The 57,230-nt window shown below is 62.4% G+C and carries 45 protein-coding genes and 3 pseudogenes (1 of these 48 cut by a window edge); 34 read left to right on the forward strand and 14 right to left on the reverse strand.

Annotated features, from left to right (window positions below; translation table 11 throughout):
* Together BMX59_RS24795 and BMX59_RS24800 are read left to right on the forward strand one after the other, a co-directional pair.
* Positions 1-883 carry the 3' portion of a LysR family transcriptional regulator gene (locus BMX59_RS24795; RefSeq protein ID WP_071490094.1) on the forward strand. Its footprint begins 23 nt before the window's first position, so only the last 883 of its 906 coding nucleotides appear in the window; the start codon falls outside the window, past its left edge; the stop codon is at positions 881-883.
* A 107-nt stretch (positions 884-990) separates the two neighbouring features.
* Positions 991-1,788, forward strand: coding sequence for a class II aldolase/adducin family protein (locus tag BMX59_RS24800; RefSeq protein ID WP_093126868.1), 798 nt, complete (start codon positions 991-993; stop codon positions 1,786-1,788).
* Positions 1,789-1,841: 53 nt separating this feature from the next.
* On the opposite strand, the gene BMX59_RS24805 is transcribed toward BMX59_RS24800, so the two are convergent.
* From BMX59_RS24805 to BMX59_RS24815, 3 genes are all read right to left on the reverse strand, one after another.
* On the reverse strand, positions 1,842-2,924 hold the full coding sequence (locus BMX59_RS24805; RefSeq protein ID WP_092245654.1) for an LLM class flavin-dependent oxidoreductase: 1,083 nt from the start codon (positions 2,922-2,924) through the stop codon (positions 1,842-1,844).
* A gap of 374 nt (positions 2,925-3,298) precedes the next feature.
* Positions 3,299-3,646: a hypothetical protein gene (locus BMX59_RS24810; protein WP_093126872.1), complete on the reverse strand. Its 348-nt coding sequence runs from the start codon at positions 3,644-3,646 to the stop codon at positions 3,299-3,301.
* Between the two features lie 146 nt (positions 3,647-3,792).
* Positions 3,793-4,515 (reverse strand): pirin family protein, encoded by a 723-nt coding sequence (locus BMX59_RS24815; protein ID WP_093126875.1) that lies wholly within the window; start codon positions 4,513-4,515, stop codon positions 3,793-3,795.
* A gap of 180 nt (positions 4,516-4,695) precedes the next feature.
* Between BMX59_RS24815 and BMX59_RS24820 the strand changes: the two genes are divergently transcribed.
* On the forward strand, positions 4,696-5,646 hold the full coding sequence (locus BMX59_RS24820; RefSeq protein WP_092245647.1) for a GlxA family transcriptional regulator: 951 nt from the start codon (positions 4,696-4,698) through the stop codon (positions 5,644-5,646).
* A gap of 149 nt (positions 5,647-5,795) precedes the next feature.
* Entirely contained in the window at positions 5,796-7,265 is a 1,470-nt protein-coding gene (locus tag BMX59_RS24825) for an ATP-binding protein (RefSeq protein WP_093126878.1), read from the forward strand.
* Here the strand turns inward: BMX59_RS24825 and BMX59_RS24830 are convergent.
* Together BMX59_RS24830 and BMX59_RS24835 are read right to left on the reverse strand one after the other, a co-directional pair.
* Positions 7,212-9,974 (reverse strand): ATP-binding protein, encoded by a 2,763-nt coding sequence (locus tag BMX59_RS24830; RefSeq protein WP_092245641.1) that lies wholly within the window; start codon positions 9,972-9,974, stop codon positions 7,212-7,214. The two genes, BMX59_RS24825 and BMX59_RS24830, sit on opposite strands and share 54 nt — an antisense overlap.
* A 58-nt stretch (positions 9,975-10,032) precedes the next feature.
* On the reverse strand, positions 10,033-10,431 hold the full coding sequence (locus tag BMX59_RS24835; RefSeq protein WP_093126882.1) for a helix-turn-helix domain-containing protein: 399 nt from the start codon (positions 10,429-10,431) through the stop codon (positions 10,033-10,035).
* Between the two features lie 204 nt (positions 10,432-10,635).
* Between BMX59_RS24835 and BMX59_RS24840 the strand changes: the two genes are divergently transcribed.
* On the forward strand, positions 10,636-11,544 hold the full coding sequence (locus BMX59_RS24840; RefSeq protein ID WP_071490112.1) for a LysR family transcriptional regulator: 909 nt from the start codon (positions 10,636-10,638) through the stop codon (positions 11,542-11,544).
* 691 nt (positions 11,545-12,235) lie between these two features.
* A complete protein-coding gene (locus BMX59_RS24845) occupies positions 12,236-12,673 on the forward strand; it encodes a carboxymuconolactone decarboxylase family protein (RefSeq protein ID WP_092245633.1) in 438 nt (145 codons plus the stop codon).
* A 4-nt stretch (positions 12,674-12,677) separates the two neighbouring features.
* Here the strand turns inward: BMX59_RS24845 and BMX59_RS24850 are convergent, their stop codons facing one another.
* A complete protein-coding gene (locus tag BMX59_RS24850) occupies positions 12,678-13,448 on the reverse strand; it encodes an AraC family transcriptional regulator (RefSeq protein ID WP_093126888.1) in 771 nt (256 codons plus the stop codon).
* 99 nt (positions 13,449-13,547) lie between these two features.
* Between BMX59_RS24850 and BMX59_RS24855 the strand changes: the two genes are divergently transcribed.
* Entirely contained in the window at positions 13,548-14,678 is a 1,131-nt protein-coding gene (locus BMX59_RS24855) for an MFS transporter (RefSeq protein ID WP_093126893.1), read from the forward strand.
* Here BMX59_RS24855 and BMX59_RS24860 read toward each other — a convergent pair.
* The gene (locus BMX59_RS24860) at positions 14,668-16,830 is read right to left on the reverse strand and encodes a TonB-dependent siderophore receptor (protein ID WP_093126898.1); all 2,163 of its coding nucleotides are present in this window, start codon (positions 16,828-16,830) and stop codon (positions 14,668-14,670) included. The genes BMX59_RS24855 and BMX59_RS24860 overlap by 11 nt on opposite strands.
* Positions 16,831-17,014: 184 nt before the next feature.
* Between BMX59_RS24860 and BMX59_RS24865 the strand changes: the two are divergent.
* A pseudogene (locus BMX59_RS24865) lies at positions 17,015-17,787 on the forward strand (acetoin reductase).
* Positions 17,788-17,855: 68 nt separating this feature from the next.
* On the opposite strand, the gene BMX59_RS24870 reads toward BMX59_RS24865, so the two are convergent.
* Positions 17,856-19,718, reverse strand: coding sequence for a sigma-54-dependent Fis family transcriptional regulator (locus tag BMX59_RS24870; RefSeq protein WP_093126907.1), 1,863 nt, complete (start codon positions 19,716-19,718; stop codon positions 17,856-17,858).
* A 298-nt stretch (positions 19,719-20,016) separates the two neighbouring features.
* Between BMX59_RS24870 and BMX59_RS24875 the strand changes: the two genes are divergently transcribed.
* From BMX59_RS24875 to BMX59_RS24885, 3 genes are read left to right on the forward strand one after another with little or no spacing between them, the layout of a single operon-like run.
* Positions 20,017-20,997 (forward strand): thiamine pyrophosphate-dependent dehydrogenase E1 component subunit alpha, encoded by a 981-nt coding sequence (locus BMX59_RS24875; protein ID WP_071490081.1) that lies wholly within the window; start codon positions 20,017-20,019, stop codon positions 20,995-20,997.
* A gap of 23 nt (positions 20,998-21,020) precedes the next feature.
* Positions 21,021-22,040 (forward strand): alpha-ketoacid dehydrogenase subunit beta, encoded by a 1,020-nt coding sequence (locus BMX59_RS24880; RefSeq protein WP_093126912.1) that lies wholly within the window; start codon positions 21,021-21,023, stop codon positions 22,038-22,040.
* Entirely contained in the window at positions 22,037-23,140 is a 1,104-nt protein-coding gene (locus BMX59_RS24885; protein WP_093126916.1) for an acetoin dehydrogenase dihydrolipoyllysine-residue acetyltransferase subunit, read from the forward strand. The genes BMX59_RS24880 and BMX59_RS24885 overlap by 4 nt, the downstream gene beginning before the upstream one ends.
* A 116-nt stretch (positions 23,141-23,256) precedes the next feature.
* Here the strand turns inward: BMX59_RS24885 and BMX59_RS24890 are convergent, their stop codons facing one another.
* Positions 23,257-24,144 (reverse strand): helix-turn-helix domain-containing protein, encoded by an 888-nt coding sequence (locus BMX59_RS24890; RefSeq protein ID WP_093126920.1) that lies wholly within the window; start codon positions 24,142-24,144, stop codon positions 23,257-23,259.
* Between the two features lie 139 nt (positions 24,145-24,283).
* Between BMX59_RS24890 and BMX59_RS24895 the strand changes: the two genes are divergently transcribed.
* Genes BMX59_RS24895 through BMX59_RS24905 form a run of 3 tightly spaced genes read left to right on the forward strand, consistent with a single transcriptional unit; the run spans position 24,284 to position 28,052 of the window.
* Entirely contained in the window at positions 24,284-25,642 is a 1,359-nt protein-coding gene (locus BMX59_RS24895) for a glutamine synthetase family protein (RefSeq protein ID WP_092245609.1), read from the forward strand.
* Positions 25,643-25,665: 23 nt separating this feature from the next.
* Positions 25,666-26,754: a polyamine ABC transporter substrate-binding protein gene (locus tag BMX59_RS24900; RefSeq protein WP_092245605.1), complete on the forward strand. Its 1,089-nt coding sequence runs from the start codon at positions 25,666-25,668 to the stop codon at positions 26,752-26,754.
* The gene (locus BMX59_RS24905; protein WP_093126928.1) at positions 26,751-28,052 is read left to right on the forward strand and encodes an NAD(P)/FAD-dependent oxidoreductase; all 1,302 of its coding nucleotides are present in this window, start codon (positions 26,751-26,753) and stop codon (positions 28,050-28,052) included. The genes BMX59_RS24900 and BMX59_RS24905 overlap by 4 nt, the downstream gene beginning before the upstream one ends.
* A gap of 322 nt (positions 28,053-28,374) precedes the next feature.
* Here the strand turns inward: BMX59_RS24905 and BMX59_RS24910 are convergent, their stop codons facing one another.
* Together BMX59_RS24910 and BMX59_RS24915 are read right to left on the reverse strand one after the other, a co-directional pair.
* A complete protein-coding gene (locus BMX59_RS24910) occupies positions 28,375-29,643 on the reverse strand; it encodes a hypothetical protein (protein WP_092245599.1) in 1,269 nt (422 codons plus the stop codon).
* A gap of 125 nt (positions 29,644-29,768) precedes the next feature.
* Positions 29,769-30,608: pseudogene (locus tag BMX59_RS24915) on the reverse strand (LysR family transcriptional regulator); the annotation flags it as partial.
* Between BMX59_RS24915 and BMX59_RS24920 the strand changes: the two are divergent.
* From BMX59_RS24920 to BMX59_RS24930, 3 genes and pseudogenes are all read left to right on the forward strand, one after another.
* Positions 30,605-31,342, forward strand: a pseudogene (locus BMX59_RS24920) (aldo/keto reductase); the annotation flags it as partial. The pseudogenes BMX59_RS24915 and BMX59_RS24920 overlap by 4 nt on opposite strands.
* Positions 31,343-31,359: 17 nt before the next feature.
* Positions 31,360-32,157, forward strand: a complete 798-nt coding sequence (locus BMX59_RS24925) for an SDR family NAD(P)-dependent oxidoreductase (protein ID WP_093126935.1) — start codon at positions 31,360-31,362, stop codon at positions 32,155-32,157.
* Positions 32,158-32,186: 29 nt separating this feature from the next.
* The gene (locus BMX59_RS24930; protein ID WP_092245592.1) at positions 32,187-32,603 is read left to right on the forward strand and encodes an SRPBCC family protein; all 417 of its coding nucleotides are present in this window, start codon (positions 32,187-32,189) and stop codon (positions 32,601-32,603) included.
* 54 nt (positions 32,604-32,657) lie between these two features.
* Here BMX59_RS24930 and BMX59_RS24935 read toward each other — a convergent pair whose 3' ends face one another.
* Both BMX59_RS24935 and BMX59_RS24940 read right to left on the reverse strand, forming a co-directional pair.
* Complete coding sequence (locus BMX59_RS24935) at positions 32,658-34,052, reverse strand: sensor histidine kinase (RefSeq protein WP_071490070.1); 1,395 nt, start codon at positions 34,050-34,052, stop codon at positions 32,658-32,660.
* Positions 34,030-34,713, reverse strand: coding sequence for a response regulator transcription factor (locus BMX59_RS24940; RefSeq protein WP_071490069.1), 684 nt, complete (start codon positions 34,711-34,713; stop codon positions 34,030-34,032). Before BMX59_RS24940 ends, BMX59_RS24935 begins: the two co-directional genes overlap by 23 nt.
* A 323-nt stretch (positions 34,714-35,036) precedes the next feature.
* On the opposite strand from BMX59_RS24940, the gene BMX59_RS24945 reads away from it, so the two are divergent.
* From BMX59_RS24945 to BMX59_RS24970, 6 genes are all read left to right on the forward strand, one after another.
* Positions 35,037-35,942, forward strand: coding sequence for a hypothetical protein (locus tag BMX59_RS24945; protein ID WP_071490068.1), 906 nt, complete (start codon positions 35,037-35,039; stop codon positions 35,940-35,942).
* A gap of 244 nt (positions 35,943-36,186) precedes the next feature.
* The gene (locus BMX59_RS24950) at positions 36,187-37,044 is read left to right on the forward strand and encodes a hypothetical protein (protein WP_093126943.1); all 858 of its coding nucleotides are present in this window, start codon (positions 36,187-36,189) and stop codon (positions 37,042-37,044) included.
* A gap of 78 nt (positions 37,045-37,122) precedes the next feature.
* The gene (locus BMX59_RS24955) at positions 37,123-37,461 is read left to right on the forward strand and encodes a hypothetical protein (RefSeq protein ID WP_093126946.1); all 339 of its coding nucleotides are present in this window, start codon (positions 37,123-37,125) and stop codon (positions 37,459-37,461) included.
* A 96-nt stretch (positions 37,462-37,557) separates the two neighbouring features.
* Positions 37,558-38,796, forward strand: coding sequence for a TolC family protein (locus BMX59_RS24960; protein WP_093126950.1), 1,239 nt, complete (start codon positions 37,558-37,560; stop codon positions 38,794-38,796).
* Positions 38,789-40,018 carry an efflux RND transporter periplasmic adaptor subunit gene (locus BMX59_RS24965; RefSeq protein ID WP_256572996.1) on the forward strand — a complete coding sequence of 410 codons (1,230 nt, stop codon included), beginning with the start codon at positions 38,789-38,791 and terminating at the stop codon, positions 40,016-40,018. Before BMX59_RS24960 ends, BMX59_RS24965 begins: the two co-directional genes overlap by 8 nt.
* Positions 40,015-43,113: an efflux RND transporter permease subunit gene (locus tag BMX59_RS24970; protein ID WP_093126958.1), complete on the forward strand. Its 3,099-nt coding sequence runs from the start codon at positions 40,015-40,017 to the stop codon at positions 43,111-43,113. The genes BMX59_RS24965 and BMX59_RS24970 overlap by 4 nt, the downstream gene beginning before the upstream one ends.
* A 115-nt stretch (positions 43,114-43,228) precedes the next feature.
* Here the strand turns inward: BMX59_RS24970 and BMX59_RS24975 are convergent, their stop codons facing one another.
* A complete protein-coding gene (locus BMX59_RS24975; RefSeq protein ID WP_058425739.1) occupies positions 43,229-44,137 on the reverse strand; it encodes a MurR/RpiR family transcriptional regulator in 909 nt (302 codons plus the stop codon).
* A gap of 283 nt (positions 44,138-44,420) precedes the next feature.
* Between BMX59_RS24975 and iolC the strand changes: the two genes are divergently transcribed.
* The 11 genes from iolC to BMX59_RS25025 all read left to right on the forward strand — a co-directional run bounded on the left by iolC (position 44,421) and on the right by BMX59_RS25025 (position 57,118).
* Entirely contained in the window at positions 44,421-46,358 is a 1,938-nt protein-coding gene (gene iolC, locus BMX59_RS24980; protein WP_093126962.1) for a bifunctional 5-dehydro-2-deoxygluconokinase/5-dehydro-2-deoxyphosphogluconate aldolase, read from the forward strand.
* 170 nt (positions 46,359-46,528) lie between these two features.
* Positions 46,529-47,422: a myo-inosose-2 dehydratase gene (gene iolE, locus BMX59_RS24985; RefSeq protein WP_093126966.1), complete on the forward strand. Its 894-nt coding sequence runs from the start codon at positions 46,529-46,531 to the stop codon at positions 47,420-47,422.
* The gene (gene iolB / locus BMX59_RS24990; protein ID WP_071490060.1) at positions 47,419-48,207 is read left to right on the forward strand and encodes a 5-deoxy-glucuronate isomerase; all 789 of its coding nucleotides are present in this window, start codon (positions 47,419-47,421) and stop codon (positions 48,205-48,207) included. Before iolE ends, iolB begins: the two co-directional genes overlap by 4 nt.
* A 29-nt stretch (positions 48,208-48,236) precedes the next feature.
* A complete protein-coding gene (locus BMX59_RS24995; RefSeq protein WP_093126971.1) occupies positions 48,237-49,052 on the forward strand; it encodes a TIM barrel protein in 816 nt (271 codons plus the stop codon).
* Positions 49,053-49,062: 10 nt separating this feature from the next.
* Positions 49,063-50,994 carry a 3D-(3,5/4)-trihydroxycyclohexane-1,2-dione acylhydrolase (decyclizing) gene (gene iolD, locus BMX59_RS25000; RefSeq protein WP_093126976.1) on the forward strand — a complete coding sequence of 644 codons (1,932 nt, stop codon included), beginning with the start codon at positions 49,063-49,065 and terminating at the stop codon, positions 50,992-50,994.
* 19 nt (positions 50,995-51,013) lie between these two features.
* Positions 51,014-52,024 (forward strand): bifunctional inositol 2-dehydrogenase/D-chiro-inositol 1-dehydrogenase, encoded by a 1,011-nt coding sequence (locus BMX59_RS25005; protein ID WP_092245565.1) that lies wholly within the window; start codon positions 51,014-51,016, stop codon positions 52,022-52,024.
* Positions 52,025-52,115: 91 nt separating this feature from the next.
* Positions 52,116-53,144, forward strand: a complete 1,029-nt coding sequence (locus tag BMX59_RS25010) for a Gfo/Idh/MocA family protein (RefSeq protein WP_093126982.1) — start codon at positions 52,116-52,118, stop codon at positions 53,142-53,144.
* Between the two features lie 151 nt (positions 53,145-53,295).
* Complete coding sequence (locus tag BMX59_RS30565) at positions 53,296-53,472, forward strand: hypothetical protein (protein ID WP_163033238.1); 177 nt, start codon at positions 53,296-53,298, stop codon at positions 53,470-53,472.
* Positions 53,473-53,520: 48 nt separating this feature from the next.
* On the forward strand, positions 53,521-54,450 hold the full coding sequence (locus BMX59_RS25015) for a sugar ABC transporter substrate-binding protein (protein WP_071490055.1): 930 nt from the start codon (positions 53,521-53,523) through the stop codon (positions 54,448-54,450).
* A 65-nt stretch (positions 54,451-54,515) separates the two neighbouring features.
* Positions 54,516-56,069: a sugar ABC transporter ATP-binding protein gene (locus tag BMX59_RS25020; protein WP_093126986.1), complete on the forward strand. Its 1,554-nt coding sequence runs from the start codon at positions 54,516-54,518 to the stop codon at positions 56,067-56,069.
* Between the two features lie 26 nt (positions 56,070-56,095).
* Positions 56,096-57,118, forward strand: coding sequence for an ABC transporter permease (locus BMX59_RS25025; protein WP_016975559.1), 1,023 nt, complete (start codon positions 56,096-56,098; stop codon positions 57,116-57,118).
* The last annotated feature ends 112 nt before the right edge of the window (positions 57,119-57,230 follow it).

Genomic DNA, 57,230 nt, shown 5'->3' on the forward strand with positions numbered 1-57,230 from the left:
CTTTGTCGAAGTGATTCGTTGCCAGTCCATCAGCCACGCCGCCGAGTCGTTGCAACTGACCCAGCCGGCCATTACCCGTCGCGTGCAGAACTTCGAGCAGGCATTGGGGGTGGAGTTGTTCGACCGCAACACCAAGCCCCTCAAGCCCACGTTGATCGGCACCCGCGTCTACGAGCAGTGCCGGTTGATCCTGCGCGAGATGGACGCGCTGCGCGAATTGGTAGCCACCGATGCACCCCCCACTGGCCTGTTGCGCCTGGGCGTGCCGCAGACCATCGGCGACGTGGTGCTGCTGGATGCCCTCAAGCACCTGCGCACCGAATACCCCGACCTGCGTGCCCAGGTCGCTACGGGGTGGGGCAGCCAACTGGTGGGCAAGATCGAGCGCGGCGAGCTGGATGCGGCGGCGGCGTTGTTCCCGGCGGGCAAGATTTTCCCGGACAACATCGTCGGCGAGTCCATCGGCAAGATGGAACTGGTGGTGGTGTGCGCCAAGGCGCAGTTGCCGAAGAAACCGTGCAAGCTGGCGGATGTGTACCAGAACGGCTGGGTTCTCAACCCGGATGGTTGCGGCTTCCGCGCCGGTCTGCAGCGCACCTTGTCTGACCAGGGCCTGGCGTTGCGGGTCAACCTGGAAACCTTCGGCACCGAGCTGCAATTGGGCCTGGTGGCGGACGGCCTGGGCCTGGGGTTGGTGCCGCGACCGTTGCTGGAGCGCAGCGCCCATCGCGAACACCTGGCGGTGATGCCGCTCAAGGACTTCAAGCCGGTGATGGACCTATGGCTGATCTATCCGCACTTCCTGGGCAACCTGCAGGGGCCGGTGGATGCGTTTGGCAAGCTGGTCGCTGCCTCGTTGCACAAGATCAAGGAGGCTGCATGATATGAAAAAAAATAATAATTAGCTTAGATTAAAATGTGCTTTTTATTATTTTTTTGCATCCCCTAGGCTTGCCTGGAAGTCCTTAAGGCCATCCAGGAAGTTTTGCCATGAGCAGCGTCACCTCGATTTCCAGCGTTTCCAGCAACACCGTCCGACAACGCGTCACGCCAGAAGAATGGGAAGTACGCGTCAAGCTGGCCGCCGCCTATCGTCTGGCGGCCTTGTACAAGTGGACCGACCATATCTATACCCACTTCTCCGCCCGTGTGCCGGGCCCGGAGGAGCATTTCCTGATCAATGCCTTTGGGCTGCTGTTCGATGAAATCAGTGCGTCCAACCTGGTCAAGGTCGACCTCGACGGCACTATCGTGGATGACCCGACGGGCCTGGGCATCAACTACGCCGGCTATGTGATCCACAGCGCCATCCATGGCGCGCGTCACGACCTGAAAGCCGTGCTGCACACCCACACCCGCGACGGCATTGCGGTATCGGCGCAAAAAGACGGCTTGCTGCCGATCTCCCAGCACTCCATCGGTTTTTCCGGGCGCGTGGCCTATCACGGTTATGAAGGGATTGCCCTCGACCTTGACGAGCGCGAGCGGTTGGTCGCCGACCTGGGCGACAAAAGTGTGATGATCCTGCGCAATCATGGGTTGTTGACCGCGGGCGTCAGCGTAGAGCATGCGTTTCAGCAACTGCAGCAACTGGAGCGGGCCTGCAATATCCAGATTGCAGCCCAGGCAGCGGGGAATGCGCAATTGATCTTCCCACCGCAGGAAGTGGTGGGCAAAGTCGAGCAACAGGCCAAGGCGCACGCCAGCGGCGAAGGTCCGGGCGTGGCGCGGCATTGGAATGCACTGATCCGGCAGTTGGAACGCAGTGATACCGACTACAAAAACTGATCTTGATGTGGGAGAGGGCAAGCCCCCCTCCCACATTGGTTTTTGTGTTTTTCTCAGGCTACTTGTTGTGCCTGTTCGCGTTCTGCGATCAATTGGCGGGTGAGGGGGATCAGGCGCTTGCCGTAATCGATCGCATCATTGAGCGGGTCGAACCCGCGAATCAGGAACGTGGTGATCCCCAGGTCGTAGTAATCCACCAAGGCTTCCGCGACCTGCTCAGCGGTGCCCACCAGCGAGGTGGAATTGCCCTGTGCACCGAGCAACCCGGCAATCCCGGTCCACAAGCGCTTATCCAGCCGGGCACCTTGAGCCGCCGCGGCGAGCAGGCGGCGCGAGCCTTCGTTGGGCGGTTCACGCCGCACAAAGCCGTTTTTCTCGGCCAGCTCGGTCGCCTGCTGCAGGATGCGCTCGGCCCGGGCCCACGCCAGCTCTTCGGTCTCGGCGAGGATCGGCCGCAACGACAAGCTGAAACGGATCGTACGCCCATGCCTGGCTGCTTCGGCGCGTACCTGGGTCACGATCTCGCGCACCTGCTCGTAGGTTTCGCCCCACAGCGCATACACGTCGGCATGCTTGCCCGCCACCTCGATTGCGGCTTTGGACGAGCCGCCGAAATACAGCGGGATATGCGGCTGCTGCGGCGACTTCACCGTGGAGTGCGCACCTTCGACCTGATAGTAGGTGCCCTTGAAGTCGAAGGGCTGTTCGCTGGTCCATTCCTGGCGTACCACGCTCAGGTATTCGTCGGTGCGGGCGTAGCGTTCGTCCTTGCCGATATGGCTGCCATCGGCGCGCAGTTCGCGGTCGTCACCGCCGGTGATGATGTGCACCGCCGTACGCCCGCCGTTGAATACATCAAGGGTGGTGAATTGGCGCGCGGCCAGTGTGGGCTGGGCGAAACCGGGGCGATGGGCGATGAGAAATTGCAGCCTGGTGGTCACGCTGGCGGCGTGGGATGCGATCAGCGTGCTGTCCGGGCTGTTGGAGTGGAAGGCCACCAGGGCACGGTCGAAACCGGCCTCTTCGTGGGCGCGGGCCACGCTCTCGACATAGTCGGGTTGCAGGGTAGGGCCGCTGCGCGGATGGATCTCGGAAGCGTGATGGCCGCCAATGTAGCCGATGAATTCGATGCTCATGGTCTGTCCTTGTCTTGGGTGTGATTACCACCTCCACCGGGCAGGGGGTCGGTTATTCGCGTCCAAAGTAGGGGCAGGGGCGGGGTCTGTAAAATGCCGATTGGTTCTAACCTAATTATTAAAGTGTGGAATTATCAAAATGATTAGATATCAATTAATTGCATTTTTAATGTCCGGGCGAATTATCCACCGGTTTTGCATGCGCCAAGGCTGACCTTGGATAACGTTGTATTGTCCTCGGCACTGAAGGCCTGGATCTTAACGGGTCGGTGTCGCCTATTCGGTGGTCGCGCCGATCAGGTCCATCAAGCGCCCGCAGACGAAAAAAAACCGGCTGATCAGGCCGGTTTGGGGTTCCCGCAAACAGCGCGGGATTATGCGTTGTTGCCTTGCAGACGATCAGCACCGCCTTCGGCCAGGCCACGTTCCTGCAGGCGATCAGCACCGCCTTCGGCCAGGCCACGTTCCTGCAAGCGGTCAGCGCCACCCTCGGCTACGCGGTTACCTTGCAGACGGTCAGCACCACCTTCCGCGACACGGCGTTCCAGCAGGCGATCCGAACCACCTTCGGCAACACGGTTGCCTTGCAGGCGGTCGGCACCACCCTCGGCGACGCGGCTTTCAATCAGGCGATCCGAACCGCCTTCAGCCACGACCGGGTGGGCAAAAGCATTGGCAGCGAGTACCGAGAAAGCGAGGCTAAGCAAGATTTGGCGTTTCATGAGAGTGTGCTCCGAGTGTGTTGGTTGGGGTGTTGCCTGGTATGGGGTTGATGTTACGCGTTGCATTTTTCAAGAGAACTTCATTGGGCTGATGGTGACTATCGACGCCAGCGATGGCTCGTTTTTGCGAGCCATCGCGGGGCCGGTCATGGCATCTGCGGCAGTTCCTGCGGGCGCAGGTCGAACACCAGCACCTCGGCATCTTCACCGTGGCTCAAGCGGATCTGCCGCTCATCCCGCACCCGGGCGCCGTCGCCTTCGCGCAAGCGCTGGCCGTTGATTTCAACGCTGCCCCGGGCCACATGGAGGTACACATGGCGATCGGGCGGCAGGTCCAGGGTCGCGGTTTCATCACCGTTGAACAGCCCGGCATACACCCGTGCGTCCTGGCGCACGCTGAGGGAGCCATCGGCACCGTCCGGCGAGATGATCAACTGCAGGCGCCCACGCTTCTGGGCCTCGCTGAAGTGTTCCTGCTGGTAGCGCGGTTCGGCACCGGCCACGGCAGGCACGATCCAGATTTGCAGGAAGTGCACGCCACGGGTCTGGCTGTGGTTGAACTCGCTGTGGGCCACGCCGCTGCCGGCGCTCATCAGTTGCACATCGCCGGGGCGGATCACCGAGCCCGTGCCCAGGGTGTCCTTGTGTTCCAAGGCGCCTTCGAGCACATAAGAGAAGATCTCCATATCGCGGTGTGGGTGCTGGCCGAAACCTTTGCCGGCGGCGACACGGTCATCGTTGATCACCAGCAGGTCGGAAAACCCCTGTTCTTGCGGGTTCCAGTAGTTGGCGAATGAGAAGGTGTGGAACGACTTCAACCAACCGTGATTGGCGGCGCCGCGTTCGGAAGCTTTGCGAAGGGTCAGCATGGCCTTGTCCTCAAGTGAGAGCGGGCTGCGGGATGCAGGGCTCTTGCGTTGAGAAGAAGGTTAATGGTTACTGGAATATTCATTAAGAAGATGAAAACTGAATTACTGTCGCTTTAAAGTTGACAGTTTCAAGCGTGTCATAATGCCTGCCGTACTCCTTCCCGATGGACCTTTCCCGCTATGAAAACCGTGGCCATGGCGCTGTTTCCGGACTTTCTCCTGCTCGATATGGCAGGGCCGCTCGAGGTGTTTTCCATTGCCAACCGTTACCTGCCGGCGTCGGCGCACTACCAGATACTCACCCTCGGCACCGAGCCCGGTCCATTGCGCGCCTCCAATGGCGTAGCCGTGCAGACTGACCTGCTGCTGGACCAGGCCCAGGATGCCTACGACCTGCTGCTGGTACCCGGCGGCCCCGGTGCCTATAACGAATGTCATCCGGCGCTGCTGCCGTGGCTGAGGGCCGCGGCTCCGCGGGCGCGGCGCTTCGGCTCGATCTGCACCGGGGCCTTTGTGCTGGGGCATGCCGGGCTGCTGGACGGTCACCGCGTGACCACGCACTGGCACTACACCGAGCGACTGATCAAGGCGTTTCCCCAGGCAATGGTCGAAACGGATCGCATCTACCTGCAGGACGGGCGCCTGATCACTTCGGGCGGCGTCACGGCCGGCATCGACCTGGCGCTGTCGGTGGTGGCCCAGGACCATGGCAAACAAGTCGCCGTGGACGTGGCCAAGGTGTTGCTGGTGGTGATGAAGCGCCAGGGCGGCCAGGCGCAGTTCAGCCCGATGACGGCGGCGGTGGCACCGCAGGAAACCACGATTACCCGGGTACAGAACCATGTGCTGGCGCATCTGGACCAACCGTTCACCATCGAGTCCATGGCTGAGTTGGCCGGCATGAGCGCCCGCCATTTTGCGCGGCTGTTCGCCAAGGAAGTGCAGATGACGCCCATGGTCTTCCTGCAAGGTGCACGCATCGACCGCGCCCGGCAATTGCTGGAAACCACCGACCTGCCGCTCAAGACCGTGGCTTTTCACGCAGGCTTCGGCAGCGTGCGGCATATGCGCTTTCTGTTCAGTGAAAAACTGGGCCTCAACCCGACCCAATACCGACAGCAGTTCAGTTAACGACAGAATGTCCGTCTCGCGCACCCGAATGTCCGTATCGCTCCCTGTGCCAGCATTGTCCTGTCACGGGTAGCTGGCAAGATAGCGTCAAGCCCACGGAAAAGGATGCGCAAACGCCCAGGGCCGGGCGTTTCAGCGCTATTGCACACATGAACAATCCTCAGGCGATTGACGCTGATGGCACGGTACGCTTCGGTGCCTATGTGTTTCACCGGCAGCAGCGGCTGGTCAGCAAATCGGGTTGGCCGGTGCCTGTGGGCGGGCGGGCGCTGGATATCCTCACGGCGCTGCTCGAGGCGCCCGGGCAGTTCATCAGCAAAGCCACCCTGATCGAGCGGGTCTGGCCGAACAGCGTGGTGGAAGAAAACAACCTGAGGGTGCACATCGCCGCACTGCGTCGCGTGCTCGATGGGCAGCAGTTCATTCTTAATGACCCTCTGCGCGGCTACTGTTTCGCAGCCCCGCTGCAGGGCGCGCTGCCCGCCGCGCTGCCTCGGCACAACCTGACGGCGCGGCTCAGTGCGGTGGTGGGCCGTGACGAGGTGTTGGGCGTGCTGGTTCGGCGTCTGTCCGGGCAACACCTGATGACCCTCACCGGGTGCGCCGGTGTCGGCAAAAGCACCCTGGCCCTGGCATTGGCACAGCGCGTGTTGCCGCGCTACCGGGACGGCGTGTGGTGGGTTGACCTCGCCACGGTGGAAGCACCGATGACCATGCTGCGCGACCTGGCTGCCGCGCTGCACCTGGAACCCTGCGCCCACGCCAGCGAGCTGTGCCGTCAATTGGCCTCGCGCCAACTGTTGCTGGTGCTCGACGGCGCAGACCTGCTGCTCGGCGCCTGCCGGCATCTGGTGCGTGTGCTGCGCGAAACCGCGCCTCAGGTCAGCGTGCTGGTGACCAGCCGTGAAAGCCTGCAAGTCCCCGGTGAATGGGTACAGCGTGTGCCGAGGCTGGCGATCCCGGCGCCGGCGGCCATGGGCAGTATCGAACAGGCGATGGCTTACCCGGCGGTGCAGTTATTTGTTGCGCGGGTGCGTGCCAGCCAGCAAGGGTTCGCGCTGCGCCTCCATGACCTGGCGCCGCTGCGAGACATCTGTCGGCGTCTGGACGGTATCCCACTGGCCTTGGAGTTGGCCGCCGCCCAAGTGGATGCACTCGGTGTGCGCGGTTTGCAGCAGCAGTTGCGCGCGGGCTTGCAGGTGCTGACCCGAGGCCGGCGCACCGCGGTGGAACGCCACCAATCCCTGACGGCGGCCCTGGACTGGACCTACCAGCGCCTGAGCCTGCCGGAGCGCTGGCTATTCCTGCAATTGGGTTTATTCAAGATGGCCGTGACCTTGCCCACCTTGAGTGAACTGGTCGCCGGGACCGAGTTGGAACACGCCGACCTGTCCTACCTGCTGGGGCGCTTGGTGGGTACGTCGCTGCTGACCCGAGAGCCGGGCCCAGGCAGCCCGCGTTACCGCCTGCTCAATTGCATGCGCAGCTACGCCCTGGCGCAACTGCGCGACCCGTTGCAGGTGGCGCGTTTGCAACAGGGCTACGGGCATTACCTAGGGCGGTTTTCAGGCCGGCCGTTTGTCCTGCAACTGGTCGAGCAGGCTGCGTACGCGGACTAGGTCCTGGGTGGCAAAGCCTTCGGTGAAGCGGGCGTAGATCGAACCCAGCAAATCGCGCGCCGCCTGTACGCGGCCTTGCGTCTGCCACAGGCTTGCCAACGAGGTTGCACTGCGTAATTCCCAGGCCAGCGCGCCTTGCTGGTGCGCCAGGCCCAGGGCTTCCAGCAACAGGGCTTCTGCCGCACGGCTGTCGGCCAGGCTTTCGGCGCGCACTCGCAGGATTTCCGGGGTGCACCAGCCGGCTGCGCCACTTCTGGCGCGCTCGAAGGCCGCGTCACTGACCTCGATTGCATTGAAGGTCACCAGGATATCCTCGACCAGGCCCAACCCCTGCACATCCGCGATGGGTAGCGTGCCCTCATAACAACGCGCCCAGGTGTGAAACAACTGCACCGAGTGCTTTTGCGCCTGCTGCAGCAGTTGATCCTGGTGTTCGTGGGCCATGGCGCTGTCGCCGTTGTAGCGAGCGATGACCACCCCGGCCAATGCCAGGGTGTAGCAGATCGACGTACCGTGATTGATTTGCAAGGCCAGCGCCAGCGCCTGGCTCGCCGTACGCCACGCACGCTCCGGATAACCGCGCAGCCACAGGATGCGTGCAAGGATGGTCAGCGAGGCGACGCTCTGGTCGTACTGCACGCCAAAGCCATGGGTAAAGCGGTTGAGATGGCCGCTCTGGGCCATGCGCTGGATCACTTGCTCGGCATTGTGCTGCGCGAGGGCCTGGTGACCGGCGAAGTGCTGCGCCAACACCCGCAGGCGCTGGGCACTGAGGGACAGCAAAGGCTCGGCACGGGGGCCGAGCTGGTCGAAGTGCAGGCTCTGCGCCAAGGCCTCCCGGTAGTTGCCGCAGCACAGGTTTACCGCCATGTGCCCCGATACCGCACGTAACTGGCCGGCCAGGTCCTTGCCGGCTTCCGCCAGGCGACGCGCGCAACTGAATGCTGCAATGGTCTGCGGCGTGCCGCCCTGGGTGTGATAGGAAAAACTGCCCAGCGCCAGCTGCAAGGCCATGTTCAAGCGCTGGCTCGGCGCATTCGATTGCCTCAGTCGCGCCAGGGCCTTGCCCACATACAAGCCATGTTCGCGCAGCAGCGACAGCTCCTGCCACAACGGCATCGCACTCACCGTCAGGCGAATGCCCAGCAAGTGCGCACCCTGGTCGCCCAGGCCCCAGTCGAGGGCGGCGCGGATGTCTTCGCGCAGCGGCGCATAACGGTCGATCCAGGTCTGGGTTGCGATCAGCTCCCAATCGTCCTGGGCCTGGTTCATCAGCGCCAGGCAGCGCTCGGCGTGGCGCTGGCGGGTAGCGTGGAGTTCCTGGGCGACGCTGAGTTTTTCCAGGGCATAGGTGCGGGTGATGTCCAGCAGGCGGTAGACCATCTCGTCATCGCCGGCTTCCACATTGAGCAAGGACTTGGCGACCAACTGGGTGATCGAACCCAGCACTTCGTGTGGTGCAATCTGCTCCCCGGCAATCACCGCCGCTGCGCTGGCCAGGCTGAACCCACCGCGAAATACCGCCAGGCGACGCAGGCAGATCTGTTCGCAGGCGGTCAGTAGCGCAAAGCTCCAGTCCAGGGTGGCGCGCAGGGTTTGATGACGGGGCAGGGCGCTGCGCCGGCCTCGGGTGAGCAGGCGAAAGTTGTCTTCCATTTGCACCAGCAGTCCGGGCAGGCCGAAGCGTTCGATCTGCGCCGCCACGAGTTCGATGGCCAGGGGAATACCGTCCAGGCGCTGGCAGATATCAATCGCCAGCGGCAGCTCGGCCTCGCTCAGTTCAAAGCTGTCCTGATGGGACATGGCCCGCTCGATCAACAATTGCAGGGCCGGGTAGCCCAGCGCCTGGGCGCGGTTGCCGGTGGCGGGCGGGCAGGCCAGGGGCTCCAGGCGCTGCACGTGTTCGCCCTCGGCGCGCAATGCCTCGCGGCTGGTGGCCAGGATGTGCAACCGGGGCGCGTGGCGCAGCAGGGTTTCACTGATCAGGGCGATGTCGTCGAGCACGTGTTCGCAATTATCGATCACCAGCAACAACTGGTGCTCCTGCAAGCGCCGCGCAAACGTGGGCAGGGCTTCGTGCTCAGCGTGGGTAAGGTCGAGCAGGGCGGCGAGGTTGGGCAGGATCATCGATGGCGCGCTCAGTGGCGCCAGGTCCAGCAAGCGGATGCCGTCGCGGTAGTGCCCGATCAGCAATTCCGCCACCCGCAGGGCCACCGTGGTCTTGCCGATGCCGCCGGCGCCGGTCAGGGTGATAAAGCGTTGCTCGGGCAGTTGCTGCACCAGGCTGTCGATCAGGGCCTGGCGACCGAGCATGCGCGTACGGCGCAGCGGCAAATTGTGGCACGGGCGTTGGGGGGCACCTTCGGTTGGCAGGGTCATCGGCTCGATGCTCAGTGGCGCAACAAAACTGTAGCCCCGCTGGGCTACGGTCACGATATAGCGCTGCCCGGCCTGGCCATCGCCCAATGCCTTGCGCAACGCCGCCATGTGCACCCGCAGGTTGCCGTCTTCCACCACGCTCCTGGGCCAGACGCGGGCGATCAGTTCCTGCTTGCTCACCACATTGCCGGCCTGTTCCAGCAGGATCAGCAGGATATCCACCGCACGTCGGCCCAGCCGCAACGGTCGACCGGCCTCCAGCACCAGGCGCTGGCGCGGGTGGATGCGGTAGGGGCCGAAATGCACGGCCTGGTCGCTGAGGTCGTTCATGGGTGGCCATGCTCGGAACGGGATGAGCGGCCAGCATAGGCCAGGCAGGCCAGGACCACTAGGCCGCGATCACTTGCGGTTTAGGGCGAGAGTGGTGATTTCGCCAGGTCATCGGGTTGACGCCTTCGCTACGGGTGAACATATGACAAAAGTGCGCCTGGTCGCAGAAGCCGCATTCCAGGCTGATTTGCGTCAGGCTCAAGGATGACTGGGCGATCAGTTCCTTGGCCCGCTGGATGCGCTGTTGGCGGATCCATTCCTGCGGCGACAGCCCGGTGGTGCACTTGAAGGCACGGGAAAAATGGCTGCGCGACAGGGCGCAGGCCTGGGCGATGTCGGCAATGGCCAGGCTTTCGCCGAGGTTGGCCAGGATCAGTTGCTTGGCGATGCGCTCGCGTCGGGGGCACAGGCCCCCGGTGGCGGACAAGCGAGGGGGGTATTGATCGAGTCGGGCCATGACAGATATCCGCAGTCGATGGGAGCGTTCCCGGTGGATGGATGCAGTGTAGACGTGGCCAATCTTGTTGCCGGACCGTCCGGCTGACGAGTTAATCGTTGTTAATTTCGCCAGGTGCACACCAGGAAAAGACAGCACAGGCGTGCAATGTGGCCGACGCCTGGCGTGGTTATCTGTGAGCTTGCCAACCGTGTGGATATCACCATGAATCGCAACGACCTGCGCCGCGTCGACATGAACCTGCTGGTGATTTTCGAGGCGTTGATGTTCGAGAAGAACCTGACCCGGGTCGCCGAAAAACTCTTCATGGGCCAACCGGCGGTGAGTGCGGCACTGGGACGCTTGCGCGATCTGTTCGACGACCCGTTGCTGCTGCGCAACGGGCGGGGCATGGAACCCACGCCACGCGCCGTGGCGATACTCAAGGAGTTGCAACCGGCCATGGACACCATTTCCGGCGCGGTCAGCCGTGCCAAGGATTTCGACCCTTCCACCAGTTGTGCAGTGTTTCGCATTGGCCTCTCGGACGACGCTGAATTTGGCCTGTTCCCACCGTTGCTCAGCCAACTGCGCGAAGAGGCACCGGGGATCATCGTGGTGGTGCGTCGGGCCAATTACCTGTTGATGTCGTCGCTGCTGGCCAGCGGCGAGATTTCGGTGGGGGTGAGCTACACCACGGAATTGCCGGCGAATGCCAAGCGCAAGAAACTGCGGGATATTCCGTGCAAAGTCTTGCGTGGGGATGATGGTGTTGAACCGTTGACCCTCGACGACTACTGCGAACGGCCCCATGCGATGGTGTCGTTTTCGGGGGATTTGAGCGGCAACATCGACCTGGACCTGGCGCGCATTGGTCGTACGCGCCGCGTGGTGCTGGCGGTGCCGCAGTTCAGCGGGTTGCGGGCGTTGCTTGCCGGTACGCAGATTATTGCGACGGTGCCGGATTATGCAGCGTGTGCGTTGACGGAGGGCACGTCGCTACGGGCGCAGGACCCGCCGTTTGCGATCGATGCGGCGGAGTTGTCGATGGTGTGGAGTGGGGTGCATGACAATGACCCGGCGGAGCGGTGGTTGAGGGGCAGGATTGGGGAGCATATGGCTCGGGTGGTTTGACTGAGTACATATCCGATGCTTCGGTAACGGCTACTTTATGGTTCCGCTCTTACAGCGGCTCACTTTTGAAGAGCGCAAAAGTAAGCAAAACGCTCTTGCCCCAAGGTGTGCCCTCTCTCCGGCTTGAATCCGTGGGCCACGGATTCAAGCCTGCGTTCGGCCAGCGTGTTTGACGGGGCGATCCCAGATCAAAAGCAAGAGCGCGGCGGCCTTGGAGCCGACCGGATTGTATGGCCGGTACTCGGTCAAAGTGTGGGAGGGGGCTTGCCCCCGATGGCAGTGGGTCAGTCACTGATGAGTTGGCTGACACACCGCCATCGGGGGCAAGCCCCCTCCCACAGTTTGATCTTCATGTATCAGTTGAAGGGTGGTTTGCTCTGGCTCTGGCTTTTGATCTGCTTTTGATTTTGATCTTAGGCCCCCCAAATCACTGTCGGATTACGGGCACACCGAGCCTAGGCGAGGTGCCGAGTGTTGGGGCAAGAGCCCTTTGCTTACTTTGGGCTGGGCCGGCATTCCGGCTTTTCCAAAGTGAGCCGCTCTAAGGGCGGAACCATAAGCGGCCGTTACCTAAATAACGGATATGTACTCACAAAAATTGGTCACCCATTCTTACCCAGAATTGGCTATTCCTCCCCCAAGGCCCGATGACTAACCTAGCCATCAATCCCCACTGCCCTGGAGCATCACCATGCAACCCCGTACCGATTTCTACACCGCTTCCCCAGACGCCATGAAAGCCATGCTCGCCCTGGAAGCCGCCGTGGGCAAACTCTCCATCGAGCTGCCACTGCTGGAACTGATACGCCTGCGCGTCTCGCAGATCAACGGCTGCGCCTTCTGCCTCGACATGCACACCGCCGACGCCCGCAAAGGCGGCGAGACCGAACGTCGCCTGTACACCGTGTCAGCCTGGCGCGAAACGCCGTTCTTCACCCCGCGTGAACGCGCTGCATTGGCTTGGGCTGAAAGCCTTACCCTGATCAGCCACACCCACGCGCCCGACGAAGACTTCAACGCACTGGCCGCCGAATTCAGCGCCCAGGAGCAGGTCGACCTGAGCGTGGCAATCACCACCATCAACAGCTGGAACCGCCTGGCCGTTGGCTTTCGCAAGATGCCCAAATGAGGTCTCAACCTGATTTGAAATAACCGCGCGGCGTGGTGCCGGTCATGCCCTTGAAGAAGGCGATCAACACGCTGTCGCTGGCAAACCCCAGCTCAAAGGCGCAGTAGCCGAGGCTGCGCCCAGTGGCGAGCAACTCGATGACACGCATCAAGCGCCACTGCTGGCGCCATTGCTGATACCCCAGGCCGGTTTCTCGCAGGAAGATCCGGCCGATGGTCTTGGTGCTGGCGCCGATCTGCTTTTCCAGGTCTTGCAGCGTCGGCGGCAATCGCTCCAGATTGGCCAGCAAAGGCGCCAGACGTTTGTCCCTTGGCAAGGGCAGGAGCAGCGGTTGCTCGGCCGCCTCCTGAATTTCTTCCAGGCACAACGCCAGCAAATGCGCGTAGCGGCCTGTCTGCCAATGGGTCTCGAAAGGGGCCGTGGCCATCGGTTCCAACACCGCCCGCAACAACCCGCTCACTTCGATCACTCGCACCTGTGCCGGCAACCGGGCCGCAATGGCCGGGCTTACATACAGCGAGCGGTAATCGACGGTCTTGCTCATCACCGCACGGTGATGCACGCCGCAAGGGATCCACGCCGCACGGGTCGGCGGCAGCAGGCACAGTTGATTGTCCAGGGTAATGCGGGTGCAGCCCTGCTGGGTAAACAGCAGTTGACCGCGCTGGTGCTGGTGCAGGCCGGAGTCGTGGTCGCCGAGCAGGGCGGCGATGCCAATGACGGGCGCCGGGTACTGGTCCGGGTCGAATGATGCGTCGGCAGCGAGCCAGGCCATGGGTTGTCCGATTTGATGGGTAATTTGTCGAAGTCTGGATAATACCCCAAGCCAGTCTGCTTAGAATCCTCACGCTCTTTTCTCGTGAAGGATCTGTTCATGTCATCTAAATACTTGCTGGTACTGGCCGTGGCACTGCTGATGTTCCCGCAGTTGGCTCAAACCCTCTATAGCCCGGCCCTGGGTGATATTGGCCAAGCCTTCGCGGTCGGGCCTGAACGGGCCGGGCAGGCCCTGTCGGTGTACTTCCTGGCGTTTGCATTCGGCGTGGTGATATGGGGCCGCTTGTGTGATCGCTGGGGCCGGCGCCCGGTGATATTGGCCGGGCTGGGGTTGTATGTCGCCGCCATGCTGCTGGCCTTGACTGTGAGTACGTTCAACGGCTTGTTGTTGGCCCAGGCCATCGCCGCCTTTGGCGCGGCAGTCGGTTCGGTGGCGACGCAGACGCTGTTGCGCGACCGATTCCAGGGCGCACAGTTGGCCCAGGTGTTTTCCATAATGGGCATTGCCTTGGCTGCCAGCCCGGCAATTGGCCTGTTCACTGGTGCGACGTTGGTGCAGTACTTCGGCTATCGCGGCGTGCTCACAGGCCTGTTGCTGATGGCAGGGCTAGTGTGGACCGCGTGCCTGTGGGCATTACCCGAGACGCGTCCCGCCTCCTTGGCGAACTCGCCGTTGGGCGAGACCGTGGGCCTGATGCTCAGGGACGCCGGAGTGTGGCGTTCCGTCGGCCTGGTGGCGGCGTTCAATATTGCGCTGTTCAGCTACTACAGCGTGGGGCCGTTTATCTTCGCGCGGCTGGGATTGTCCGCTGCCGAATTCGGCTACAGCGGTGTGTTGCTGGCGCTTGGATCAGGACTCGGGGCGTGGCTGAACAACGGCTTACTCAAGCGTGGGCTCAATAGCGATCAGTTGGTGTTGGCCGCCGCCGTGCTGGCACTGCTGGGCGGCCTGTCAGTCCTGATGCTGCAACACAGTTGGCTATTCGTATGGTCGATGCTGCTGGTGGTGCTGGCATTCGGCATGGCGATTCCCAACGTGCTGGGGGCGGCGCTGGTGGCTTATCAAGACCGCCTGGGCACCGCCGCCGCGATATTTGGCTTGCTCTATTACCTGGTGATTGGCGCCGGGCTTACCCTGGTCGCCTGGGCACAGGACCTTGGCTGGAGCCTGTTGACCTGCGGCCTGACGGCATTGTGGCTAGCGGCGGCGCGGGTCTTCAGAAGTTGACCGAAGCACTCAGGCGCGCCGTCAATGGCGCGCCCTGGAACAGGTAGTCATCGCCCATGTACTCGCCCGCGTCGCGCCAGTAGCGCTTGTCGAACAGGTTGTCGACGCTCAGGCGGAACACCGTGTCATAGCCGCTCACCTGGGTGGTGTAGCGGCTGCCCACATTCACCACCGCGTAATCCCCCACTTGCACATTGCCGCTGCGGTTGGCGTACTTCTTGGCGCTGTATTGCACACCGCCCAGCACCGCCAGGCCGTTCACCCAGGGCAACGCATAATCGGCATACACACTGGCGCGCAGCTTGGGCACGTTGATCGCCTGGTGGCCTTCGTAGTCCGCTGTGCCGCTGCCGGTCACTCGCGCACGAATCGCCGCCACGCTGGTTGCGATCTGCAGGCGTTCGGTGGCCCAGCCGTTGGCTGACAATTCCAGCCCGGTGTTCTTTTGCTCGCCTTGCTGCACGTAGTCGAATTTGCCCGTGCCATCTGGCTTGGCGTACTGATAGGCCTGGCGGGTCTGGAACACGGCGGCGGCAAAGCTGATTCGGCGCCAGTCGTATTTCACCCCGGCTTCGATTTGGCGTGAGGTGGTGGGGGCGAGGGTTTCGTCGGCGTTGTTGGCGAACCACGGCGCGGTGCCGCCCAGGGACAGGCCTTTGCTGTAGCTGGTATAGAGCGAGATGTTCTCGACAGGTTTGTAGATCAACGAGGCCTGCGGCAAGAACACGTATTGCTGGGTGTGCCTGGCCTGGTTGCCGGTGACGCTGTCGAAGGCCTTCTCATCCAGGCGTACTTCGCGACCGCCCAGAATGGTTTGCCATTGCTCGTTGAAGCGGATGCGGTCGGTGACGAACAGGCCGTACTGGCGACTGTCGAGGTTGCGGTGGCTGTCGTTCAGTGGCTTTTCGGTCGGGGTAAACGTCGGGGCGTCCACGTCGATGCTGGTGGTGCCGATGTATTCATTGACGGATTTGCGCTTGTCGATCACCCGGCGGAACGCACTGGTGCCGAAGGTCAGTTCATGGCCCAGGCCGGCGGTGTCGAACAGCCCTGTCATGGCCGCCTGGATTTCATCGTCACGGCGGGTGTCGTCAGGGCTGCGGTAGTCGTAGACATCATAGTTGCCTTCGGGGCTGAAGTAGTTCGGCACGCTCGACGTGCAACTGGTCGAGCCATAGCAGCCCCACGCAAACGAACTGTAGTCATCGATCACCACCTTGCTGCGCGCCGCGCTCACGCTGCCTTTCCACTGATCATTGAAGCGGTATTCAAACTTGCCGTTGAGATTCAGCGAATCAATGCCCACCTGCCTGGACCCGCTCTGGTGCCCCAGCAGTTTCTTCGGTGAGGCCCCGTGTGGCACCTCGGTGCCGCCCAGCAATTGGTAGCCCGGCACCGAGCGTTGTTGCTTGTCCTGGTACTCGGCGTCCAGTTGCAATACGGCATCGGGGCTGATGTTCCAGTCAAAGGCCAGGGACACAAAATCGCGCTGGCCATTGGCGTGTTCCACGTAGGAGTTGAGGTCTTCGTGGGCGACGTTGGCGCGCAGGCCGAATTGTTGCTCGCTGCCGAACCAGCCACCGACGTCGGTGGCGACATAGCCGCTGCCGCGATCATCGGTGGAGACGGTCACCGAGCGCACGTCTTCCGGGCGCTTGGTCACGTAGTTGATCACGCCGCTGGGCTCGGAAATCCCGCTCTGCAGGCCGGCCAGGCCCTTGAGCACTTCGACCTGCTGCTTGTTCTCCAGGGCAACGTTCTGCTCGCCGGTGATGGTGCGTCCATTGATTTTGTAGCTGCTCGCCGCATTCAGCGAAAAGCCGCGCACCACGAAGTTCTCGTAGTAGCCGATGGGCGCATAGCTGTCGCCCACCGAGGCGTCGTTGCGCAGTACTTCACTGAGCAGGCGTGCTTGCTGGTCCTTGATCAGTGCGGCGTTGATCACCGTGATCGAGGCCGGGGTGTCGAGCAGTGGCGCTTCGTCGACGCCGCTCACCGAGGCGGTGTCGCTGCGGTAGCTGGATGCATCCTGGCCCTGGACCTTTACCGCCGGCAGTTCAAGGTCTGCCGCCAGGCTGTGACCGATGCCGCCGCTGAGCAGCAGACCGAGGGCGAAACGTGAGGTGACGACGGGACGAAAACGCAAAACCATGGGGGCAGGGCCTTAAAGCGCGGGCGGGGGGCGCATAAGCTAGGCATAAGTGCGCACTTTTACAAGAATGATTCGCACCTTGAGACATCCCGTCTCAGGCCGCATGCCAATCCATGTGCACCTCGACAGCCCGCAGCGCACCTGCGATAGACAAGGCTTCCCTCATCAATTGCAGGAGAACGCCATGAGTATTGCTGGAAAAGTCGCGCTGGTGACCGGCGCCGGGCAGGGCATTGGCCGGGCCATCGCCTGGCACAGGACGGTGCCGATATCGCCCTGGTGGACATCAATGGCGCCAAGCTCGAAGCCGTGGCCGCCGAAGTCGTCGCGCTGGGCCGCAAGGCCTCTGTGTTCGTCGCTGACGTGTCCAAGCGCGAACAGGTGGTGGCGGCGGTGGAGCATGCGCACCTGACCCTGGGTGGCTTCCACATCATCGTCAACAATGCCGGTGTGGCGCAGATCGATTCGCTGTTGGACGTCAGCCCGGAACAGGTCGAGCGCACCCTGGGCATCAACGTGCAGGGCGTGTTGTGGGGCATCCAGGCCGCCGGCAAGAAATTCAAGGCGCTCAAGCAGAAGGGCAAGATCATCAACGCCTGCTCCATCGCCGGCCATGAAGGTTTTGCGCTGCTGGGGGTGTACTCGGCCACCAAGTTTGCCGTACGTGCCTTGACCCAGGCGGCGGCCAAGGAGTTGGCGAGCGCCGGGATTACCGTAAACGCCTACTGTCCGGGCGTGGTGGGCACCGATATGTGGGTCGAGATCGACAAGCGCATGGCCGAGATCACCGGCGCCGAAGTCGGTGCGACCTACAAGAAGTATGTGGATGGCATCGCCTTGGGCCGGGCGCAGACGCCGGAGGATGTGGCAGGGCTGGTCGCGTACCTGGCCGGGCCGGATGCGGACTACATGACCGGGCAATCGCCGCTGATCGACGGTGGCCTTGTCTACCGCTGACATCTCAGATGTACCCAGTCCAATGTGGGAGGGGGCAAGCCCCCTCCCACAGTGTTGACCCCGTTGTATCAGCGGGTTTTGTTCGGCATGTCGATGCCCAGTTGGTTGACGCGGCGGTACAGGGTCGCCCTTGAGATTCCCAGCGCCTGCGCGGTCGGTAACGGCTTCCAGCGATGGCGAATCAGCGCATCCAGCACCACCTGGCGCTCGGGGCTCACGCTCGCTTCAACCATCTCCCGCACCCGCTCCCCACGCACTTCCACCGGCAAATCCGCCACCTGCACCGTCCCGCCCTCACACACCGCACAGGCATACGCCAGCACATGTCGCAGTTGCCGCACATTGCCCGGCCACGCGTACCCCAACAGCAACTCCAATGCCGCCTGGCCGATACCCACCGTGATACCGCTGTTGCGCGCTTCCTGTTCCAGCAAACGGTTGATCAGCGCCAGTTTGTCGGTGCGCTCGCGCAGCGGCGGCAGGCAGAAGCGCGCGCAGCCGAGGCGAAAGTACAGGTCCTCGCGAAAGCGGCCCTCATTGACCAACACCGACAAATCGCGGTGACTGGCGCAAATCACCTGGATATCGACGGTGCGGGTTTTCGCCGCGCCCAACGGTGCCACTTCACCTTCGGCCATCACCCTCAGCAGGCGCGTCTGCAGGGCCAGAGGCATGTCGCCGATTTCATCGAGGAACAAGGTGCCGCCATCGGCCTGCACCAGCAGCCCGGGCATGCCTTTGCTGGCGGCGCCGGTAAAGGCGCCGGCCACATAGCCGAACAGCTCGCTCTCAATCAGGTTTTCCGGAATCGCCGCGCAGTTCACCGCCACGAACGGCTCACCGCGCCGGGCGCTGCGCTCGTGCAGTTGGCGGGCGAAGACTTCCTTGCCGGCGCCGGTTTCGCCTTGCACCAGTACCGGCAGGTTGCGGTCCTTGACCCGCACGGCCAGGCGCAGGTGTTCTTCGACACGGGCATCCACCAAGGGCACCAGCGGCGCACGCGCCTGTTTGCGTCGGGGCGCGTTGACCCGCACGTGTAGCGTACCCGGTTCTCCCAGCCAATGCAGTTGCTGGGTGGACTGGTCGGTGACGGTGCGCAAGGCGTTCAGGTCGAACACCTCGCCGATGTGCGCCGGCACCTGGCCAAAGCGCCGGCGCAAGGCCTGGCGCGCCTTGCTGTTCAAGGCCTGCAGGCGGCCGTCCTGGTCCCAGGCCAGCAGCAGGTCAGGCTGGCTGTCCACATAACCCGGCGTGCTGTGGGCTTGCAGCACCCAGTGCTGCTGGGCGCTGTGCATGAAGAAGGCGTTCTCGATGGCCTCGGCACTGTGCGCCACCAACTGGCGTATCAGGTGCTGGCTGCGGCGGTCATCCGGCGATTTGAGCGCCGAGGCGTCCATCACTCCCAGCAGGTTGCCCTGGGGATCGAAGATCGGCGCGGCGGAGCAGGTCAGGCCGATGAAGGCGGCGCGGAAGTGGTCGCGTTTGTGCACTGTCACCGCCGATTGACTGGTGAGCACGGTGGCCACGCCGCAGGTGCCTTCTTCGGCTTCCGACCAGCAGGTGCCGAGGTACAGGCCGGCCTTGCGGCAATCGCTGCGGATCGAGGCGTCCACGCGGTGGTCGATGGTCTGGCCCTGGGCATCGGTGAGCATCACGCAGTAGTCGGCCTGGCGCACACGGTGATGCAGTTGCCCGACGGCTTCGCCGGCAATGCGCATGAACAGTTCGGCGCGTTCGCGGCATTCCTTGAGCAAGGGTTCGCTGAGGATGCGTGGCCCCTGCAGGGAGCCGGGGTCCAGGTGGTGTTGCTCCATGGAGCGCCGCCACGAATCAAAGATCAGCGACGGCACCGGCGCCTGGGGCAGGCGGTCGGCATTGCGGACCACGCGACTGACGCAGTCGACGTGCTCCCTGGAGTTCGCGGCGAGCATAAGGCCTCCGGTTCTCGGTCTTTGTTGTTATGCCCGCCATTAAGCGCGCATGTGTCGGGCGCGACAAGCGCGGCCTGACCAACAGCCCGGGCTGAGACGCAGCGTCTCAAACCGGCTGAGACGCCGCCTTCGAGTCGCAAAGCCGCGTCTCATTCTGCGATCCAGGCCCGGTTGCGACAACCGCTCTGGATCAAGGTTATGCCAGGTTTTTTACGGCCTTGGCACAGGCTGTGCTGAAGGCCCTGCAGCTGACCATGATCAGCCTTCTGTGTGCCGAGACAACCTGGAGAACAACAAGATGTCCACTCACCTGTCCACCGATCAACTGCTGCATGCCTACACCGTGATGCGCACCATCCGTGATTTCGAAGAACGCCTGCACGTGGAATTCGCCACCGGCGAGATCCCCGGTTTCGTTCACCTCTACGCCGGCCAGGAAGCCAGTGCCGCCGGAGTCATGGCTCACCTCAACGATGAAGATTGCATCGCCTCCAACCACCGTGGCCACGGCCATTGCATCGCCAAGGGCGTGGATGTGTTCGGCATGATGGCCGAGATCTACGGCAAGAAAACCGGTGTGTGTGGCGGTAAAGGCGGCTCCATGCACATCGCCGACCAGGAGAAGGGCATGCTCGGCGCCAACGGCATTGTCGGCGCGGGTGCACCGTTGGCGGCCGGTGCGGCGCTGGCCTCCAGGCTCAAGGGCAGCCAGGGCGTGGCCGTGGCGTTCTTTGGCGACGGTGGCTCCAACGAAGGTGCGGTGTTCGAAGCGATGAACCTGGCCTCGATCATGAAACTGCCGTGCCTGTTCGTTGCGGAAAACAACGGCTATGCCGAGGCCACCGGATCCGGTTGGTCGGTAGCGTGCAAGGACATCGCCGAGCGTGCCGTGGGGTTTGGCATGCCGGGGGTGATCGTCGATGGCAATGATTTCTTCGCCGTGCACGCAGCGCTTGGTGTTGCCGTGGAACGCGCGCGCAAGGGCGACGGGCCAACCTTGGTCGAAGTGAAATTGAGCCGCTTCTACGGCCATTTCGAAGGCGATGCACAAACCTATCGCGGCCCCGATGAAGTGAAAAACCTGCGGGAACACGCCGATTGCCTGGCGCTGTTCCGCCAGCGTTGCAGCGCTGAAGGCTGGCTGGACGCGGCGCAATTCGAGCGCATCGATGGCGAGGTCGCCCAGCTCATCGACGACGCCGTGCGCCTGGCCAAGTCGGATCCCAAGCCCCAGGCCGCCGACCTGCTCAGCGATGTCTACGTCGCCTACCACTCATAACAACAATTCGTGGAGAGAATTTCATGGCTCGCAAAATCAGCTACCAGCAGGCAATCAACGAAGCCCTGGCCCAGGAAATGCGCCGCGACCAGAGCGTGTTCATCATCGGCCAGGACGTGTCCGGCGGCACCGGTTCCCCTGGCGAGCAGGACGCCTGGGGCGGTGTGCTTGGCGTGACCAAGGGCCTGTACCCGGAGTTTCCCGAGCGCGTGCTCGATGCGCCGCTGTCCGAAGTCGGCTACGTGGGCATGGCCGTCGGCGCCGCCACCCGTGGCATGCGCCCGGTGTGCGAACTGATGTTCGTCGACTTTATCGGCTGCTGCCTCGACCAGTTGCTCAACCAGGCCGCCAAGTTCCGCTACATGTTCGGCGGCAAGACCACCACGCCGCTGGTAGTGCGCGCCATGTACGGCGCCGGGCTGCGGGCGGCCGCCCAGCATTCGCAGATGCTCACCTCGATGTGGACCCACATTCCCGGCCTCAAGGTGGTGTGCCCGGCCACGCCCTATGACGCCAAGGGCATGTTGATCCAGGCGATCCGCGACAATGACCCGGTGATCTTCCTCGAGCACAAGATGCTCTACAGCCTGCAGGGCGAAGTGCCCGAAGAGCTGTACACCGTGCCTTTCGGTGAAGCCAATTTTGTCCGCGAGGGCAAGGATGTGACCCTGGTGACCTACGGGCGAATGGTGCACATCGCCCTGGAAGCCGCGACCAGCCTGGCGCGACAAGGCATCGATTGCGAGGTGCTGGACCTGCGCACCACCAGTCCGTTGGATGCAGACAGCATCCTCGAAAGCGTGGAAAAGACCGGGCGCCTGGTGGTGATCGACGAGTCCAACCCGCGCTGCTCGATTGCCACCGATATCAGTGCATTGGTCGCCCAGCAGGGTTTTTCTTTCCTGCGCGCGCCAATCGAAATGGTCACCGCGCCGCACACGCCGGTGCCGTTCTCCGATGCGCTGGAAGACCTGTACATCCCCAACGCCGCGAAGATCGAAGCCGCGGTGCTGAAGATCGCCGACAAGAGGAACGCCGCATGATCCATACCTTGACCATGCCCAAGTGGGGGCTGTCGATGACCGAGGGGCGCATCGATGTCTGGCTCAAGCAACCCGGCGACCGGGTGGAGAAGGGCGAAGAAGTGCTGGACGTGGAGACCGATAAGCTCTCCAGCAGTGTCGAGGCGCCGTTCAGTGGCGTCCTGCGCCGTGTGTTGGCACTGAGCGACGAAACCCTGCCGGTGGGTGCGTTGCTGGGGATTGTGGTGGAGGGCGAAGCCACCGAAGAGGAAGTCGATGCGGTGATCGACAGCTTCAATGCCGGGTTTGTCTCCAGCAGTGCCGAAACCGAAGCTTCGGGACCGAGTGCGCAGAAAGTCGAGATAGGCGGGCGTCTGTTGCGCTATCTCGAGCTGGGCGAGGGTGGCACGCCGTTGGTACTGATTCACGGATTCGGGGGGGATCTGAACAACTGGCTGTTCAACCAACCGGTATTGGCCGCCGAACGCCGGGTAATTGCCCTGGACCTGCCAGGGCATGGCGAGTCGGGCAAGCAACTGCGCAGCGGCGATGCCGAGGAGCTGAGCCTTGCGGTGCTGGCCTTGCTCGATCACCTCAGGCTCGACCGCGTACACCTGGCCGGGCATTCCATGGGCGGGCTGGTCGCACTGACCGTTGCCGACCAGGCGCCCGCGCGTGTTGCCTCATTGACTCTGATCGCCAGCGCCGGCCTCGGCCAGGAGATCAACGGCGATTACTTGCAAGGGTTTGCCGACGCCAGCAACCGCAATGCGCTCAAGCCGCCACTGACCCAACTGTTCAGCGACCCCACGCTGGTGACGCGGCAGATGCTGGAGGACATGCTCAAGTTCAAGCGCCTGGAAGGGGTGGACAAGGCGCTGCAGCAGCTCAATACCGCGTTGTTCGAGGGCGGACGACAGAAGCTGGACTTACGTCATCGCGTGGGCCGGCAGCCGAGCCTGGTGATCTGGGGCAGTGACGATGCGATCATCCCGGCCCGGCATACCGAGGGGTTGGATGCCCAGGTGGAGATTCTGCCGAGGCAGGGGCATATGGTGCAGTTGGAGGCGGCGGAGCGGGTCAACCAACTGATGGCCGCCTTCCTCAAATCCCAACCTTGAAATGCAATCAACTGTGGGAGGGGGCTTGCCCCCGATAGCGGTGGTTCAGTCAATCTTTGTGGCGACTGACACACTGCAATCGGGGGCAAGCCCCCTCCCACCATTTGGATTGGATTTCAAACGGAACGCTTCAGGGTCTCGCTCGGCAGTTCTTTGAACAACGCCCGGTAGCTATTGGAAAACCGCCCCAAATGCCAGAACGACCAATTCATCGCCACCTCGGCCACGGTGGTCCCGGTTGAGTTGAGCAGCTCACGCCGCGCCCCATTCAACCTGCGCAAGCGTAACCACTGTGCCGGGCTCATCCCGGTGTAGGTCTTGAACCCTTGCTGCAATTGGCGCAACGGCACGCCGGCAATCTGCGCCAGTTCCAGCAGGTTGACCGTTTCGTCCGGCGCGTCTGCTGCCCATTCGCCGATGCGCGCCATCAGCCGGCGTTCTTCGTTGCGGCGCTGCAAGGAGCTGCGGTCCAGGCACACGCAGGCGTTGTCGAGGATGAACAGGCAATCGTCGAGCAATTGCTGGATAAGCGCGGCGGGGTCGCTGACCGTGGACAAGCGTGTCAGCGTGCCACTGAGCCAACGGGCGAACAACGCGTTCTGCTGGCCGGTCAGCGGCGCCATGAACAAACCTTCCAGCGTCGCCACCTCCAACCCATGGCGCTGCACGAACTGCGGGCCGAACACCACCGCTACTTCACGGTAGTTTTCCGGGGTGATCCAGGTGTTGCGGCTTTCGCCATTGAGCAGGTACAGCGCGTTGTCGCTGCCGTCGAAACAGAACGCCAGGGAGCCGGCGGGCGCATTGAAATGCTGTTCGACGCGGGTGTTCATGCTCTCTTCGTACACCTCCACGCCTTGCAGGTCGAGGTAGCGGATGCGCCCGGCAAAATGCCCCGGGGACATCTGTTGGTACTGCTGCACCCAGCCGGGTGTCGCACTGCATTGAGCGGCCACATCACCGGTGGTGAAGGCCTGTACGCGCAAAGCGGTTGCCTGTGTCATGGGAAGCCTGGGCGCACTCTATTGGTGCGTTGTGGTGCGTGCAAAGTGGATAGATGCCGGGGTGCGGCGGCCTCAAGATAGACCTCAATGCGCCAGGAGTACAAGCCGGTGCATGCACCCAACCCATGACGAGGTCCTTATGAACGCCCCCTTCGATCAGCTGTCCGCCTGGCTGAAAGAACACAAGATTACCGAAGTCGAATGCGTGATCAGTGATTTGACTGGCATCGCCCGCGGCAAGATTGCGCCCACCAATAAGTTCCTGCATGAGCGAGGCATGCGCCTGCCGGAAAGTGTGCTGCTGCAAACGGTAACCGGGGACTTTGTCGACGACGAGATCTACTACGACCTGCTCGACCCCGCCGACATCGACATGGTCTGTCGCCCGGTGGCCCACGCCACTTATGTGGTGCCATGGGCCATCGAGCCCACCGCGATCGTGATCCACGACACCTTCGACAAACAGGGCAACCCCATCGAGCTGTCGCCACGCAATGTGCTGAAGAAAGTCCTGCAGCTCTACACCGACAAAGGCTGGCAGCCGATTGTCGCGCCGGAAATGGAGTTCTACCTGACCCAGCGCTGCGAAGACCCGGACCTGCCGCTGAAAACCCCCATTGGCCGCTCCGGCCGCGCGGAGACAGGCCGCCAGTCGTTTTCCATCGACGCCGCCAACGAATTCGACCCGTTGTTCGAAGACGTCTACGACTGGTGCGAAGCCCAGGGCCTGGACCTCGATACGTTGATCCACGAGGACGGCCCGGCGCAGATGGAAATCAACTTCCGCCATGGCGACGCCCTCGACCTGGCCGACCAGATCACCGTGTTCAAGCGCACCCTGCGCGAGGCCGCGCTCAAGCACAACGTGGCTGCGACCTTCATGGCCAAACCGGTGGCCGACGAGCCGGGCAGCGCCATGCACCTGCACCAGAGTGTGGTCGACATAGCCACCGGCAAACCGGTGTTCGTCGACGCCGAAGGCAACAAGAGCCCGTTGTTCCTGCATCACATCGGGGGCCTGCAGAAGTACATCCCCAAGCTGCTGCCGATGTTCGCGCCCAACGTGAACTCGTTCCGCCGCTTCCTGCCGGACACTTCGGCGCCGGTCAATGTCGAGTGGGGCGAAGAAAACCGCACCGTCGGCCTGCGCGTGCCTACTTCCAGCGCGGACGCCATGCGCGTGGAAAACCGCCTGCCCGGCGCCGATGCCAATCCGTATCTGGCGATTGCGGCTAGTCTGCTGTGTGGCTACCTGGGCATGGTCGAGCAGATCGAACCGAGCGCAGCGGTGGAAGGCCGCGCCTACGAGCGTCGTAACCTGCGCCTGCCGTTCACCCTCGAGGATGCGCTGGCACGCATGGAGGACTGCGACACGGTCAAGCAGTACCTGGGCGATAAATTCGTGCGCGGCTACGTCGCGGTCAAACGCGCCGAGCACGAGAATTTCAAGCGGGTGATCAGTTCCTGGGAGCGTGAGTTCCTGCTGTTGAGCGTCTAAAAAACCAATAAAGGGGTGTCGATATGCGTCTAGTGAAACAGCTTCTCCCGCTGGCCCTGATGGCCGCGTTCAGCGCTGGCGGCCAGGCGGCGCCGACAGTCAGTATTTATAACTGGACCGACTATATCGGCGAGACCACCCTGGCCGACTTCCAGGCCAAGACCGGGATCAAGCCGATCTACGATGTGTTCGACTCCAACGAAACCCTGGAAGGCAAGTTGCTCGCCGGCCGCACCGGTTATGACGTGGTGGTGCCGTCGAATCACTTCCTGGCGCGCCAGGTCAAGGCCGGCGCGTTCCTCACGTTGGATCGTGCGCAATTGCCCAACTTCAGGAACCTCGACCCCAAGCTGCTCGCGCTGCTGGAGAAAAACGATCCGGGTAACGCGCATTCGGTGCCGTACCTGTGGGGCACCAATGGCATCGGCTACAACGTCGACAAGGTCAAGCAGGTGCTGGGCATCGACCACATCGATTCATGGGCGGTGCTGTTCGAACCGGAGAACATCAAGAAGCTCAACCAGTGCGGCGTGGCCTTCCTCGATTCGGCAGATGAGCTGTTCCCGGCGATCCTCAACTACATGGGCAAGGACCCGCGCAGCGAGAACCCGCAGGACTACAAGCAGGCCGAGGCCAAGCTGCTGACGCTGCGGCCGTACATCACCTACTTCCATTCCTCCAAGTACATCTCGGACCTGGCCAACGGTGATATCTGCGTGGCGTTCGGGTATTCCGGCGACGTGTTCCAGGCCGCCAACCGCGCCAGGGAGGCCAAGAACGGCGTGAACATCGCCTATTCGATTCCCAAGGAAGGTTCCAACCTGTGGTTCGACCTGCTGGCGATTCCCGCCGATGCGAGCAACCCCAAGGAAGCTCATGCGTTTATCAATTACCTGCTCGATCCTGAGGTGATCGCCAAGGTCAGCGCCTCGGTGGGCTATGCCAACGCCAACCCGGCGGCCAAGGCGTTCATGGCCCCGGAACTGGTGAACAACCCCGAGGTGTACCCGCCGCAGGCGGTGCTCGACAAACTCTACATTTCGACCACGCCGACCCCGGCGACCATGCGCCTGATGACCCGCGCCTGGAGCAAAGTGAAGACCAACAAATGATGCAGTCAACCGACCACGCCCGGTCTTACTACCGGGCTACGGCCAACGCCATGCCCGAGCGCCCCGCACTGGGCGGCGACCTGACCGCCGATGTGTGCGTGATCGGCGGCGGCTTCACCGGCGTCAACACCGCCATCGAGCTGGCGCAACGCGGGCTCTCGGTGATCCTGCTGGAAGCCCGGCGCATCGGCTGGGGCGCCAGCGGGCGCAACGGCGGGCAACTGATTCGCGGCATCGGCCATGACGTGTCGGGGTTTGCCAAGTACGTGGGCGAGGAGGGCGTGCGTTACCTGGAGCGTGCCGGTATCGAGTCGGTGGCGCTGGTGGGTGAGCGCATTCGCGAACACGGCATTGACTGCGACCTGCGCTGGGGCTTTTGTGAATTGGCGAACACGCCCGCGCAGTTCGCCGCGTTCAAGGGCGAGCAGGCGCACCTGGCAGCGCTCGGGTATGCCCACGAAACCCGCCTGGTGGGTCCGCAGGATATGCAGCAAGTGGTGGGCTCGTCGGTGTATGCCGGCGGCCTGGTGGACATGGGCTCCGGGCACCTTCACCCGTTGAATCTGGTGCTGGGTGAAGCGCAGTTGGCCGAGTCTCTTGGAGTGCGGATCTTCGAGCACACTGAGGTGCTTGAACTGATCCACGGCGACACGGTGCAAGTGCGCTGCTCAGGCGGCACGGTACGCGCCGACCACCTGGTGCTGGCCTGCAATGCCCATCTGGAGGAACTGGAACCGCGCCTGAGCGGCAAGGTGCTCCCGGCGGGCAGCTACATCATCGCCACCGAGCCGTTGTCGGAAGATGTGGCCAACCAGTTGATCCCGCAGAACCTGGCGCTGTGCGACCAGAAAGTCGGCCTGGATTACTACCGATTGTCCGCTGACCGCCGCCTGTTATTCGGCGGCGCCTGTCATTACTCCGGCCGCGATCCGGTGGACATCGCCGCTTATATGCAGCCGAGAATGCTCAAGGTGTTCCCGCAACTGGCCCAGACCACCATTGAGTTTCAGTGGGGCGGCAAGATCGGTATTACCGCCAACCGCTTTCCGCAGGTGGGGCGGTTGAAGCAGTACCCTAATGTGTTTTATGCCCAGGGCTATTCCGGGCATGGGTTGAACGTGACGCACTGGTGTGCGAGGCTGCTGGCCGAAGGTATTCATGGCGGACACAGCACGGGCCTGGATATTTTCAGCCAAGTGCCGCATATGACCTTTCCGGGGGGGAAGGCATTGCGCTCACCGTTGTTGGCGTTGGGGATGATGTGGTTTCGGTTGCGGGAGCAGTTCTCCTGGAATTGAGGGGGCATTTTTCATTGGATTCGCCGGACTTATGGATGTTGTTTGTTAGTGTATAGCGAGTTCCCTGGCAATTTAGTAAAAGAACCCAGAAATCGCGGCAGTGCCGTCAGATTTTCAGCTATTACATCACTGTCTCTGATAGCGCCCTTATGGACGTACCTATTATTCAAAAAAAATCTATTTTTTTCCGGGCTATAGAGTGGTGCTGCAGTCACACCCGTAACCACGCTGACTCCAAAGCAGATCGATGCCGCAAGGCACAGCTCACGGGTATTGAGCCTGAATGTTGTCCATAGGACCTGAATAACGCTTTTTCTTGGCTTCATGGCAACTTGGCCCCCACCGCAGTGAAGTTGAAGGTGGCGCCGGTCGCCGACCCGACTACATAGGTGCCTGCGGGTGAAATAGCGTTCAAGTAGCTCGCCAGCCCGCCTGAAATGGGCGATATGGGGACTGTTCCCAGCAATGGAGTCCAATAGCAGCCGGTTGGGTATTCGCTGCTGTTCACGCAATTCAGGGCGACGGTGTCGTTATCGGCAAAGGCAGCCACTTGAACCACATCGCTACCAGGTAGCGGGGGAATGGACTGCACGCTGAAGGAATTTGTGGGGTCGTTCCAGTAAAGAGGTCTCTGAAATCCCGTAGGGTCATTGCCATAGGCCAATACATGCCCAAGGTTGTTGATTGCCACCGCGTGGTTTTGCGCGTTCAAGGGCATCGTCAACAGTAAAGGCGTGCTGCTTGCGGTACTCCAGAATGCGGTTTGTTGGGTGTCGGCGGCGGTTCCTGGAAACGTGCAGGTGCCAACGAATTGACCCTGGTCATTCATGTCGACCCCCTCGCAGTCAAGTGCACCCGCTGGTAGCGACGCCGGTGTTAACACGTACTGATTGCTGCCTGTACTCCAAGTGGCCAGGGTGAGAACAGGCTTGCCACTTGGTCCTGGGCAATTCAAGAGAATGCGCGGCCAACCATTGGTCAAGGTTTCCGTCAAGTCGACGCCATAACAGTTGTCGCCCCAGTCTGATACGCGTTGGGGAGTAGTGCTGCCTGCGCTATAAACCACCACAGTTGCGTCAATATCCGCACTCAGGCTCACCGCTAGGACGGCTCCATTGCGGTTCTGTGCAGTGGGTGCTGTTTGCGTATCGGCAGGGCGCACTTGAATCAGCAACAACCACCTGGCCGGTAGCGGAGCCAGGGTGATCGGCGTGATACCTGGTGTCGCTGCATTCCACAACACGGCGAAAAACAGATTATTGGCATTGGCACAATTGCCTACCACCCAACCACCATTGTTGGAAATAGCGCTCACCTCACAAGGTTTCCGTGAGGACAACGGCGCCAGGGCTTGCTGGGGACCTGCCAGTGTCGACGAGTACCATGGGATGGCATTGGCACTGGGGGTGGCCGAATTGCATTTTCCGACAGTTTGTTCACTGTCGTTTACCCAAACCGTCTCACATTGCGGCCCGGCCGGAAAAGCTGAAGGCACGTAGGTCGCCGCACTGGCACTCAATCCATACCCGCAAAGCAACACACCCACACTCAGCACCATCGGTGCAATCAGTTGTCTCAACAAACGTTGCATAATCCGGCCCTCCCTGGCTGACAGAATGACCCTCTGGGGGTGAACCCCACAGTCCCTGATCACCAGTAAACGCCCGGTTCGATGGACGCACAACTGTCACTTCTGACAGGTACAGGACGAGTTGCTTAAGCCTCGGTCAACACCTTCCTGAACGTCTCCACCAACGGCCGCAAATTGACCCGATGCCACGCCGCCCACAGCGGCGTGGTGTAGCTCAGCCACGGCAACTCCCGCAACACCACACCGGGTGGTGCATTGCGACTCAGGCCTTTTTGTACCATCGCCACGCCCAGCCCTGAAGCCACCAAACCCAACGCGGTAAAGGGTTCACCGGCTTCCATTGGGATCTGCGGGGTGAAGCCGGCGCGGATGCAGGCGGCGACGAAGTCGTCGGCGGGGTTGGCGCCGGGTTTGCGCTGCACGCCGATCCACTCCTGGTCGGCCAGGTGTTCGGGCAACAGTTCACTCAGGTGTGCGAGGGGATGGTGCTCGGGCAACGCCAGCAGCATCGGCTCGTCCAACACTTGCAGTGCGATCAGGTCCGGATCATCCGCAGCCGGCGGTTCGCCAACCAGGGCGATATCCAGGCTGCGTTGGCGCAGGCCTTCGAGTTGTTCGAGGGACGGCAGGTTATACAGCTTGATGTGCACGTTCGGCCGGTCGTCGCGCAGTACCCGCAGCGCGTTGGGCAGCACACCGGCATGCATGGCGTTTTCGATATAGCCGATGCACAGGCCACCTTCTTCACCGCGGCCCAGGCGCTTGCCCAGTGATTCCAGGCGGTTGGCGTGGGTCAGCAGCGCCTTGGTTTCTGCCAGGAACGTCTGGCCGTCACGGGTCAGGCGGATGCGTTGCTGGCTGCGTTCGAACAGGGTCAGGCCCAGGCGTTCTTCGAGCTGGGCGATCTGCCGGCTCAGCGGCGATTGGGAGATGTGCAGGCGTTCGGCGGCGCGGCCGACGTGTTCGCGACCTCGGCGAAAAAAGCGGTGTGTTCGAACACGGTCGCCCGAACAAGATGCTCAACGACTACAGCGCCGATGCCACACTGCGTTCGATTGAAGACAGCCTGACTCGCTTGAAAACCGATCGGCTGGACATCGTGTGGATCCATGACATCGCCCAGGACTTCTACGGCGACCAGTGGCTGGAGTATTTCAACCAGGCCCGCACCGGTGCCTTCAAAGTGCTGACCCGTCTGCGCGAAGAGGGTGTGATCAAGGCCTGGGGCCTGGGCGTGAACCGCGTCGAGCCGTGCGAACTGACCCTGGACCTTACCGAAGCCCGGCCCGACGGCTTTTTGCTGGCCGGCCGCTACACGCTGCTGGACCACGACCGCGCCCTGCAACGCCTGATGGATGCGGCCCTGGCACAGAGCGTCGAGATCGTCGTCGGTGGCCCCTACAGCTCCGGCGTCCTCGCCGGTGGCGCGCACTTCGAGTATCAGCCAGCGAGCCCGGCGATTATCCACAACGTCGAGCAGATCAAGGCGATTGCCCAGGGGTTCGGCGTGAGCGTGAAAGCCGCCGCGCTGCAATTCTCCCTAGCCCATCCGGCGGTGGCCGCAGTGATTCCAGGTGCCAGTCGTCCGGGGCGGATTGCCGAAGACGTCGCGGCGTTGTCTGAACAGATCCCGGCAGCCTTCTGGCAGGCCCTGCGCGAGGCCCGACTGGTTTCGGACCGTGCGCCCCTGCCGCTTTAAATTCAGGAGTTCAACCGATGAAAATTGATGTGAGCGGTAAAGTAGCGATTGTCAGCGGCAGTACCGCCGGCATAGGCCTGGGAATCAGCCAGGCGCTTGCAGCCTCTGGCGCCACGGTGGTGGTGATCGGACGTGAAGCCGGCAAGGTCGACGATGCACTGGCGAGCATCCGTCAGGCTGTCCCGGGCGCAGACCTGCGTGGGCTGGTGGCTGACCTTGGCACCGCAGAGGGCGCAGAGAAACTGTTTGCCGCCGAACCGTGTGCCGACATCCTGGTCAATAACCTGGGCATCTTCAACGATGTGGATTTTTTCGAGGCCCCGGACAGCGAATGGACACGTTTCTATGAGGTCAATGTGATCTCCGGCGTGCGCCTGGCGCGGCATTATGTGCCGGGCATGGTCGGGCAGGGCTGGGGTCGGGTGATCTTCGTGTCGTCGGAGTCTGGCGTGGCGACACCGGCGGACATGATCAATTACGGCGTGACCAAAAGCGCCAACCTGGCGGTGTCCCATGGCCTGGCCAAGCGCCTGGCGGGCACGGGAGTGACGGTGAACGCCGTGCTGCCCGGCCCGACCTTTACCGACGGCCTGGAGCAGATGCTCAAGGAAGCCACACAAAAATCCGGGCGCAGTGCGCGGGATGAGGCGGATGTGTTTGTGCGCAATGCGCGGCCGACGTCGATCATCCAGCGGGCGGCGAATGTGGATGAAGTCGCCAACCTGGTGGCGTACATTGCTTCACCGCTTTCTTCTGCGACCACAGGGGCTGCATTGCGCGTCGACGGTGGTGTGGTCGACAGCATGGCGATCTGAGTTGTTTTTCATTTTCTGGAGTATTTATCGTGGCAACAGCGTCTTCTGTGATTGAAATCCCGGTGTCGGCCGATCAGGTCTGGCAATTGGTCGGCGGCTTCGACGGCCTGCCGGACTGGTTGCCGTTTATTGTCAAAAGCGAGGCGGGCGATGGCGGCCGTGTGCGTCACCTGCAAACGGCGGATGGCGCAGTGGTCGTCGAGCGTTTGCAGCGCTTTGATAACGTCGGGCGTACCTACAGCTATACCATCGAGCAGTCGCCGTTTCCGGTGAGTGCGTACCTGGCGACGTTGCAGGTCGAGGCGCTGGGCGAGGCGTCAGCGAAAGTGACCTGGTCAGGTGTGTTCACGCCGGTGGCGGGGACTACGGATGCGGCGGTGGAGGAATTGTTTGCCGGTGTCTACAGCGGTGGCCTTGAGGCCCTGCGCGCCAACTTCCCGGCCTGATCCAGTCCAATGTGGGAAGGGCAAGTCCCCTCCCATATTGGGACACCAGTGGTCTCAGGCCTCGGGCATCAGTTGCTGGCGGCACTCCAGGACTAACCGGGCGCCGCCTTGTTCGCTCGTACCCACGTCCAACTTGAACCCATGCAAGTTGATGATCGCCGCCACAATCGACAGGCCCAAGCCGAACCCGCCTTGCTGGTCGCTTTCATCCACCCGATAGAAACGCTGGAATACCGCATCCCGCTCCGCCGCCGGTATGCCCGGCCCGGAGTCGTGCACTTCGATGCGCGTGCTGCCCGCATCATTGACCCCGCGCAGGATCACCGTGCCGCCCGGTGGGGAGAACTTGATCGAGTTGCTCAGCAGGTTGGCCAGGGCTTCGAACAACAGGGCGCGGTCGCCGGTGATCCACGGCAGGGACTCCGGGGTTTCGAGCTTCAGTTGCAGCTCGCCTTCCTCGGCCAGGGGCAGGTAGAAGTCGTGCAATTCGCGCAGTAGCGGCAACGGGTCCATGACCAGGAAACCTGAGCGACGCTGATGGTCTTCCAGCTCGGAGATACGCAACAGCCCGCGAAAGCGCGCCATCAGGGTGTCGGTCTCGGCAATCGCGTCGTCCAGTTTCACCGCGTAGCCAGACTCTGCTTCGGCCTCCTGTTTGATGCGATACAGCTGCGCACGCAGGCGCGTCAGCGGGGTGCGCAGGTCATGGGCGATGTTGTCGCACACGCCCTTGACCTCGTTCATCAGCTTCTCGATACGGTCGAGCATGGCGTTGACGATGGCCGCGAGCATGTCCAGTTCGTCACGTCGGTTGGACAGTGGCAGGCGGTGAGTCAGGTCGCCGGCGACGATGGCTTCGGCACTGGCCTGGATCCCACGGATTCGCCGCAACGGGCGGCGGCGCAACAGGTGCCAGCCGGCGGCGCCCGGAATAATTGTCAGGGACAGTGCCCAGAGCAGGGCGTGCCAGATGATGCGGGTCACACCGAACAGTGAGCCGTTGGCCCGCACCAGCACCAGCCAGCGGCCGTCTTCGGTGTGGGTGGCCACGGCATCGCAGCTGTCCTTGGGCAACTTGGGGTCGTCGGACTCGACACAATTGACCAGGGCGTGGATCTTGCCGTCCAGGGGCAGGTCCGGCGGCACCGCGCGGATCGGCCCGCTCAAGGGGCGGAATTGCTCATCGAACAGGCCGTAGGCATCCACACCCTTCATGTCGAAGGTCATGCTGGTGGTCAGGGCTTCCACCAGTTCTTCGCCGTCGAAGCGCTGGAACAGGTGCTGGCGTTGCATCAGGGAGTGGCGCGACAGGTCGCCCAGGTAACCGGACACCTCGTAATACAGCACCCCCATGAGGATGCAGCTCCAGGCCACGAACAGCGAGCTGTACAGCGCCAGCAAACGGCTGCTGGAAGAGCGCCAGCCCTTAGAGGGGTTCAGCAATGACATAACCGGAGCCTCGCACCGTGCGGATCAGCGGCGGGAGGCCCGGTGGGTCGATCTTTTTGCGCAGACGGCCGATGTGCACGTCGATCAGGTTGGTACCCGGGTCGAAGTGATAGCCCCAGACTTCCTCGAAGATCATCATTCGCGACAGGATCTGCCCGGTGTTGCGCATCAGGAATTCCAGTAGCTTGTATTCGGTGGGCAGCAGGCTCAGGGGTTGATCGGCGCGGCTGGCTTCGCGGCTGATCAGGTTCAGTTCCAGATCGGCCACGCGCAGGGCGGTTTCGAATTCCTGGACCGTGCTTTTGCGCCGCAGCAGCACTTCGACGCGCGCCGCCATTTCATCCGAGGCGAACGGTTTGGTGAGGTAGTCATCACCGCCGGCACGCAGGCCACGCACACGTTCGTCCACATCGGAGAGGGCGCTGATCATCAGGATCGGCGTGGAGACGCCGATGGTGCGCAGGGTGGTGACGATGGCCAGGCCATCGAGTTCCGGCAGCATGCGGTCGAGGGTGATCAGGTCGTAATCGCCGCTCACGGCGCGGACCAGGCCTTCGCGGCCGTTGTCTACCCAATCTACATCCAGTCCATGGCTACTCAGCTCGGCGACAATCTCGCGGGCCGTTACGGCGTCATCCTCGATGGTCAAAATTCGGGTCATGGGATTACCTTTACACTGGAAGACCGCAATCGCCGGTAAGCCGGCTCCTGCAGAAGTGGGGGCATTTTGCCAAGAAATGGCTGAATGCTTCCTAAATAAAACTTCATGTTGGCAAAACTGACACAGATTTCATCGCCGGGCCGGGGAATGCATAACGCCCGCTTCAAACCGCCATTTCTTGCAAGTTGCATGGATCAGGTTAGTTCAATTTACTTAACTGTCTGAAATGTAAGGGATTTATTTTTTTCGCCGACTGGCATGGTGCCTGCACTGTCTGTTTTGAGACTTGTAACACTATTTTTCTGCCTTGGAGCAAAACAACAATGATCACATCCTCATCCACGCTGCAAGAGTCGAGCGCGCTCTCCGGGGTTTCCTGGGGGGCGATTTTTGCCGGGGCCGCCGCCGCGGCTGCGTTGTCGCTGATCCTGGTGCTGCTGGGCTTCGGCCTGGGCTTTTCGGCGGTGTCGCCGTGGGCCGACAGCGGTATCAGCGCGAAAGGGCTGGGCATTTCCACGATTGTCTGGCTGGCCTTTACCCAGATCGTCGCATCCGGCCTGGGTGGCTACATCGCCGGTCGGTTGCGTGTGAAGTGGGCCAATATGCACGGTGATGAGGTGTACTTCCGCGACACCGCCCATGGCTTCCTGGCCTGGGCTGTTGCCACGTTGATCACGGCGGTGCTGGTAGTCGGTTCGGTCGGCAGTGTGGTCAGCGGTGGTGTGAAAGCCGGCGCCAGCGTTGCAGCCGGTGCAGCCAGTGGTATCACCCAAGCCGCCGGCAGTGCCGCCAAAGGCGTCAACGGTGGCGATTTCGACTATTACGTCGACAGCCTGTTCCGTGATGATCGCCCGGTCGCCGTCAGCGATGACGCCGCCCACGGTGTGGTAGCGCGCATCTTCACCCGCACCCTCAGCAACGACGGTCAGCTTGCACCAGAAGACCGTGCCTACCTGGCACAGCTGATCAGCCAGCGCACCAACCTCAGCCAGGCGGATGCCGAAGCGCGTATCGACAAAGTCTACGGCGATGCCCGTAAAGCGGTGGAAGACGCCAAGCTCAAAGCCAAGCAAGCCGCCGAAACCGCCGCCAAAGTCGCTGCGTACACCTCGCTGTGGACCTTTGTCGCGCTGTTGATCGGTGCGTTCTTCGCCAGCCTCGCCGCTACCTTCGGCGGTCGCCGCCGCGATGCCGTGGTGTATGTCGAAACCGAACACTTCGTTCGTTAATCAATTCAAGGAGAACAACATGCGCTCATTACTGCTCTGGTTCCTCGGCGTGCCTATCCCGGTGATCATCCTGATTGCGATCTTCATGCATTGATTACGGGTTTACCCAAGCCGCGCCTGTTTTTACAAGCGCGGCTTTTTACTGTCTGCAGACACGAGGCTTATACCTGTCAGGTTTGACAGTATCGTCGGGCGTTGAAAGTGCTTAGTTTGGTCCAACCCCCAACTCAGCGAGTACACCGACATGAACCAGACGACCGGCACTTTGACGGCACATGTCGTCAACCCACAAGTCACCCCACCGAACCAACCCTTTATCGGCGATCCGGGTGAAATGTTGATGTACCGATCAGGTGGATCCATACAGATTGCCGCAACGCAAAGATTGGGATCCACTGTCAATGATTACAACGGTCTCAATTTCCGTATACCGGACATCATTCCGGGCAGTGGGCAGCATACTTTCGTATTTGATGTCGATGCTCAGGGCGTTTATTGGGCTCATGAACATGGAGGTATCACTCCGTACCCGGCTGAAAATGGCACCATCGAAGTTTCACTGGACCTGAACGACACACTGGTGGGGGCGTTCAGCTTTTCAGGGAAAAACGGCAGCCATCAAGTCAGCGTCAGCCAAGGTCGGCTCGAGCTGACGGGCTTTATTACCCAGCCAGTACCGGTACGGCCGCCGCCGGTCACAGGTACGGGCTATATGCGAGGTGATGTCGTAGGCGGACCTTTGCCAAACCCGTACTTTGACGCGGAAGTTGTCAGCCTCAGAGAAGTCGACGGTGGTGGCATTATCAAGAACTACTTTGAAATCATCGGCAGGCAGTACGATGAGTTCAGGGTTCAGAACTATGTTGCCATCTTGCTGAAAATTGACCAGACGGCTTCGACTTACGTGTTGGGGAGCAACCGTGAAGCCCGGGCTCTTTTTGCGATGATGGACTCCTTTGGGTTTGCGTATGCCATCAGCGGGTCGTTGAACTTCACCTCTTTGCCTGCCAGCGGTCGCGCAGCCGGCAGCCTCGACTGCATGGTACAGAAGAATCAGGAGCCACCCTTCCATGTCAATGTTGTGTTCGATATCGTGCCCTAAGTTCAGCCGGTGGGCCTGCCGAGTTCTCACGCAATTGTTAATAGCGGCTTAACCCGCGCTTGGCTAGACTCGCGCCCCATGAGCCGCCTTCTGCGTTTAGTCCTCGTCCTGTTGTTGAGCCTCACGCTTCCCCTGACCGGGATGGCGGGGGTGCCGTCAAGCACCGAGCCGTGCCCGATGAAGATGTCGGACATGCCGATGATGAGCGACATGTCGCCTGACTGCTGCCAGGACGGCGCGGATCATGGCAAGGCCTGTAAACCCGGTCAGGAATGCAAGACCGGTGGCGTGCTGCAATTCTCCCTGCCGCTGCTCAAGGCTCCCTTGAGCCCGGCCCATCCGCTGCTCGTCGGCACCGCTTCCGATTTTATCCCCGACCGCACGCCGTCCGGCGTCTGGCGCCCACCCCGGGCCTGATTCCTGTTGCACCTCAAGACGCATCCCCTGACCGGGATGGTTTTGCTGTGGGCCGCCTGACGCGGTGCACAGCGCAACGGAACAGGAATTTTCAACATGAATGCCTCCTACATGCGCGCCCTGGTGGTGGGCGTGCTGGCGTGGCCGGCGTTGGCGAACGCGCTGACCCTGGACGACGCCCTGCGCCTGGCGCAAAACAATGCACCGTCGCTGCTGGCCGAGTCGGCCAAGTTGCAGGCCGCCACCCAGGCGGCGATCCCGGCGGGCGAATTGCCTGACCCGAAGCTGGTGGTCGGCCTGCAGGACTTTCCCATTGGCGGGCCCAATCGCGGCACGTTGTATGGCGACGAGATGACGCAACAGATGATCGGCATCCAGCAACAGGTGCCTAGCCGCGACAAGCGCAAGGCCCGGGTCGAGCTGGCCGATGCAACCGTCGAGCGGGCGGCCGCCGAAGGGCGCATCGAGCGCCTCAACGTGCGCCAGGCCACGGCCCAGGCGTGGATTCGTGCGTATGCGGTCGCGCGCAAGCAAGCCCTGTTCAAGGACTTCTACCAACAGAACCGCCTGTTGCAAGACACCGTGCGTGCGCAGTTGGCCGGCGGCCGTGGCCAGGCCGCCGACGCGGTCATCCCCCGGCAGGAAGCCGCGGAGCTGGCTGGGCGCGAAGATGAGTTGACCCAGCAACGTACCCAGGCCCGCGCCGCGCTCAAGCGCTGGATCGGCCCGGCCGCCAACGAAGCCCCCAGCGGGCAACTGCCCGACTGGACCTTCGACCCCCATAGCCTGAACCACAACCTGCATCAGCACCCGGCACTGCAAGCCTACGTGCCGCGCACCCGTGAAGCGCAGGCGCGGTTGCAGGAGGCCAAGGCGCAAAAGACCTCGGACTGGAGTTGGGAGGTCGATTACGGGCACCGCAGCCGTGAGTTCGGTGACATGGTCAACGTGCAGTTCACCTTTGACTTGCCGATCTTCCCCGGCCGTCGACAAAACCCCGGCATCGCCGCCAAGCAGGCCGAGTTGGACCAACTCGACGCCGAGCGCGAAGCCGCTACCCGTGAGCATATCCAGATGCTCGATGACGACCTGGCCGACTACCAGCGCCTGGACCGTGCGGTGCAGCGCAGCCAGGACAGCCTGGTGCCGCTGGCCGAGGAAAAAGTCAGCTTGAGCCTGGCCGGCTATCGCGCCGGCAAAGGCGACTTGATGACGCTGGTCAACGCGCGCCGTGAACTGGTCGAAGCCCGTTTCAAACAGATCGATGCCATCGAGCAACGCGCCCTGGTCGGTGCGCAGCTGTATTTCGCCTATGGGGAACCCGCCAATGAATAATTCAATCGTGGCCGCTGTATTGCTGCTGGGCCTGGGAGCGGGCTACGGGCTGGCGCAGTGGCAGCCCGGCGCCTCATCCATGCCCGCCAAGGCCGACAGGCAGGCGCTGTACTGGTACGACCCGATGTTCCCGCAACAACAGTTCGATAAGCCCGGCAAGTCGCCGTTCATGGACATGCAGTTGGTGCCGCGCTACGCCGACGGGGCCGCATCGGCGGCCACGCCGGCGGTGCAGATTGACCCAGGCCTGGTGCAGAACATCGGCGTGCGCCTGGAGAGCGTGAGCCGCGGCGTGCTGACGTCCCGCCTGGAGCTGTCGGGCATTCTGGCCTTCAACGAGCGTGATGTGGCGGTGGTGCAGGCGCGGGCGGCGGGGTTTGTCGAGCGGGTCTACGCACGGGCACCGGGGGATGTGCTCAAGGCTGGCGCGCCATTGGTGGACCTGCTGATACCCGAGTGGGCGGCCGCCCAGGAAGAGTTCCTGGCCCTGCGGCGCAGCGGCGAGCGCGGCTTGATCGACGCTGCCCGCCAACGCCTGCGTCTGAGCGGGATGCCGGCGGGGTTGATTGCGCAGATGGAGCGCAGCGGCCAGGTGCAGTCGGTCCTGACCGTGACCAGCCCGATCAGCGGCGCACTGCAAACCCTTGAGGTGCGCGAAGGCATGACGGTGACGCCGGGGCAGACCCTGGCGCGGTTCAACGGCCTGGATCAGGTGTGGTTGCAGGTCGCCGTGCCTGAAGCCCAAGGCGCAATGTTGAACGTGGGGCAACGGGTGCAGAGCCACTTTGTCGGTTTACCGGGCAAGACGCTCGACGGCACGGTCAGCGCGATCTTGCCTGCCACCGCCATGGACAGCCGCACTGTGCAAGTGCGGGTCGAGCTGCCCAACCCCGACGGCGCCCTGCGCCCTGGCATGACCGCCCAGGTCAGTCTGGCGCAGACTGGCGGGCAAGCGCTGTTGCAGGTGCCCAGCGAAGCGTTGATCCGCACCGGCAAGCGCGTGCTGGTGATGCTGGCCGAGGAGGGCGGGCACTATCGTCCGGTCGAGGTTGAAACCGGGGTAGAAAACCAGGACCACACGGTGATCCTCAGCGGCCTGCAGGAAGGTCAGCAGGTGGTCGCCTCCGGGCAGTTCCTGCTCGACTCCGAGGCCAGTCTCAAGGGTGTTACGGCCACCGCGGCCGAAGCAGCGATGAACATGCAGCCGGGAGCCCAGCCATGATCGCCCTGTTGATTCGCTGGTCGGTGGCCAATCGTTTTCTGGTGCTGCTCGCCACCTTGTTCATCACCGCGTGGGGTGTCTGGTCGGTGCAGAACACACCCGTCGACGCTTTGCCAGATCTCTCGGATGTGCAGGTGATCATCCGCACCCCGTACCCGGGCCAGGCGCCGCAGATCGTCGAGAACCAGGTCACGTACCCGATGACCACCACCATGCTCTCGGTGCCGGGGGCCAAGACCGTGCGCGGTTTTTCGTTCTTCGGCGACAGCTACGTGTACGTGTTGTTCGACGAAGGCACCGACCTGTACTGGGCGCGCTCGCGGGTGCTGGAATACCTCAGCCAGTTGCAGGCGCGGCTGCCCGCATCAGCCAAACCGTCATTGGGGCCGGACGCCACCGGCGTGGGCTGGATCTACCAGTACGCCTTGGTGGACCGCACCGGCCAGCACGACCTGGCGCAATTGCGCGCGTTGCAGGACTGGTTCCTCAAGTTCGAACTCAAGACCCTGCCAAACGTGGCGGAGGTCGCTACCATCGGCGGCCAGGTCAAGCAATATCAGGTGCAGCTCGATCCGCTGGCCCTGGCCAGTCGCGGCATCACCCAGGTACAGGTGAAAGCAGCGATTGACCAGGCCAACCAGGAAGCCGGCGGCTCGGTATTGAACCTGGGCGAGTCCGAGTATGTGGTGCGCGCCTCCGGCTACCTGAAGAATCTCTCCGACTTCCGTGCCATCCCGCTGCGCCTGGACGCCAACAATGTGCCGGTCACCCTCGGCGACGTGGCGAACATCCAGCTGGGCCCGGACCTGCGCCGGGGCATCAGTGAGCTGGACGGTGAGGGCGAAGCGGTCGGCGGCGTGGTAATCCTGCGCAGCGGCAAGAATGCGCGGGAAGCCATCGCGGCGGTCAAGACCAAACTCGAGCAGTTGAAAAGCAGCCTGCCGCCCGGTGTTGAAATCGTCACCACCTACGACCGCAGCAAGCTGATCGACCGTGCCGTGGATAACCTCAGCCATAAACTGCTGGAAGAGTTCCTGGTGGTGGCGCTGGTGTGCGGAATTTTCCTGTGGCACCTGCGTTCGTCCCTGGTGGCGATCATCTCGTTGCCGGTGGGCGTATTGATCGCGTTTATCGTCATGCGTTTCCAGGGCATCAACGCCAACATCATGTCCCTGGGCGGCATTGCGATCGCCATTGGCGCGATGGTCGATGCGGCGGTGGTGATGATCGAAAACGCCCACAAGAAAATCGAAGCCTGGCACCACGCCCATCCCGGCCGGGAACTCAAGGGCGATGAGCACTGGAAGGTGATGACGGACGCCGCGGTCGAGGTGGGCCCGGCGCTGTTTTTCTGCCTGCTGATCATTACGCTGTCGTTTATTCCGGTGTTCACCTTGCAGGCCCAGGAAGGCCGTCTGTTCGGGCCGCTGGCCTACACCAAGACCTACGCCATGGCGGCCGCCGCCGGGTTGTCGGTGACCCTGGTCCCGGTGCTGATGGGCTACTGGATTCGCGGACGCATACCCGACGAGCAACGCAACCCGCTCAATCGCGGCCTGATCAAGCTCTACCAGCCGGCGCTGGAGGCGGTGCTGCGCTGGCCGCGCATGACCTTGCTGGTGGCGCTGCTGATGGTAGCGAGCGCGCTGTGGCCGGTGTCGAAACTGGGCGGGGAATTCCTGCCGCCGCTGGATGAGGGCGACTTGCTGTACATGCCTTCGGCGCTGCCGGGCTTGTCGACACAGACGGCGGGTGAATTGCTGCAACGCACCGACCGCCTGATCAAGACCGTGCCCGAAGTCGCTCACGTATTTGGCAAGGCCGGTCGCGCTGAAACCGCCACCGACCCGGCGCCGCTGGAGATGTTCGAGACCACCATCGCGTTCAAGCCCAAGGATCAATGGCGCCCCGGCATGACCCCGGACAAACTGGTCAAGGAGCTGGACCGCGTGGTGCAGGTGCCGGGCCTGACCAATATCTGGATTCCGCCGATCCGCAACCGCATCGACATGCTGGCCACCGGGGTCAAGAGCCCGATTGGCGTAAAGGTCGCAGGCACCCGCCTGATGCAGATCGATGCGGTGACCCAGGCCGTGGAGAAAGTCGCCAAGACCGTGCCGGGCGTGAGTTCGGCGTTGGCCGAACGCCTGACCGGCGGGCGCTACATCGATGTCGACATCGACCGTGCTGCCGCCGCGCAATACGGGCTGAACATCAGCGATGTGCAGTCCATCGTGTCGGGCGCGGTGGGCGGTGAAACCATTGGCGAAACCGTGGAAGGCCTGGCGCGTTTCCCCATCAGCCTGCGCTACCCGAAGGAATGGCGCGACTCGGTGGAGGCGCTACGCAACCTGCCGGTGTACACGCCGCAGGGCAGCCAGATCACTTTGGGCACGGTCGCCAGGATCAAGGTCAATGATGGTCCGCCGATGCTCAAGAGCGAAAACGCGCGGCCTTCCGGCTGGGTCTATATCGACGTGCGTGATCGTGACCTGGCCTCGGTGGTCAGGGACCTGCGTGCGGCGATCAACCAGCAGGTGCAACTGCAACCGGGCATGAGCCTCAGTTATTCGGGGCAGTTCGAGTTCCTCGAACGCGCCAATCAGCGCCTGAAGCTGGTGGTGCCGGCCACCTTGCTGATCATCTTTGTACTGCTGTACCTGACCTTTCGCCGGGTGGGGGAGGCGTTGCTGATCCTGGCGACCTTGCCGTTCGCGTTGACCGGCGGCGTGTGGCTGCTTTACTGGCTGGGCTTCAACCTGTCGGTGGCCACGGGCGTGGGCTTTATCGCGCTGGCGGGGGTGTCGGCGGAGTTCGGCGTGATCATGCTGCTGTACCTGAAGAACGCCTGGGCCGAGCGCAACGATGGCAATCTATTGGCGGCCATCACCGAAGGCGCAGTCATGCGGGTTCGGCCCAAGGCAATGACGGTGGCGGTGATCATCGCCGGGCTACTGCCGATTTTGCTGGGCAGCGGCACCGGCAGTGAGGTGATGAGCCGGATTGCTGCGCCGATGATTGGCGGGATGCTGACGGCGCCGTTGCTCTCGCTGTTCGTCATTCCCGCAGCCTACTACCTGATGCGCCGCCGATAAACATGTGGGAGGGGGCTTGCCCCCGATAGCGCAGGATCAGGCACAAATCCAGTGACTGACACACCGCTATCGGGAGCAAGCTCCCTCCCACAGGGGAACTCCAATGCCGGCAGCTTCAGTCGTCAAACCCGACCTGCTCGTGAATCTCATCCACCTTCAACTCCAACCGGTACGCCACCGCAATAAACAACGCCTGGCACAGGCACAAGGTGGCACTCAACGAGCGGAAGGCGAACGACGAGCCTTCATTCACCAACAGCACCGCGTTAGCCCGCTTGGCCAGGGGCGACAGGTTGCTGTCGGTGATGATCAGCGTCTTGGCCTGGTGGTGCTGGGCGATGCGCAGGCAGTGCTGGGTCTCTTTGCCGTAGGGCGTGAAACTGATGGCGATCACCAGGTCATTGGCGCGCACGCTGCGCATCTGCTCGCGATAGCTGCCGCCCAGGCCCGAGATCAGGTGGATGCGCTTGTTGGTGTGCTGCAGGTTGTAGACCAGGTAATCGGCCACCGCAAAAGAGCGGCGCACGCCGACTACGTAGATATTGTCGGCATTCACCACCAGGTCCACGGCTTTGTCGAACGCGGCATCGTCCAGCTCCAGCCCCAGACGCTCGATGCCGGACAAGGTCGCGTTGACGCATTCGCGCGCCAGGTCGCCGCCGCTGGCTTTCTGCGACTTGTTGGCGATCATGCTGCGGATGCGTTGCTGGTAGTTCTGCACCGGCGTGGTCTTGTGGGTGTAGGCCTCGCGGAACAGCGCCTGCATCTCGCTGAACCCACTGAACCCGAAACGCTGCGAGAAACGCACGATGGCCGACGGGTGCACTTCGCATTCACGGGCGATGTCGCTGATGCGGTCGACCATGATCCGGTCGCTCTGCTGGCTCATGTAGCTGGCGATGCGCTTGAGCTGGCGCGGCAGGCTCTCGTATTCGTCGGTGATCAGCTGCAACAGGCGCTCGGCATTGATCGGAGGGCTGGCGATAGAGTCTTCCAGGGTGGTCTCGGGATCGGTGCGGGACATGGGCAATCCTTCTGGCGTATTCGTCTGTTGCGCTGATGGGTGGCGCAAGTCTACAGGGTAGGCGCAAAAAAATACCCCGGCATCACGGCCGGCGTGGCCTGCTGAAACGATGCACTGTGGTGGGAGCGCCCCTGCAGGAGCTTAATGGAAAAAATATTCCAATGAAAAAATATATGGAATAAATATTGATTGGCGCCGCCGGACGTTCTAGTCTGCTCCCACCAAGAGCGTTTGCCGCCCCACGGCGGCACAACGCAGGCTGATAAAAATAACAGGAGCCAGCATGGGCCAGACTCGTTTTGCCAGTGGGCGTCAATTGGATCTGATTTGCCTCGGGCGCCTGGGCGTCGACCTCTATGCACAGCAAGTCGGTGCGCGGCTTGAGGACGTGTCCAGCTTCGCCAAGTACCTCGGCGGGTCCTCCGCCAACATCGCCTTCGGCACCGCCAGGCTCGGGCTCAAGTCGGCGATGCTGAGCCGGGTCGGCGACGACCACATGGGCCGCTTCCTGGTGGAGTCCCTGGCCCGCGAAGGCTGCGATGTCAGCGGCATCAAGGTCGACCCGGAACGCCTCACCGCCCTGGTGTTGCTCGGCCTCAAGGACCGTGAAACCTTCCCCCTGGTGTTCTACCGCGAAAACTGCGCCGACATGGCCCTGCGTGCCGAAGACGTCAACGAAGCCTTTATCGCATCCAGTAAAGCCCTGCTGATCACCGGCACGCATTTCTCCACCGACGGCGTGTACAAGGCCAGCATCCAGGCGCTGGATTACGCGGCCAGGCACAACGTCAAGCGTGTGCTGGATATCGACTACCGCCCGGTGCTGTGGGGCCTGGCGGGCAAGGCCGACGGCGAAACCCGTTTTGTTGCCGACCAGAATGTCAGCCAGCACGTGCAGAAGATCCTGCCGCGCTTCGACCTGATCGTCGGCACCGAAGAAGAATTCCTCATCGCGGGCGGCAGTGAAGACTTGCTCGTCGCCCTGCGCAACGTGCGTGAACTGACCCCGGCGACGCTGGTGGTCAAGCTAGGTCCGCAAGGCTGCACGGTGATCCACGGCGCCATCCCCGCACGCTTGGAAGACGGCGCGATTTACCCTGGCGTGCGCGTGGAAGTGCTCAATGTGCTGGGGGCCGGCGATGCGTTCATGTCGGGCTTTCTCAGTGGTTGGCTCAACGATGCCAGCGATGAGCGTTGCAGCCAGTTGGCCAATGCCTGCGGCGGCCTGGTGGTTTCGCGTCACGCCTGCGCACCGGCCATGCCGACGCCGGCGGAGCTGGAGTACCTGTTCAACAGCCCGGTGCCGATCACCCGTCCGGACCAGGACGTGACACTGCAACGCCTGCACCGCGTGACGGTGCCGCGCAAGGCCTGGAAACAACTGTTCGTGTTTGCCTTCGACCACCGCTGGCAACTGGTGGACCTGGCACAAAAGGGCGGCCAGGACCTTGCGCGCATCAGCGAGGCCAAGCAACTGTTTATCCAGGCCATCGAACGCGTCGAGCAAAAGCTCGCCGAACAAGGCGTAGAGGCCGATGTCGGCCTGCTCGCCGACCAGCGCTTCGGCCAGGACGCACTCAACGCCGCCAGCGGTCGTGGCTGGTGGATCGCGCGCCCGGTGGAAGTGCAGAACTCGCGGCCGCTGGCGTTTGAGCATGGCCGTTCGGTGGGCAGCAACCTGATTGCCTGGCCCCAGGAACAGATCATCAAGTGCCTGGTGCAATTCCATCCGGACGACGAACCCTTGCTGCGCCTGGAACAGGAAGCGCAACTGAAAGCGGTGTACGAGGCGTCGATTGTCAGCGGTCATGAACTGCTGCTGGAAGTCATCCCACCCAAAGACCACCCGTCCACCTATCCCGACGTGCTCTATCGCAGCCTCAAGCGCCTGTACAACCTGGGGATCTACCCAGCGTGGTGGAAGATCGAGGCGCAATCGGCCGAGGACTGGCGCAAGCTCGACGCCCTGATCCAGGAGCGCGACCCGTACTGCCGAGGCGTGGTGCTGCTGGGCCTGAATGCCTCGGCCGAATGCCTCGCCGATGGCTTCCAGCAGGCCCGCCTGAGCACCACTTGCCGAGGCTTTGCCGTGGGCCGCACGATCTTCCAGGCGCCGAGCCGGGCGTGGATGGCGGGGGAGATCGACGATGAAACCCTGATCCAGCAGGTGCAGGCCACGTTCGAACAACTGATCAACGCCTGGCGCAGTGCCCGAGGCTAAACCCAGTTCTTGATTTGAAATGCAATCCAATGTGGGAGGGGGCTTGCCCCCGATTGCGGTTGTTCAGTGACAGCAGTGGTGTCTGACACTCAGCTATCGGGGGCAAGCCCCCTCCCACATACAGCAAAAAGCAGATCTCAGTGATACCTGAAAATAATAAAGGTGCAGCCATGCCCGCAATCCGAATTGGCATCAACCCGATCTCCTGGAGCAACGACGACCTGCCGGCCCTGGGCGGTGAAACGCCCCTGAGCACCGCCCTCAGCGAAGGCAAGGAAATCGGCTACGAAGGCTTCGAGCTCAACGGCAAATTCCCCAAGGACGCCAAGGGCGTCGGCGATGTGTTGCGCCCGTATGACCTGGCGCTGGTCTCCGGCTGGTACTCCAGCCGCCTGGCCCGGCGCTCCGTGGCGGAAGAAATCGAGGCCATCGCCGGCCATGTCGAGTTGCTCAAACAGAACGGCGCCTCGGTACTGGTCTACGGCGAAGTGGCCGATTCGATCCAGGGCTCGCGCATCCGCCTGATCGAACGTCCGCGTTTCCACAGCGAACAGGCCTGGCAGGACTATGCCGACAAACTCACCGAACTGGCGCGGTTCACCCTGTCCCAGGGTGTGCGCCTGGCGTATCACCACCATATGGGCGCGTACGTCGAGTCCCCGGAAGACATCGACCAACTGATGCAACGCACCGGCCCCGAAGTCGGCCTGCTGTTCGATTCGGGCCATTGCTACATGGGCGGCGGCGAGCCTCTCGCGGTGCTGCGCAAACATATCGACCGCGTCTGTCATGTGCATTTCAAGGACGTGCGCAAACCGGTGGTGCAGCTGGCGCGCAACCAGATGTGGAGTTTTCCCGACTGCATCGTCAACGGCACCTTCACCGTGCCCGGCGATGGCGATATCGACTTCGCCGAACTGCTCGATGTGCTGCTGGCCGCCCACTATGAAGGTTGGCTGGTGGTGGAAGCCGAACAGGACCCGGCCGTGGCGCCCAGCTATATCTATGCGAAAAAAGGCTACGACACCTTGCGTGCGCTTCTGAATGAGAGGACCGGACAATGAGCTTGTTGGTCAAAAGCAGCAAACGCGGGCAGACCATGGTCGCCCTGGAGCCCGGGCGCCTGGAGTACGTAGGGTTCGCCGCCTACCGCCTGAGCCTGGGCGAAACCCTGCCGGTCAGCGCCGGAGACCAGGAGTTGTGCCTGGTATTGCTCAGCGGCCGCGTAAACATCGAGGGGGAGGGCTTCAACTGGCAGAACCTGGGGGATCGCCAATCGGTGTTTGAAGACAAATCGCCGTTCGCCGCTTACCTGCCGCCGGGCACCGATGCCCAGGTAACCGCCTTGAGCGATGTGCAGATTGCGGTCTGCGCCGCGCCCGGCGCCGAAGGCTACGAACCGCGGCTGATCCGCCCGGAAACCTGCAAGCGCAGCGTGCGCGGCAAAGGTGCCAACACCCGCTACGTGTGCGACATCCTGCCCGACAGCGAGCCAGCCCATTCGCTGCTGGTGGTGGAGGTGCGCACGCCGTCCGGGCATTCGTCGAGCTACCCGCCGCACAAACACGACACCGATGACTTGCCGCGCCAGAGCTTCCTCGAAGAGACCTACTACCACCAGATCAATCCGCCCCAGGGCTTTGTGTTCCAGCGCGTCTATACCGACGACCGCAGCATCGACCAGGCCATGGCCGTGGAAAACAGCGACCTGGTCGTCGTGCCCAAGGGCTATCACCCGGTCAGCGTGCCCTATGGCTACGAGTCCTATTACCTGAACGTGATGGCCGGCCCCAAGCGCGCCTGGCATTTCCACAACGACCCGCAGCACAGCTGGCTGCTGGACCTCTAATCAGCGGTTCTGGACGGAGAATAACAACAATGAAGTCGCCTCTACGTTTCGCCCTTAACCGCATGGTCGCGCCCAGCCTGTCCCTGCCGGATTTCATCCAGTTGGCGGCGGCGCTCAAGTGCGATGCCATCGAGTTGCGCAATGACCTGGCGGACAAGCAGATCGAGTTCGGCACCCCGGCCAGCCGCGTGCGTGAGTTGTGCGCGGTGCAGGGCATCACGGTGCTGTCGATCAACGCGCTGTACCCCTTTGATGTGTGGAACGACGAGCGCCGTGCCCAGGCAATCCAGATGGCGACCTACGCCCGCGAGTGCGGCGCCCAGGGCCTGGTGATGTGCCCGCTCAACGAGCCGGGCGACACCCGCAACGAAGCCCAGCGTGCAGCCGGCTTGCGCACGGCCTTGAGCGAGCTGGCGCCGATCCTGCGCGAGTACGGCATCCTCGGGTTTATCGAGCCCCTGGGCTTTGAAGAGTGTGCGCTGCGGCGCAAGCGCGTGGCGGTGGACGCGATCATGTCCATCGGCGGCCTGGATGTGTTCCGCCTGGTGCACGACACCTTCCATCATCACCTGGCCAGCGAACATGAGTTCTTCCCGGAGTTGACCGGCCTGGTGCATATCTCCGGCGTCGAAGATGCCCAAGCGCCGCTGAGTTCGATTCGCGACGACCACCGCGTGCTGGTGGGCGAGGGCGACATCCTCGGCAATGCGGCGCAGATCGACACCTTGCTCAGCACCGGCTACAGCGGCTACCTGTCGTTCGAGCCGTTTGCCGAGAGCGTGCACGGGCTGGCGGATATCCAGCAGGCCTTGGGCGCAAGCATCGCCCACCTGCAGAAACGATAAGGGGCGCGACATGACCACAACCCGACTGACCATGGCCCAGGCCCTGGTGAAGTTCCTGGACAACCAATACATCGAAGTCGATGGCGTGCAGAGCAAGTTCGTCGCCGGGGTGTTCACCATTTTCGGCCACGGCAACGTGCTGGGCCTGGGCCAGGCCCTGGAGCAGGACAGCGGCGACCTGGTGGTGCACCAGGGCCGCAACGAGCAAGGCATGGCCCATGCGGCGATCGGGTTCGCCAAGCAGCACCTGCGCCGCAAGATCTACGCGTGTACGGCGTCCGTCGGCCCAGGCGCTGCCAATATGCTGACCGCCGCCGCGACCGCCACGGCCAACCGTATCCCGTTGTTGCTGTTGCCCGGCGATGTGTACGCCAGCCGCCAGCCTGACCCGGTGCTGCAACAGATCGAGCAGTTCCACGACTTGAGCATCAGCACCAACGATGCCTTCCGCTCGGTCAGCAAATACTGGGACCGCATCAACCGCCCCGAGCAGTTGATGAGCGCCGCGATCCACGCCATGCGTGTGCTCACCGATCCGGCTGAAACCGGCGCGGTGACCCTGGCATTGCCCCAGGATGTGCAGGCCGAGGCCTGGGATTATCCGGATTATTTCCTGCACAAACGTGTGCACCGTATCGAGCGTCGCCCGGCCACCGGCGCGATGATCGGTGATGCATTGGCCGCCTTCCGGGGCAAGCGCAAGCCGCTGATCATCTGCGGTGGCGGTGTTAAGTACTCCGGCGCGAATGCCGCGCTGCAAGCCTTTGCCGAACGCTTTGATATTCCCTTCGCCGAGACCCAGGCGGGCAAGAGCGCCGTGGTCTCCAGCCATCCGCTGAACGTGGGTGGCATTGGCGAAACCGGCTGCCTGGCGGCCAACCTGCTGGCGCCCGAGGCCGACCTGATCATTGGTGTGGGCACGCGTTACACCGACTTCACCACCTCGTCCAAATCGCTGTTCAAGCACCCTGAGGTGACGTTCCTCAACCTCAACATCAGCCCCTGCGATGCCTTGAAGCTCGACGGCGTGCAAGTGCTGGCCGATGCGCAAGTGGCCCTCGAAGCATTGGCCGATGCCCTCGGCGATTACCGCTCCGGCTGGGGTGGGCAGGTCGTCGCGGCCAAGGCGCAGTTGGACGCCGAAGTGGATCGTGTGCACCAGGTGGAATATGACGGCGACGGGTTTGTGCCCGAGGTCGACGACCGTCTCGACCGTGGCGTGCTGCGTGAATTCATCGAGCTGACCGGCTCGTGCCTGACCCAGAGCCGTGTACTGGGTGTGCTCAACCAAGCCCTGGCCGACGACGCGATCATCGTCGCCGCCGCCGGCAGTCTGCCCGGCGACCTGCAACGCGCCTGGCGCAGCAAGGGCGTCAACACCTACCACGTCGAGTACGGCTACTCGTGCATGGGCTACGAGATCAACGCGGCGCTCGGCGTGAAACTCGCCGAGCCGACTAAAGAGGTGTACGCACTGGTCGGCGATGGCTCCTACATGATGCTGCACTCGGAGCTGGCCACCTCGATCCAGGAGCGGCGCAAGATCAACGTGGTGCTGCTCGACAACATGGCGTTCGGCTGCATCAACAACCTGCAGATCGGCAACGGCATGGACAGCTTCGGCACCGAATTCCGCTACCGCAACCCCGAGAGCGGCAAGCTTGACGGCGGCCTGGTGCCGGTGGACTTCGCCATGAGCGCGGCGGCCTATGGCTGCAAGACCTACAAGGTCAGCACGGTGGAGCAACTCGAAGCCGCGCTGGCGGATGCGCGTATACAAACGGTGTCGACGCTGATCGATATCAAGGTGCTGCCCAAGACCATGGTCCACGGCTATCTGTCGTGGTGGCGAGTGGGTGTGGCGCAAGTGTCCACCAGCGAACGCACGAATGCCGCTGCGAAAAAACTCAATGAACACCTGGCGAAGGCCCGGCAGTACTAATAACAAGAGGAGTGTTTGTATGTCTTTGAAGCTAGGTGTCATCGGTACAGGCGCTATCGGCCGGGACCATATCCGTCGTTGCAGCCAGACCTTGCTCAACAGCCAGGTGGTGGCGGTGACTGACATCAACCTGGAGCAGGCCGCCAAGGTCGTCGCCGATTTGAAGCTGGACGCCGAGGTGTACGCCGACGGCCATGCGCTGATCAACTCGCCGCAGGTCGAGGCCGTGCTGGTGACGTCCTGGGGACCGAGCCACGAAGAGTTTGTGCTCGCAGCGATTGCCGCCGGCAAACCGGTGTTCTGCGAGAAACCCCTGGCGGTCACCGCCGAGGGCTGTCGCAGGATCGTCGACGCCGAAGTCGCCTACGGCAAGCGCCTGGTGCAGGTCGGCTTCATGCGCCCGTATGACGAAGGCTATCGCGCACTCAAGGCCGTGATCGACAGCGGCCAGATCGGCGAGCCGCTGATGCTGCACTGCGCGCACCGTAACCCGACGGTGGGCGAAAACTACAAGACCGACATGGCGATCACCGACACCTTGATCCACGAACTGGATGTGCTCCGTTGGCTGCTCAATGACGACTACGTGTCGGTGCAGGTGGTGTTCCCGCGCAAATCCAGCAAGGCCCTGGCCCACCTGCGTGACCCGCAGATCGTGCTGTTGGAAACCGCCAAGGGCACGCGCATCGACGTGGAAGTGTTTGTGAATTGCCAGTACGGCTACGACATCCAGTGTGAAGTGGTGGGGGAGACCGGCATCGCCAAGCTGCCGGAGCCTTCCCAGGTGCAACTGCGCAGTGGCGCGAAGCTGTCCAACGCGATCCTGATGGACTGGAAGGATCGGTTTATCGGTGCGTATGACGTGGAATTGCAGGCGTTCATCGACAGTGTGCGCGCCGGGCAGGTCGGTGGGCCGTCGGCGTGGGATGGCTTTGCCGCAGCGGTGGCGGCGGATGCGTGTATCGAAGCGCAGGGCAGTGAGCAGATTGTGAAGGTGAGCTTGCCAGATCGCCCGCGTTTCTACGGCTGAATCACTGAAGAAATGCTGTGAAAAATGTGGGAGGGGGCTTGCCCCCTCCCACATTTGAATCGGGTTTTCACTTCAAGCAAGGAGTGTAGGTATGCGAATCGGACTAGTCGGCTACGGCCATGGAGGGCGCTTCTTTCATGCGCCGCTGATTGCCACATTGGCCGGTGCCACATTTGTCGGCGTGGTCACCAGGTCTGCGGAACGCCGCCAGCAACTGGCAACCGACCACCCAGGCCTCAAGGCCTTCGACTCCATCGGCCAGATCGTCGAAGCCGGCGTCGACGCCCTGGTCATCTCCACCACCCTCAAGGGCCGCCCCGCGCTGGTACTCGAGGCCATCGAACACGGCGTAACCGTGGTCAGCGACAAACCCTTCGCCGCCAGCGCCGAACAGGCCCAGGCATTGATCACAGCCGCCGAACGCCAGGGCTCGCTGCTCAGCGTCTACCAGAACCGACGCTGGGACTCGGACTACCTGACCCTGCGCAAGCTCATCGACGCCGGCGCCCTGGGCACAATCACCCGCTTTGAATCCCGCGTGGAACGCTACAGCCCGCAAGCCGTGGGCAACGCCAGCGGTGGCGGCTGGCTGCGCGACCTGGGCAGCCACCTGGTCGATCAGGCCCTGCAACTGTTCGGCCCGGTGGATCGGGTGTTCGCCCAGTTGCACTACACCGCCGAACACCCCACGGTGGACCACGGTTTTTTTGTCTCCCTGACCCATGCCAACGGCGTCATCTCGCACTTGTGGGGCAATGCCTTGCAGAACTGCCAGGCCCCGCGTTTCAGAGTCAGTGGCACCGCCGGTTGCTACACCGTCGACGGCCTGGACGGTCAGGAAGAAGCGTTGATGGCCGGCAAGTCACCGAAAACCGAAGGCGAGCATTGGGGGGCAGAGGAACACCGACGCTGGGGCTGGTTCGAGCAAGGCGCGGAACGCGAGCGAGTGCCGTCGGAGAAAGGCTGCTGGACGCAGTTCTATCGCCAGTTGCAAATGGCCGTGCAAGGGCAGGGACCGCTGCCGGTGGATGCGTATGAAGCGCTGGAAACCACTCGCCTGTTGGACGCCGCGCGCCTGAGCGCGGAGCGCCGACAAGTGATCGAGACAGCTCTGCTGTAGGAGATTTCGATAAAAATAGAACAAAATTCTAAATAGTGTTGATATGGAAATTATTTTCCAATAAAGTCTTTTCCAGGTTGCAGAAAGTACGTCCGGACTCGATCCTGGCGACTCAACAAAAACAAGATCAAAAACAACCAGGTACCGTCAGATGAAAATCTTCAACGCTGTACTGCGAGTTTTACGCCCTGCCCACACGCCACGCGGACTGCCCCGCGCTCGGCCGTTCTACTTCTCCTTCCTTAATGTGCTGTGCGTCGAAAACCAGGGCGCGCTGGTCTGCTGCATTCCCGGCGCGCCGGTCGTCCGGCTGCCTGCCGAGCTCTGATAAACGCAACGTCCAGAAAACCAACAAGAAAGTGGAGACAGACCGTTCATGAAGACCCCGATCCGTTTTACCGCGCTGGCCTTGTCCATGCTGCTCGCCAGCGGTGTTGCCGCGGCTGCCGATCTCAAGATAGGCGTGAGCATGTCCGCCTTCGATGACACCTTCCTCACCTACCTGCGCGAAGACATGGACAAGCAAGCCAAGTCCTACCCCAAGGGTGACGGCGTGCAGTTGCAGTTCGAAGATGCCCGTGCCGACGTGGTCAAGCAGTTGAGCCAGGTCGAGAACTTTATCAGCCAGAAAGTCGACGCGATCATCGTCAACCCGGTGGACACCGCCTCGACAGCCAACATCATCAAGGCCGCCACGGCGGCGAAAATCCCCCTGGTGTTCGTCAACCGCCGTCCTGACAGCCCGACCCTGGCGCCGGGCGTAGCGGCGGTGACCTCCGACGACGTCGAGGCCGGCAAGCTGCAGATGCAGTACATCGCCGAAAAGCTCGGCGGCAAGGGCAATATCGTGATCCTGCTGGGCGATCTGGCGAACAACTCCACCACTAACCGCACCAAGGGGGTCAAGGAAGTCCTGACCCAATACCCGGGCATCAAGATCGAACAGGAACAGACCGGGATCTGGTTGCGTGACAAGGGCATGACCCTGGTCAACGACTGGCTGACCCAGGGCCGTGAATTCAACGCGGTGTTGGCCAACAACGATGAAATGGCCATTGGCGCGTCCATGGCGCTGAAATCGGCGGGCAAGAAGGGCGTGTTGATCGCTGGTGTCGATGGCACGCCGGACGGCTTGAATGCGATCACCAAGGGGGACATGACCGTGTCGGCCTTCCAGGATGCCAAGGGCCAGGCGGACAAGTCGGTGGAGACCGCGCGCAAGATGGCCCGGAACGAGCCCATCGAGCAGAACGTGGTGATCCCGTTCCAGCTGATCACCCCGGACAACGTCAAAGACTTCAAGTAGTCCCTACATAACAACAATAAGCCGGCAGGGCGGTCGTGCCCGCCTTGCCGATGGAGTACCTCCCTATGCTCGCTCAAGCCGCTGTCTCGCAGCCTCCCGGTATCCAGCCGCTGCCGCTGGACGAACCCTACCTGCTGGAAATCGTCAACATCAGCAAAGGCTTTCCCGGCGTCGTGGCCCTGGCCGACGTGCAGTTGCGCGTTCGCCCTGGCACGGTGCTGGCGCTGATGGGCGAGAACGGTGCGGGCAAGTCGACGCTGATGAAAATCATCGCTGGCATCTACCAGCCCGATGCCGGCGAGATTCGCCTGCGCGGCAAGCCGATTGTGTTTGAAACCCCCCTGGCGGCCCAGAAGGCCGGGATCGCGATGATCCACCAGGAACTCAACCTGATGCCGCACATGAGCATCGCCGAGAACATCTGGATCGGCCGCGAGCAGCTCAACAGCCTGCACATGGTCAACCACCGCGAAATGCATCGCTGCACCGCCGAGTTGCTGGCGCGCCTGCGCATCAACCTGGACCCCGAGGAACACGTGGGCAACCTGAGCATCGCCGAACGGCAGATGGTCGAGATTGCCAAGGCGGTGTCCTATGACTCCGATATCCTGATCATGGATGAGCCGACCTCGGCCATTACCGAGAAGGAAGTGGCCCATCTGTTTTCGATCATTGCCGACCTCAAGGCCCAGGGCAAAGGCATCGTCTACATCACGCACAAAATGAACGAAGTGTTCGCCATCGCCGATGAAGTGGCGGTGTTCCGCGACGGCCAGTACATCGGCCTGCAGCGCGCCGACAGCATGAACAGCGACAGCCTGATCTCGATGATGGTCGGCCGTGAGCTGAGCCAATTGTTCCCGGTGCGCGAGACGCCCGTCGGCGATCTGCTGCTGTCGGTACGCGACCTTAGCCTGGACGGCGTGTTCAAGGACGTGTCCTTCGATCTGCATGCCGGCGAGATCCTCGGCATCGCCGGGTTGATGGGCTCGGGCCGTACCAACGTGGCCGAAACCATTTTCGGCATCACCCCCAGCAGCGGCGGCCAGATCATCCTGGATGGCAAGGCGGTGCGCATTACCGACCCGCACATGGCCATCGAGAAAGGTTTTGCCCTGTTGACCGAGGACCGCAAGCTCAGTGGCCTGTTCCCGTGCCTGTCGGTGCTGGAAAACATGGAAATGGCGGTGCTGCCGCACTACACCGGCAACGGCTTTATCCAGCAGAAAGCCCTGCGGGCGCTGTGCGAAGACATGTGCAAGAAGCTGCGGGTGAAAACCCCGTCCCTTGAGCAGTGCATCGACACCTTGTCCGGCGGCAACCAGCAGAAGGCCTTGCTCGCGCGCTGGCTGATGACCAACCCGCGCCTGCTGATCCTCGATGAACCGACACGGGGCATCGACGTGGGCGCCAAGGCCGAGATCTACCGGCTGATCTCGTTCCTCGCCAGCGAAGGCATGGCGGTGATCATGATTTCTTCCGAGTTGCCCGAAGTGCTGGGCATGAGCGACCGGGTCATGGTGATGCACGAGGGCGAATTGATGGGCACCCTGAACCGCAGCGATGCGACCCAGGAAAAAGTCATGCAGTTGGCCTCCGGGATGACCGCAGTCCACTGACGTACAGAATAAAAAGGTGATGGGCTATGAACGCAATAACGGATAACAAACCTGCGACGGTGCCAACCAAAAGTCGTCGACGCATGCCCACCGAGCTGAGCATCTTCCTGGTGCTGATCGGCATTGGCCTGGTGTTTGAATTGTTCGGCTGGATCGTGCGCGACCAGAGCTTCCTGATGAACTCCCAGCGCCTGGTGCTGATGATCCTGCAAGTGTCGATCATCGGCCTGCTGGCAATTGGCGTGACACAGGTGATCATCACGACGGGGATCGATCTGTCTTCGGGCTCGGTGCTGGCACTTTCGGCGATGATTGCTGCCAGTTTGGCGCAGACGTCCGATTTTTCCCGGGCGGTGTTCCCCAGCCTGACCGACTTGCCGGTATGGATTCCAGTGGCCATGGGGCTGGGCGTAGGACTGTTGGCGGGGGCGATCAACGGCAGCATCATTGCTGTCACCGGCATTCCGCCGTTCATTGCCACCCTGGGCATGATGGTCTCGGCCCGTGGCCTGGCGCGTTACTACACCGAAGGCCAGCCGGTGAGCATGCTCTCGGACTCGTACACGGCCATTGGCCACGGCGCGATGCCGGTGATCATCTTCCTGGTGGTGGCGGTGATCTTCCACATCGCCCTGCGCTACACCAAGTACGGCAAGTACACCTACGCCATCGGCGGCAACATGCAGGCGGCGCGCACCTCTGGGATCAACGTCAAGCGCCACCTGATCATCGTGTACAGCATCGCCGGTCTGCTGGCAGGTCTGGCCGGGGTGGTGGCTTCGGCACGCGCTGCGACCGGGCAGGCGGGCATGGGCATGTCCTATGAACTGGATGCGATTGCCGCAGCGGTCATTGGCGGTACCAGCCTGGCGGGCGGGGTAGGGCGCATTACCGGCACGGTGATCGGCGCGCTGATCCTCGGGGTGATGGCCAGCGGGTTTACCTTTGTCGGGGTGGATGCGTATATCCAGGACATCATCAAGGGGCTGATCATTGTGGTGGCTGTGGTCATCGACCAATACCGCAACAAGCGCAAGCTCAAGCGCTGAGGCGCAGCGGCAAGCCTCAAGCTGCAAGCATGCTGATGTTTGCAGCTTGTCGCTTGCCGCTTGCGGCTTATAGCTGCTTCACGAACTTTCCTGCTATAAACGCACTCCGATA

Origin of the sequence: Pseudomonas sp. NFR09 (genome assembly GCF_900111535.1) — a bacterium.
Classification (GTDB): domain Bacteria; phylum Pseudomonadota; class Gammaproteobacteria; order Pseudomonadales; family Pseudomonadaceae; genus Aquipseudomonas; species Aquipseudomonas extremorientalis.

Excerpts from the sequence above, each read along its gene's own strand:
- iolD (WP_093126976.1), top strand. The coding sequence starts at position 49,063 with ATGACCACAACCCGACTGACCATGGCCCAGGCCCTGGTGAAGTTCCTG.
- BMX59_RS24970 (WP_093126958.1), top strand. The coding sequence starts at position 40,015 with ATGATCGCCCTGTTGATTCGCTGGTCGGTGGCCAATCGTTTTCTGGTG.
- BMX59_RS24815 (WP_093126875.1), bottom strand. The coding sequence starts at position 4,515 with ATGCTGACCCTTCGCAAAGCTTCCGAACGCGGCGCCGCCAATCACGGT.
- iolE (WP_093126966.1), top strand. The coding sequence starts at position 46,529 with ATGCCCGCAATCCGAATTGGCATCAACCCGATCTCCTGGAGCAACGAC.
- BMX59_RS24905 (WP_093126928.1), top strand. The coding sequence starts at position 26,751 with ATGATGCAGTCAACCGACCACGCCCGGTCTTACTACCGGGCTACGGCC.
- BMX59_RS25015 (WP_071490055.1), top strand. The coding sequence starts at position 53,521 with ATGAAGACCCCGATCCGTTTTACCGCGCTGGCCTTGTCCATGCTGCTC.
- BMX59_RS24900 (WP_092245605.1), top strand. The coding sequence starts at position 25,666 with ATGCGTCTAGTGAAACAGCTTCTCCCGCTGGCCCTGATGGCCGCGTTC.
- BMX59_RS25025 (WP_016975559.1), top strand. The coding sequence starts at position 56,096 with ATGAACGCAATAACGGATAACAAACCTGCGACGGTGCCAACCAAAAGT.
- BMX59_RS24975 (WP_058425739.1), bottom strand. The coding sequence starts at position 44,137 with ATGTCCCGCACCGATCCCGAGACCACCCTGGAAGACTCTATCGCCAGC.
- BMX59_RS25005 (WP_092245565.1), top strand. The coding sequence starts at position 51,014 with ATGTCTTTGAAGCTAGGTGTCATCGGTACAGGCGCTATCGGCCGGGAC.
- BMX59_RS24800 (WP_093126868.1), top strand. The coding sequence starts at position 991 with ATGAGCAGCGTCACCTCGATTTCCAGCGTTTCCAGCAACACCGTCCGA.
- BMX59_RS24870 (WP_093126907.1), bottom strand. The coding sequence starts at position 19,718 with ATGCTCGCCGCGAACTCCAGGGAGCACGTCGACTGCGTCAGTCGCGTG.
- BMX59_RS24910 (WP_092245599.1), bottom strand. The coding sequence starts at position 29,643 with ATGCAACGTTTGTTGAGACAACTGATTGCACCGATGGTGCTGAGTGTG.
- BMX59_RS24855 (WP_093126893.1), top strand. The coding sequence starts at position 13,548 with ATGTCATCTAAATACTTGCTGGTACTGGCCGTGGCACTGCTGATGTTC.
- BMX59_RS25010 (WP_093126982.1), top strand. The coding sequence starts at position 52,116 with ATGCGAATCGGACTAGTCGGCTACGGCCATGGAGGGCGCTTCTTTCAT.
- BMX59_RS24880 (WP_093126912.1), top strand. The coding sequence starts at position 21,021 with ATGGCTCGCAAAATCAGCTACCAGCAGGCAATCAACGAAGCCCTGGCC.
- BMX59_RS24935 (WP_071490070.1), bottom strand. The coding sequence starts at position 34,052 with ATGTCATTGCTGAACCCCTCTAAGGGCTGGCGCTCTTCCAGCAGCCGT.
- BMX59_RS24850 (WP_093126888.1), bottom strand. The coding sequence starts at position 13,448 with ATGGCCTGGCTCGCTGCCGACGCATCATTCGACCCGGACCAGTACCCG.
- BMX59_RS24820 (WP_092245647.1), top strand. The coding sequence starts at position 4,696 with ATGAAAACCGTGGCCATGGCGCTGTTTCCGGACTTTCTCCTGCTCGAT.
- BMX59_RS24885 (WP_093126916.1), top strand. The coding sequence starts at position 22,037 with ATGATCCATACCTTGACCATGCCCAAGTGGGGGCTGTCGATGACCGAG.
- BMX59_RS24950 (WP_093126943.1), top strand. The coding sequence starts at position 36,187 with ATGAACCAGACGACCGGCACTTTGACGGCACATGTCGTCAACCCACAA.
- BMX59_RS30565 (WP_163033238.1), top strand. The coding sequence starts at position 53,296 with ATGAAAATCTTCAACGCTGTACTGCGAGTTTTACGCCCTGCCCACACG.
- iolC (WP_093126962.1), top strand. The coding sequence starts at position 44,421 with ATGGGCCAGACTCGTTTTGCCAGTGGGCGTCAATTGGATCTGATTTGC.
- BMX59_RS24890 (WP_093126920.1), bottom strand. The coding sequence starts at position 24,144 with ATGACACAGGCAACCGCTTTGCGCGTACAGGCCTTCACCACCGGTGAT.
- BMX59_RS24955 (WP_093126946.1), top strand. The coding sequence starts at position 37,123 with ATGAGCCGCCTTCTGCGTTTAGTCCTCGTCCTGTTGTTGAGCCTCACG.
- BMX59_RS24940 (WP_071490069.1), bottom strand. The coding sequence starts at position 34,713 with ATGACCCGAATTTTGACCATCGAGGATGACGCCGTAACGGCCCGCGAG.
- iolB (WP_071490060.1), top strand. The coding sequence starts at position 47,419 with ATGAGCTTGTTGGTCAAAAGCAGCAAACGCGGGCAGACCATGGTCGCC.
- BMX59_RS24960 (WP_093126950.1), top strand. The coding sequence starts at position 37,558 with ATGAATGCCTCCTACATGCGCGCCCTGGTGGTGGGCGTGCTGGCGTGG.
- BMX59_RS24810 (WP_093126872.1), bottom strand. The coding sequence starts at position 3,646 with ATGAAACGCCAAATCTTGCTTAGCCTCGCTTTCTCGGTACTCGCTGCC.
- BMX59_RS25020 (WP_093126986.1), top strand. The coding sequence starts at position 54,516 with ATGCTCGCTCAAGCCGCTGTCTCGCAGCCTCCCGGTATCCAGCCGCTG.
- BMX59_RS24965 (WP_256572996.1), top strand. The coding sequence starts at position 38,789 with ATGAATAATTCAATCGTGGCCGCTGTATTGCTGCTGGGCCTGGGAGCG.
- BMX59_RS24995 (WP_093126971.1), top strand. The coding sequence starts at position 48,237 with ATGAAGTCGCCTCTACGTTTCGCCCTTAACCGCATGGTCGCGCCCAGC.
- BMX59_RS24825 (WP_093126878.1), top strand. The coding sequence starts at position 5,796 with ATGAACAATCCTCAGGCGATTGACGCTGATGGCACGGTACGCTTCGGT.
- BMX59_RS24875 (WP_071490081.1), top strand. The coding sequence starts at position 20,017 with ATGTCCACTCACCTGTCCACCGATCAACTGCTGCATGCCTACACCGTG.
- BMX59_RS24840 (WP_071490112.1), top strand. The coding sequence starts at position 10,636 with ATGAATCGCAACGACCTGCGCCGCGTCGACATGAACCTGCTGGTGATT.
- BMX59_RS24805 (WP_092245654.1), bottom strand. The coding sequence starts at position 2,924 with ATGAGCATCGAATTCATCGGCTACATTGGCGGCCATCACGCTTCCGAG.
- BMX59_RS24845 (WP_092245633.1), top strand. The coding sequence starts at position 12,236 with ATGCAACCCCGTACCGATTTCTACACCGCTTCCCCAGACGCCATGAAA.
- BMX59_RS24835 (WP_093126882.1), bottom strand. The coding sequence starts at position 10,431 with ATGGCCCGACTCGATCAATACCCCCCTCGCTTGTCCGCCACCGGGGGC.
- BMX59_RS24945 (WP_071490068.1), top strand. The coding sequence starts at position 35,037 with ATGATCACATCCTCATCCACGCTGCAAGAGTCGAGCGCGCTCTCCGGG.
- BMX59_RS24895 (WP_092245609.1), top strand. The coding sequence starts at position 24,284 with ATGAACGCCCCCTTCGATCAGCTGTCCGCCTGGCTGAAAGAACACAAG.
- BMX59_RS24925 (WP_093126935.1), top strand. The coding sequence starts at position 31,360 with ATGAAAATTGATGTGAGCGGTAAAGTAGCGATTGTCAGCGGCAGTACC.
- BMX59_RS24860 (WP_093126898.1), bottom strand. The coding sequence starts at position 16,830 with ATGGTTTTGCGTTTTCGTCCCGTCGTCACCTCACGTTTCGCCCTCGGT.
- BMX59_RS24830 (WP_092245641.1), bottom strand. The coding sequence starts at position 9,974 with ATGAACGACCTCAGCGACCAGGCCGTGCATTTCGGCCCCTACCGCATC.